Annotated in this window: 49 protein-coding genes and 1 riboswitch (2 of these 50 only partly in view); of the genes, 25 read left to right on the forward strand and 24 right to left on the reverse strand. The window is 72.4% G+C overall.

Going from position 1 to position 57,179, the window contains the following annotated elements:
• From aceE to cobT, 7 genes are all read right to left on the reverse strand, one after another.
• On the reverse strand, positions 1 to 1,600 hold the 5' portion of the coding sequence (aceE, locus tag ACFYOU_RS09980; protein WP_391304591.1) for a pyruvate dehydrogenase (acetyl-transferring), homodimeric type. It extends 1,106 nt beyond the left edge of the window; only the first 1,600 of its 2,706 coding nucleotides appear in the window; it begins with the start codon at positions 1,598 to 1,600; its stop codon lies off the left edge, out of view.
• A 304-nt stretch (positions 1,601 to 1,904) separates the two neighbouring features.
• On the reverse strand, positions 1,905 to 2,549 hold the full coding sequence (locus ACFYOU_RS09985; protein WP_385485769.1) for a GntR family transcriptional regulator: 645 nt from the start codon (positions 2,547 to 2,549) through the stop codon (positions 1,905 to 1,907).
• A gap of 217 nt (positions 2,550 to 2,766) precedes the next feature.
• Complete coding sequence (sucB, locus tag ACFYOU_RS09990) at positions 2,767 to 4,569, reverse strand: 2-oxoglutarate dehydrogenase, E2 component, dihydrolipoamide succinyltransferase (protein ID WP_391304592.1); 1,803 nt, start codon at positions 4,567 to 4,569, stop codon at positions 2,767 to 2,769.
• Positions 4,570 to 4,631: 62 nt separating this feature from the next.
• Entirely contained in the window at positions 4,632 to 6,020 is a 1,389-nt protein-coding gene (gene lpdA, locus ACFYOU_RS09995) for a dihydrolipoyl dehydrogenase (RefSeq protein WP_385485767.1), read from the reverse strand.
• A 256-nt stretch (positions 6,021 to 6,276) separates the two neighbouring features.
• Positions 6,277 to 7,821 (reverse strand): leucyl aminopeptidase, encoded by a 1,545-nt coding sequence (locus ACFYOU_RS10000; protein ID WP_389767067.1) that lies wholly within the window; start codon positions 7,819 to 7,821, stop codon positions 6,277 to 6,279.
• A 217-nt stretch (positions 7,822 to 8,038) separates the two neighbouring features.
• A complete protein-coding gene (locus ACFYOU_RS10005; protein ID WP_391304594.1) occupies positions 8,039 to 8,926 on the reverse strand; it encodes an adenosylcobinamide-GDP ribazoletransferase in 888 nt (295 codons plus the stop codon).
• Between the two features lie 18 nt (positions 8,927 to 8,944).
• Positions 8,945 to 10,138: a nicotinate-nucleotide--dimethylbenzimidazole phosphoribosyltransferase gene (gene cobT / locus ACFYOU_RS10010; RefSeq protein ID WP_391304595.1), complete on the reverse strand. Its 1,194-nt coding sequence runs from the start codon at positions 10,136 to 10,138 to the stop codon at positions 8,945 to 8,947.
• Between the two features lie 190 nt (positions 10,139 to 10,328).
• On the opposite strand from cobT, the gene ACFYOU_RS10015 reads away from it, so the two are divergent.
• Positions 10,329 to 11,315, forward strand: a complete 987-nt coding sequence (locus tag ACFYOU_RS10015; RefSeq protein ID WP_391304597.1) for a methyltransferase domain-containing protein — start codon at positions 10,329 to 10,331, stop codon at positions 11,313 to 11,315.
• A 1-nt stretch (position 11,316) separates the two neighbouring features.
• Here ACFYOU_RS10015 and ACFYOU_RS10020 read toward each other — a convergent pair whose 3' ends face one another.
• Entirely contained in the window at positions 11,317 to 12,534 is a 1,218-nt protein-coding gene (locus ACFYOU_RS10020) for a bifunctional adenosylcobinamide kinase/adenosylcobinamide-phosphate guanylyltransferase (RefSeq protein WP_391304599.1), read from the reverse strand.
• A 90-nt stretch (positions 12,535 to 12,624) separates the two neighbouring features.
• Here ACFYOU_RS10020 and ACFYOU_RS10025 point away from each other — a divergent pair, with 90 nt between their 5' ends.
• Positions 12,625 to 12,906, forward strand: a complete 282-nt coding sequence (locus ACFYOU_RS10025; protein WP_389767057.1) for a hypothetical protein — start codon at positions 12,625 to 12,627, stop codon at positions 12,904 to 12,906.
• 39 nt (positions 12,907 to 12,945) lie between these two features.
• On the opposite strand, the gene ACFYOU_RS10030 is transcribed toward ACFYOU_RS10025, so the two are convergent.
• The 3 genes from ACFYOU_RS10030 to ACFYOU_RS10040 all read right to left on the reverse strand — a co-directional run bounded on the left by ACFYOU_RS10030 (position 12,946) and on the right by ACFYOU_RS10040 (position 15,579).
• Complete coding sequence (locus ACFYOU_RS10030) at positions 12,946 to 14,031, reverse strand: trypsin-like peptidase domain-containing protein (protein WP_391304601.1); 1,086 nt, start codon at positions 14,029 to 14,031, stop codon at positions 12,946 to 12,948.
• A 142-nt stretch (positions 14,032 to 14,173) separates the two neighbouring features.
• The gene (locus ACFYOU_RS10035; RefSeq protein ID WP_387000475.1) at positions 14,174 to 14,881 is read right to left on the reverse strand and encodes a class I SAM-dependent methyltransferase; all 708 of its coding nucleotides are present in this window, start codon (positions 14,879 to 14,881) and stop codon (positions 14,174 to 14,176) included.
• 71 nt (positions 14,882 to 14,952) lie between these two features.
• Entirely contained in the window at positions 14,953 to 15,579 is a 627-nt protein-coding gene (locus ACFYOU_RS10040) for a DUF3043 domain-containing protein (protein ID WP_391304603.1), read from the reverse strand.
• A 278-nt stretch (positions 15,580 to 15,857) separates the two neighbouring features.
• Here ACFYOU_RS10040 and ACFYOU_RS10045 point away from each other — a divergent pair, with 278 nt between their 5' ends.
• The 5 genes from ACFYOU_RS10045 to ACFYOU_RS10065 all read left to right on the forward strand — a co-directional run bounded on the left by ACFYOU_RS10045 (position 15,858) and on the right by ACFYOU_RS10065 (position 22,428).
• Entirely contained in the window at positions 15,858 to 16,649 is a 792-nt protein-coding gene (locus ACFYOU_RS10045; protein WP_389767051.1) for a PspA/IM30 family protein, read from the forward strand.
• A 32-nt stretch (positions 16,650 to 16,681) separates the two neighbouring features.
• Positions 16,682 to 16,960 (forward strand): hypothetical protein, encoded by a 279-nt coding sequence (locus ACFYOU_RS10050; protein WP_389767049.1) that lies wholly within the window; start codon positions 16,682 to 16,684, stop codon positions 16,958 to 16,960.
• Positions 16,961 to 17,100: 140 nt separating this feature from the next.
• Positions 17,101 to 18,459 carry a sensor histidine kinase gene (locus tag ACFYOU_RS10055; protein ID WP_389767047.1) on the forward strand — a complete coding sequence of 453 codons (1,359 nt, stop codon included), beginning with the start codon at positions 17,101 to 17,103 and terminating at the stop codon, positions 18,457 to 18,459.
• Complete coding sequence (locus ACFYOU_RS10060; protein WP_389767045.1) at positions 18,456 to 19,133, forward strand: response regulator; 678 nt, start codon at positions 18,456 to 18,458, stop codon at positions 19,131 to 19,133. Before ACFYOU_RS10055 ends, ACFYOU_RS10060 begins: the two co-directional genes overlap by 4 nt.
• Before the next feature lie 178 nt (positions 19,134 to 19,311).
• Complete coding sequence (locus tag ACFYOU_RS10065) at positions 19,312 to 22,428, forward strand: efflux RND transporter permease subunit (RefSeq protein WP_391304606.1); 3,117 nt, start codon at positions 19,312 to 19,314, stop codon at positions 22,426 to 22,428.
• Positions 22,429 to 22,886: 458 nt separating this feature from the next.
• Here the strand turns inward: ACFYOU_RS10065 and nadA are convergent, their stop codons facing one another.
• A complete protein-coding gene (nadA, locus tag ACFYOU_RS10070; RefSeq protein ID WP_391304967.1) occupies positions 22,887 to 24,065 on the reverse strand; it encodes a quinolinate synthase NadA in 1,179 nt (392 codons plus the stop codon).
• 372 nt (positions 24,066 to 24,437) lie between these two features.
• On the opposite strand from nadA, the gene ACFYOU_RS10075 reads away from it, so the two are divergent.
• Positions 24,438 to 24,800: a HesB/IscA family protein gene (locus ACFYOU_RS10075; RefSeq protein ID WP_385485743.1), complete on the forward strand. Its 363-nt coding sequence runs from the start codon at positions 24,438 to 24,440 to the stop codon at positions 24,798 to 24,800.
• 105 nt (positions 24,801 to 24,905) lie between these two features.
• On the opposite strand, the gene ACFYOU_RS10080 is transcribed toward ACFYOU_RS10075, so the two are convergent.
• Positions 24,906 to 26,471 (reverse strand): hypothetical protein, encoded by a 1,566-nt coding sequence (locus ACFYOU_RS10080; RefSeq protein ID WP_391304607.1) that lies wholly within the window; start codon positions 26,469 to 26,471, stop codon positions 24,906 to 24,908.
• 142 nt (positions 26,472 to 26,613) lie between these two features.
• Positions 26,614 to 26,829 carry a hypothetical protein gene (locus tag ACFYOU_RS10085; RefSeq protein ID WP_391304609.1) on the reverse strand — a complete coding sequence of 72 codons (216 nt, stop codon included), beginning with the start codon at positions 26,827 to 26,829 and terminating at the stop codon, positions 26,614 to 26,616.
• Positions 26,830 to 27,009: 180 nt separating this feature from the next.
• On the opposite strand from ACFYOU_RS10085, the gene ACFYOU_RS10090 reads away from it, so the two are divergent.
• Positions 27,010 to 27,990: a carbohydrate kinase family protein gene (locus tag ACFYOU_RS10090; RefSeq protein WP_389767034.1), complete on the forward strand. Its 981-nt coding sequence runs from the start codon at positions 27,010 to 27,012 to the stop codon at positions 27,988 to 27,990.
• 501 nt (positions 27,991 to 28,491) lie between these two features.
• Here ACFYOU_RS10090 and ACFYOU_RS10095 read toward each other — a convergent pair.
• Positions 28,492 to 29,919, reverse strand: coding sequence for an aminotransferase class V-fold PLP-dependent enzyme (locus ACFYOU_RS10095; protein ID WP_391304610.1), 1,428 nt, complete (start codon positions 29,917 to 29,919; stop codon positions 28,492 to 28,494).
• A 367-nt stretch (positions 29,920 to 30,286) separates the two neighbouring features.
• Here ACFYOU_RS10095 and coxB point away from each other — a divergent pair, with 367 nt between their 5' ends.
• The 4 genes from coxB to ACFYOU_RS10115 all read left to right on the forward strand — a co-directional run bounded on the left by coxB (position 30,287) and on the right by ACFYOU_RS10115 (position 34,803).
• Positions 30,287 to 31,246 carry a cytochrome c oxidase subunit II gene (gene coxB / locus ACFYOU_RS10100; RefSeq protein WP_389767030.1) on the forward strand — a complete coding sequence of 320 codons (960 nt, stop codon included), beginning with the start codon at positions 30,287 to 30,289 and terminating at the stop codon, positions 31,244 to 31,246.
• Positions 31,243 to 32,997 carry a cytochrome c oxidase subunit I gene (ctaD, locus tag ACFYOU_RS10105; protein ID WP_387000220.1) on the forward strand — a complete coding sequence of 585 codons (1,755 nt, stop codon included), beginning with the start codon at positions 31,243 to 31,245 and terminating at the stop codon, positions 32,995 to 32,997. The genes coxB and ctaD overlap by 4 nt, the downstream gene beginning before the upstream one ends.
• Positions 32,994 to 33,392 (forward strand): cytochrome c oxidase subunit 4, encoded by a 399-nt coding sequence (locus ACFYOU_RS10110; RefSeq protein WP_389767027.1) that lies wholly within the window; start codon positions 32,994 to 32,996, stop codon positions 33,390 to 33,392. The genes ctaD and ACFYOU_RS10110 overlap by 4 nt, the downstream gene beginning before the upstream one ends.
• Before the next feature lie 145 nt (positions 33,393 to 33,537).
• The gene (locus ACFYOU_RS10115) at positions 33,538 to 34,803 is read left to right on the forward strand and encodes an Ig-like domain-containing protein (RefSeq protein ID WP_389767025.1); all 1,266 of its coding nucleotides are present in this window, start codon (positions 33,538 to 33,540) and stop codon (positions 34,801 to 34,803) included.
• A gap of 114 nt (positions 34,804 to 34,917) precedes the next feature.
• Here ACFYOU_RS10115 and ACFYOU_RS10120 read toward each other — a convergent pair whose 3' ends face one another.
• Positions 34,918 to 35,319, reverse strand: coding sequence for a hypothetical protein (locus ACFYOU_RS10120; RefSeq protein ID WP_385485726.1), 402 nt, complete (start codon positions 35,317 to 35,319; stop codon positions 34,918 to 34,920).
• A gap of 212 nt (positions 35,320 to 35,531) precedes the next feature.
• Here ACFYOU_RS10120 and ACFYOU_RS10125 point away from each other — a divergent pair, with 212 nt between their 5' ends.
• From ACFYOU_RS10125 to ACFYOU_RS10150, 6 genes are all read left to right on the forward strand, one after another.
• Positions 35,532 to 36,152 (forward strand): heme-copper oxidase subunit III, encoded by a 621-nt coding sequence (locus tag ACFYOU_RS10125; RefSeq protein ID WP_385485724.1) that lies wholly within the window; start codon positions 35,532 to 35,534, stop codon positions 36,150 to 36,152.
• Between the two features lie 77 nt (positions 36,153 to 36,229).
• On the forward strand, positions 36,230 to 37,036 hold the full coding sequence (locus ACFYOU_RS10130; RefSeq protein ID WP_389767023.1) for a c-type cytochrome: 807 nt from the start codon (positions 36,230 to 36,232) through the stop codon (positions 37,034 to 37,036).
• Positions 37,033 to 38,091: a Rieske 2Fe-2S domain-containing protein gene (locus ACFYOU_RS10135; protein WP_389767021.1), complete on the forward strand. Its 1,059-nt coding sequence runs from the start codon at positions 37,033 to 37,035 to the stop codon at positions 38,089 to 38,091. The genes ACFYOU_RS10130 and ACFYOU_RS10135 overlap by 4 nt, the downstream gene beginning before the upstream one ends.
• Entirely contained in the window at positions 38,088 to 39,731 is a 1,644-nt protein-coding gene (locus ACFYOU_RS10140; protein WP_389767019.1) for a cytochrome bc complex cytochrome b subunit, read from the forward strand. Before ACFYOU_RS10135 ends, ACFYOU_RS10140 begins: the two co-directional genes overlap by 4 nt.
• A gap of 216 nt (positions 39,732 to 39,947) precedes the next feature.
• On the forward strand, positions 39,948 to 41,012 hold the full coding sequence (trpD, locus tag ACFYOU_RS10145) for an anthranilate phosphoribosyltransferase (protein WP_391304613.1): 1,065 nt from the start codon (positions 39,948 to 39,950) through the stop codon (positions 41,010 to 41,012).
• A gap of 123 nt (positions 41,013 to 41,135) precedes the next feature.
• Positions 41,136 to 41,252: riboswitch (SAM riboswitch) on the forward strand.
• Positions 41,253 to 41,498: 246 nt separating this feature from the next.
• A complete protein-coding gene (locus tag ACFYOU_RS10150; RefSeq protein WP_391304614.1) occupies positions 41,499 to 42,914 on the forward strand; it encodes an aminotransferase class V-fold PLP-dependent enzyme in 1,416 nt (471 codons plus the stop codon).
• Here ACFYOU_RS10150 and ACFYOU_RS10155 read toward each other — a convergent pair.
• The 7 genes from ACFYOU_RS10155 to ACFYOU_RS10185 all read right to left on the reverse strand — a co-directional run bounded on the left by ACFYOU_RS10155 (position 42,863) and on the right by ACFYOU_RS10185 (position 49,523).
• Positions 42,863 to 44,077, reverse strand: a complete 1,215-nt coding sequence (locus ACFYOU_RS10155; protein WP_389767013.1) for a glycerate kinase — start codon at positions 44,075 to 44,077, stop codon at positions 42,863 to 42,865. The genes ACFYOU_RS10150 and ACFYOU_RS10155 overlap by 52 nt on opposite strands.
• Before the next feature lie 109 nt (positions 44,078 to 44,186).
• On the reverse strand, positions 44,187 to 45,599 hold the full coding sequence (locus ACFYOU_RS10160; RefSeq protein ID WP_389767011.1) for an SLC13 family permease: 1,413 nt from the start codon (positions 45,597 to 45,599) through the stop codon (positions 44,187 to 44,189).
• A gap of 175 nt (positions 45,600 to 45,774) precedes the next feature.
• Positions 45,775 to 46,437 (reverse strand): response regulator transcription factor, encoded by a 663-nt coding sequence (locus ACFYOU_RS10165; protein WP_385485709.1) that lies wholly within the window; start codon positions 46,435 to 46,437, stop codon positions 45,775 to 45,777.
• Positions 46,434 to 47,978: an ATP-binding protein gene (locus tag ACFYOU_RS10170; protein WP_391304616.1), complete on the reverse strand. Its 1,545-nt coding sequence runs from the start codon at positions 47,976 to 47,978 to the stop codon at positions 46,434 to 46,436. Before ACFYOU_RS10170 ends, ACFYOU_RS10165 begins: the two co-directional genes overlap by 4 nt.
• Complete coding sequence (locus ACFYOU_RS10175; RefSeq protein WP_391304617.1) at positions 47,917 to 48,318, reverse strand: hypothetical protein; 402 nt, start codon at positions 48,316 to 48,318, stop codon at positions 47,917 to 47,919. Before ACFYOU_RS10175 ends, ACFYOU_RS10170 begins: the two co-directional genes overlap by 62 nt.
• 138 nt (positions 48,319 to 48,456) lie before the next feature.
• Positions 48,457 to 48,738 carry an Lrp/AsnC family transcriptional regulator gene (locus ACFYOU_RS10180; protein ID WP_385485703.1) on the reverse strand — a complete coding sequence of 94 codons (282 nt, stop codon included), beginning with the start codon at positions 48,736 to 48,738 and terminating at the stop codon, positions 48,457 to 48,459.
• Positions 48,735 to 49,523 (reverse strand): rhomboid family intramembrane serine protease, encoded by a 789-nt coding sequence (locus ACFYOU_RS10185; protein ID WP_391304619.1) that lies wholly within the window; start codon positions 49,521 to 49,523, stop codon positions 48,735 to 48,737. The genes ACFYOU_RS10180 and ACFYOU_RS10185 overlap by 4 nt, the downstream gene beginning before the upstream one ends.
• Positions 49,524 to 49,707: 184 nt before the next feature.
• Here ACFYOU_RS10185 and ACFYOU_RS10190 point away from each other — a divergent pair, with 184 nt between their 5' ends.
• The 5 genes from ACFYOU_RS10190 (at position 49,708) to ACFYOU_RS10210 (ending at position 55,488) form a co-directional block, all read left to right on the forward strand.
• Positions 49,708 to 49,947, forward strand: coding sequence for a hypothetical protein (locus ACFYOU_RS10190; RefSeq protein WP_385485699.1), 240 nt, complete (start codon positions 49,708 to 49,710; stop codon positions 49,945 to 49,947).
• Positions 49,948 to 49,982: 35 nt separating this feature from the next.
• The gene (locus ACFYOU_RS10195; RefSeq protein WP_389767002.1) at positions 49,983 to 51,332 is read left to right on the forward strand and encodes an NYN domain-containing protein; all 1,350 of its coding nucleotides are present in this window, start codon (positions 49,983 to 49,985) and stop codon (positions 51,330 to 51,332) included.
• A 343-nt stretch (positions 51,333 to 51,675) separates the two neighbouring features.
• Positions 51,676 to 52,803 carry an NlpC/P60 family protein gene (locus ACFYOU_RS10200; protein WP_391304621.1) on the forward strand — a complete coding sequence of 376 codons (1,128 nt, stop codon included), beginning with the start codon at positions 51,676 to 51,678 and terminating at the stop codon, positions 52,801 to 52,803.
• Positions 52,804 to 53,129: 326 nt separating this feature from the next.
• The gene (locus ACFYOU_RS10205; RefSeq protein WP_389766998.1) at positions 53,130 to 54,161 is read left to right on the forward strand and encodes an NlpC/P60 family protein; all 1,032 of its coding nucleotides are present in this window, start codon (positions 53,130 to 53,132) and stop codon (positions 54,159 to 54,161) included.
• A gap of 70 nt (positions 54,162 to 54,231) precedes the next feature.
• Positions 54,232 to 55,488 (forward strand): hypothetical protein, encoded by a 1,257-nt coding sequence (locus tag ACFYOU_RS10210; RefSeq protein ID WP_391304623.1) that lies wholly within the window; start codon positions 54,232 to 54,234, stop codon positions 55,486 to 55,488.
• A gap of 25 nt (positions 55,489 to 55,513) precedes the next feature.
• Here ACFYOU_RS10210 and ACFYOU_RS10215 read toward each other — a convergent pair whose 3' ends face one another.
• Entirely contained in the window at positions 55,514 to 56,548 is a 1,035-nt protein-coding gene (locus ACFYOU_RS10215; RefSeq protein WP_391304625.1) for a helix-turn-helix domain-containing protein, read from the reverse strand.
• A gap of 116 nt (positions 56,549 to 56,664) precedes the next feature.
• Between ACFYOU_RS10215 and ACFYOU_RS10220 the strand changes: the two genes are divergently transcribed.
• A protein-coding gene (locus ACFYOU_RS10220) for an alpha/beta hydrolase (protein WP_389766992.1) crosses the window boundary here: on the forward strand, positions 56,665 to 57,179 show its 5' portion. It continues 382 nt past the right edge of the window; the window shows 515 of its 897 coding nt (coding positions 1-515); the start codon lies at positions 56,665 to 56,667; the stop codon falls past the right edge of the window.

Raw genomic sequence — 57,179 nt, forward strand, 5'->3', positions numbered from 1 at the left:
TCGGCACCCAGCGGCGGCCGGTCTCCTTGTCCCGGATGAGGTCCTTGACCAGCCGGACGAACGCCATGGTGGTGGCGACCGACTGGGTGCCGGAGCCCTTGTCGAAGGAGGCGAACGTCTTCTCGGCGGGCGCGGGCAGCGGGGGCAGCGGGTGCACCCGGCGGGCCGGGGCGGGACCGCCGAGCGCCGCGCGGCGCTCCTGGAGGTAGCGGACCTCGGGGGAATCGGCGCCCGGGTGGCCGTAGGGCACCACGCCGTCGACGAAGTCGCTGTCCGCGATGGGCAGGCCCAGCAGGTCCCGCATGTTCTTGAACTCGTCCGTGGACAGCTTCTTCATCTGGTGGTTCGCGTTCTTGGACGCGAATCCCTCACCGAGCGTGAAGCCCTTCACGGTCTGCGCGAGGATCACCGTCGGCCCGTCCGTGTGGGACAGGGCGGCCCGGTACGCGGCGTAGACCTTGCGGGGCTCGTGGCCGCCGCGCGAGAGGTGGAAACACTCCAGGATCTTGTCGTCGCTGACCAGCTTGGACAGCTCCGCCAGCGCCGGGTCCTTGCCGAAGAAGTCCTGCCGGATGTAGGCCGCGTCCCGCGTCTGGTACGTCTGCACCTGGGCGTCCGGTACCTCGCGCAGCCGTCGTACGAGGGCGCCCGTGGTGTCGAGCTGGAACAGCTCGTCCCAGGCGGTGCCCCACAGCGACTTGACGACGTTCCAGCCCGCCCCGCGGAACTGGGCCTCCAGCTCCTGCACGATCTTGAAGTTCGCGCGGACGGGTCCGTCGAGGCGCTGGAGGTTGCAGTTGATGACGAAGGTGAGGTTGTCCAGTCCCTCACGGGCGGCCAGCGCGAGGGCGGCCGTCGACTCGGGCTCGTCCATCTCGCCGTCACCGAGGAACGCCCACACGTGCGAGGCGGAGAGGTCCTTGATGCCGCGGTTGGTCAGGTACCGGTTGAACCGGGCCTGGTAGATCGCGGAGAGCGGGCCGAGGCCCATGGAGACGGTCGGGAACTCCCAGAGCCAGGGCAGCCGCCGCGGGTGCGGATAGGAGGGCAGGCCCTTGCCGCCGGCCTCCTGGCGGAAGTGGTCGAGGTGGTCCTCGGAGAGGCGTCCGTCCAGGAACGCACGGGCGTAGATGCCGGGGGAGGCGTGGCCCTGGATGTAGAGCTGGTCACCGGAGCCGGGCGCGTCCGCGGACTCCTTGCCCCGGAAGAAGTGGTTGAAGCCCGTCTCGTAGAGCCAGGCGGCCGACGCGAAGGTCGCGATGTGGCCGCCGACGCCGAGTTTGCTGCCGCGGGTCACCATGGCCGCCGCGTTCCAGCGGTTCCAAGCGGTGATCCGGTTCTCCAGCTCCTGGTCGCCGTCGTGCTCGGGCTCCGCGGAGGTGGGGATGGTGTTGAGGTAGTCGGTTTCCAGGACCTTCGGCAGCGCGAGACCGGCTCCCTCGGCCCGCTCCAGCGTGCGCCGCATCAGGTAGGCGGCGCGGTGCGGACCGGCTGCCTTGGTCACGGCGTCCAGGGAGGACTGCCACTCGGCGGTCTCCTCGGGGTCGCGGTCATGGAGCTGGTCCAGCTCGCTCGGCTGGATCACGGTGGGGTCGGTCATTTCGCCGCCTTCCGGAGTCGAAGGGGTTCCCTCATCGGTAGGGGTTCGGGTTGCCCTAGGTCTTGGCAGGACAGGGCGGGAGGGCTCTCGGTTGGAAGCCCAACGGGGACTGTAACCCGCTGATCGATGATCGATCAAAGGGCGGATCGGTAAAACCTCTCCAGCGGGGGAAAGTCGGCACCCAGTGCCTCCGCCTCGGGCATGCGGTGCCTTGTTTTCGCAGGTGAATGCGGGGGCTTCGCACGGATGAGCGGGCCTTGGCGCAGACTGGGCCGGTACGGCCGGTGCTGGGTGAAACCGGTGCTCACGACCGGTGCAGCCCCGCATCGGGGCGCGGCGCGCAGCCGAGGACGTGGGCCTTGACCAGTTCGGCGATCGCCGGGTCACGCCGCTTGAAGGCGGCCACCAGCGCCTCGTGCTCCTCCGCGTAGGACTGCTGCACGGTCCCCAGCCACCGGATGGACAGCGAGGTGAACACCTCGATGCCCAGCCCCTCCCAGGTGTGCAGCAGCACCGCGTTGCGGGCCGCCCGCACCAGCTCCCGGTGGAACGCCACGGTGTGCCGCACCTGCCCGGTCCCGTCGGCGTGCCGGTCCGCCTCGTACAGCGCCGCGACGTGCGGTTCCAGCGCCGAGCAGTCCTCGGCGAGCCGCTCCGCCGCCAACTCCGCGGCGATCGCCTCCAGGCCCGCCCGGACCGGATAGCTCTCCTCCAGGTCGGCGGCGGTCAGATTGCGCACCCGGACGCCCTTGTTGGGCGCCGATTCGATGAGCCGCAGCGATTCCAGCTCCCGCAGCGCCTCCCGTACCGGGGTCTGGCTGACCGCCAGCTCGGTGGCGATCCGCCGCTCGACGATCCGCTCACCCGGCTTCCAGCGCCCGCTGACGATCCCCTCCACGATGTGCTCGCGGATCTGTTCGCGCAGCGAGTGGACGACGGGCGCGGTCATGCGGGGCTCCTTGCTGCCGGGCGTCGTGGGGACCCCCAAAGGCATTGACCCATAGACAATACGGCCGCGCCCCCGTCCTGACGCGTCTCGGACGGGGGCGTTCCCGCAGGTGTGGTGAGCCTTACAGCCCCGGGCGCGGGTGCGGACCCGCCCCGAAAAGCCGGCGCCGCCCGTACGGGGGACGGAAAGAACCCCTGTACGGACGGCGCCGCATCGGTCACAGACCGAGTTCGACCTCGAACTCGCCGGCTTCCAGGATCGCCTTGACGGCGGTCAGGTAGCGGGCGGCGTCGGCGCCGTCGACCAGGCGGTGGTCGTAGGACAGCGACAGGTACGTCATGTCCCGGACGCCGATCACGGTGCCCTCGGCGGTCTCGATGACCGCCGGACGCTTGACCGTGGCGCCGATGCCCAGGATGGCGGCCTGGGTGGGCGGCACGATCACGGTGTCGAACAGCGCACCGCGCGAACCGGTGTTGCTGATCGTGAAGGTCGCGCCCGCGAGGTCGTCGGGACGGATCTTGTTGGTGCGCACGGCACCCGCCAGCTCCGCGGTCTTCTTGGAGATCCCGGCGATGTTGAGGTCGCCGGCGCCCTTGATGACCGGGGTCATCAGCCCCTTCTCGGAGTCCACGGCGATGCCGATGTTCTCCGTGTCGAAGTAGGTGATGGTCCCCTCGTCCTCGTTGATCCGGGCGTTGATGATCGGGTGCGCCTTGAGCGCCTGGGCCGCTGCCTTCACGTAGAAGGGCATCGGGGACAGCTTGACGCCCTCACGGGCGGCGAAGGCGTCCTTGGCCTGGGCGCGCAGCCGCATCAGGCGGGTCACGTCGACCTCGACGACCGAGGTCAGCTGCGCCTGGGTCTGGAGCGCCTTGATCATGTTGTCGCCGATGAGCTTGCGCATCCGGGTCATCTTGACCGTCTGCCCGCGCAGCGGGGACACCTCAAGGGCCGGGGCCTTCTTGGCGGCGGCCGGAGCGGCCGGAGCAGCAGCGGGGGCGGCGGCGACGGGCGCCGCGGCCTGCGCGGCGGCCTTCGCGGCCTCGGCGGCGGCGAGGACGTCCTGCTTGCGGATGCGTCCGCCGACGCCGGTGCCCTTGACGGCCGACAGGTCGACGCCGTTCTCGGAGGCGAGCTTGCGCACCAGCGGCGTGACGTAGGCGCCGTCGTCCACGGGCTGCGCGGCGGCGGGCGCCGGAGCGGCCGGAGCCTGCGGCGCCGGAGCCGCGGGGGCGACCGGAGCCGGGGCGGGGGCAGCCGCGACCGGAGCCGGGGCGGCCGCGACCGGGGCGGGAGCCGGAGCGGCCGGGGCCACCGGGGCGGGCGCGGGGGCGGCGGGCGCCGGGGCGGGAGCCGCCGGAGCGGGCGCGGCGGCCGGAGCGGCACCGGCGGCACCGATCACGGCCAGCTTGGCGCCGACCTCAGCGGTCTCGTCCTCGCCGACCGTGATCTCCAGCAGCACGCCGGAGACGGGCGACGGGATCTCGGTGTCGACCTTGTCGGTGGACACCTCCAGCAGCGGCTCGTCGGCGTCGACGCTGTCCCCGACGGCCTTCAGCCAGCGGGTGACGGTGCCTTCGGTGACGGACTCGCCGAGCGCCGGGAGCACCACGTCGGTGCCCTCGGCCGCGCCCGCCGGAGCCGCGGGCGCGGCCGGAGCCGCGGGAGCCTCGGCGACGGGTGCCGCGACGGGGGCGGCGGGCTGCTCGGGCGCCTGGGCCGGCGCCGGTGCGGGGGCCTCGGCGGCGGCCGGGGCGGGCGCGGCAGCGGGGGCACCGCTGCCGTCGTCGATGACGGCGAGCTCGGCGCCGACCTCGACCGTCTCGTCCTCGGCGACCTTGATGGAGGCCAGAATGCCGGCGGCGGGGGAGGGGATCTCGGTGTCGACCTTGTCGGTGGACACCTCCAGCAGCGGCTCGTCGAGTTCGACGCGCTCGCCCTCGGCCTTCAGCCAGCGGGTGACAGTGCCCTCGGTGACGCTCTCACCGAGCGCCGGAAGGGATACGGAAACCGCCATGGTTTCGGTTGCTCCTTACGAAAGTGCGGAAGTCTGTGGTCGTCGCGCCCGGTGACCGGAAATCAGTCGTGGGAGTGGAGGGGCTTGCCCGCCAGCGCGAGGTGGGCCTCGCCGAGCGCTTCGTTCTGGGTCGGGTGGGCGTGGATGAGCTGGGCGACCTCGGCCGGCAGCGCCTCCCAGTTGTAGATCAGCTGGGCTTCGCCGACCTGCTCGCCCATCCGGTCGCCGACCATGTGGACGCCGACCACGGCACCGTCCTTGACCTGGACGAGCTTGATCTCGCCCGCGGTCTTCAGGATCTTGCTCTTGCCGTTGCCCGCCAGGTTGTACTTCAGGGCGACGACCTTGTCCGCGCCGTAGATCTCCTTGGCCTTGGCCTCGGTGATGCCCACGGAGGCGACCTCGGGGTGGCAGTAGGTGACCTTGGGCACGCCGTCGTAGTCGATCGGCACGGTCTTCAGACCGGCCAGCCGCTCCGCCACCAGGATGCCCTCGGCGAAGCCGACGTGCGCGAGCTGGAGGGTCGGGACCAGGTCGCCCACCGCCGACACGGTCGGCACGTTGGTCTGCATGTACTCGTCGACCAGGACGTAGCCGCGGTCCGTCGCGACGCCCTGCTCCTCGTACCCGAGGCCCTGCGAGACGGGGCCGCGGCCGATCGCGACGAGCAGCACCTCGGCCTCGAAGACCTTGCCGTCGGCGAGGGTCACCCGGACGCCGTCCTGGGTGTACTCCGCCTTCTCGAAGAAGGTGCCGAGGTTGAACTTGATGCCCCGCTTGCGGAACGCGCGCTCCAGCAGCTTGGAGCTGTTCTCGTCCTCGACGGGCACGAGGTGCTTGAGGCCCTCGACGACCGTCACGTCGGTGCCGAAGGACTTCCACGCCGAGGCGAACTCGACGCCGATGACCCCGCCGCCGAGGATGATCGCGGACTCGGGCACCCGGTCCAGGGTCAGCGCGTGGTCCGAGGAGATGATCCGGTTGCCGTCGATCTCCAGGCCCGGCAGCGACTTCGGCACGGAGCCGGTCGCCAGCAGGACGTGGCGGCCCTGGACGTTCTGGCCGTTGACCTCCACCGAGGTCGGGGAGGACAGCCGTCCCGCGCCCTCGATGTACGTCACCTTGCGGGAGGCCACCAGGCCCTGGAGACCCTTGTAGAGGCCCGCGATGACGTCGTCCTTGTACTTGTGGACGGCCTTGATGTCGATGCCCTCGAAGGTGGCCCGGACACCGAACTGCTCGGCCTCCCGGGCCTGGTCCGCGATCTCACCGGCGTGGAGCAGGGCCTTCGTGGGGATGCAGCCGTTGTGCAGGCAGGTGCCGCCCAGCTTGTTCTTCTCGATCAGGGCGACGTCGAGACCCAGCTGAGCGCCACGCAGGGCCGCGGCGTAACCGCCGCTACCGCCGCCGAGGATCACTAGGTCGAAAACGGTGCTGGCGTCGTTCGCCACGTCACGTCCTCCATGCTTTGCGCCGCGTGCCGGACCCTGTTTCCGGGAGGGTGTCCGGCCGGTCGGCTGGTGTGGCCGCTCTTTCTACGGCCCTGTGGTGGGGGCCCTGTCCTGCCGACGCCCATCTTCGCACTAGTCGGGGGGTGTCGGGACGCCGGGCCACTGGGTGGTATGTCTCACACATCACCGTGGCCCCGGGCGAGGGGCCCGGGGCCACGGTGCTCAAGGGCCGCGCAGCGGGGTGGTGCGGGGTGCGTCAGCCCAGGTCACCGGCGGCGGTGCGCTCCGCGAGCCGGACCAGGGTGCGCACGCCCGAGCCGGTGCCGCCCTTGGGGGTGTAGCCGAAGGGGGCGCCCTCGTTGAAGGCCGGGCCCGCGATGTCGAGGTGGGCCCAGGTGATGCCCTCGCCGACGAACTCGCGCAGGAACAGCGCGGCGACCAGGCCGCCGCCCATCCGCTCGCCCATGTTCGCGATGTCGGCGGTGGGCGAGTCCATGCCCTTGCGCAGGTGCTCCGGCATCGGCATCGGCCAGGCGGCCTCGCCGGCCTCCTCGGCCGTCTCGTGGATCGAGGCGCGGAACGCGTCGTCGTTGGCGTTGATCCCGAAGGTGCGGTTGCCCAGCGCCACCATCATCGCGCCGGTCAGCGTGGCCACGTCCACGATCGCGTCGGGCTCCTCCTCGGACGCCTTGGCGAGCGCGTCGGCGAGGACCAGACGGCCCTCGGCGTCGGTGTTGAGCACCTCGACGGTCTTGCCGGAGTACATCCGCAGCACGTCGCCGGGGCGGGTCGCGGAGCCGGACGGCATGTTCTCGGCGAGCGCCAGCCACCCGGTCACGTTGACCGCGAGACCGAGCCGCGCCACCGCGACGACCGAGGCGAACACGGCGGCGGCGCCGGCCATGTCGCACTTCATGGTCTCGTTGTGGCCCGCGGGCTTCAGCGAGATGCCGCCCGAGTCGTACGTGATGCCCTTGCCGATGTACGCCAGGTGCTTCTCGGCGTCCGGGTGGGTGTAGCTCAGCTTCACCAGGCGGGGCCCGGCGGCGGAACCGGCGCCGACGCCGAGGATGCCGCCGTAGCCGCCCTTGGCGAGCGCCTTCTCGTCCAGCACCTGGACCTTGATCCCGTGCTCCTTGGCGGCGGCCGTGGCGACCGCCGCGAACGCCTCCGGGTCGAGGTCGTTGGGCGGCGTGTTCACCAGGTCGCGGGCGCGGTTCAGCTCCTCGGTGACGGCGAGGGCGCGGGCGACGGCGGCCTTGTGCGCCTTGTCGCGGGGCTTGGCCCCGAGGACGGCGATCTCGGCGAGCGGGGCCTTGCCCTTGCTCGCGTTCTTGTTGCCGCGCCCGGTCTCCTTGTACGCGTCGAAGGCGTAGGCGCCCAGCAGCGCACCCTCGGCGATGGCCCCGACGGCCTCCGCGTCGGCGACCGGCAGCGCGAAGACGGCCTTCTTGGCCCCGGTCAGGGCGCGGGCGGCGGTTCCGGCGGCGGTCCGCAGGACCTCGTCGGTGTAGTCGGCGGCGGTGGTGGTGTCGTCGCCGTCGGCCGGTGCGCCGAGTCCGACCGCCAGCACCAGCGGAGCCTTGAGCCCGGTGGGGGACGGCAGCTTGCTCACCTCGCCCTCGCCGCCCGAGGCGCCGAGCGTCTCCAGGAGGGCGGCGAGCTTGCCGTCGAACGCCTGGTCGACGGCCTCGGCGCCCGGGGCGAGCACGGGGCCCTTGGCGCCCTTGGCGACGCCGACGACGATCGCGTCGGCACGCAGGCCGGACGCCGCGGCGGTGCTGAGAGTGAGAGCAGTCACGGTGGTGGGATCTCGCTTCCTGGGAGTTCCATGGCCTGAGCCGCAAGGAGTGGGTGGCCCGACCGGCTCCGTACCCGACGCTTGTGGATCGGGCCGGCGCAGTGCCAATGAGGAGCCTACGCTCCGTGACACCGGTGCCGTCCACCGGTGGGGACGCCGTGGCGCCCGGACCCGCCGCCAGGCAGGTGCCCGGCAGGCACCCGGGGTGCGCCGGGTGTCACCCGCCCAGCGTCAGCACGACCAGGGCGACGGTGGCGGCGGTTTCGGCCACTGCTCCGAACACGTCGCCGGTGACCCCGCCGAAGCGCCGCACGCAGCGCCGCAGCAGCAGTTCGGCGACCCCGCACCCCACCAGGACCGCAGCGGCGCCGCGCACCGCCCCGGACGGCCCCCACAGGGCACCGGCCAGCACGGCCGCGACCGCGGTGACGAGCACCAGCACGGGCAGCGCCGCCCGGCGCGGGGACACGGTCCCGGCGACGGCGGCGCCCAGTCCCCCGGGGCGCGCGGCCGGTACGCCGCGCCGTGCGGTGAGGGTCAGCGCGAGTCGGGCGGTGACCCCCGCGACGACGGCCCCGACCGCCCCGGCGGCCCAGGAACCGGCGTACAGCTGGGCGAGGGCCGCGATCTGCGCGAGCACCACCAGCACCAGGGTGACGACCCCGAACGGCCCGATGTCCGACTGCTTCATGACCCGCAGCGCGTCCGCCGCGGGCTTGCCGCTGCCGAGTCCGTCGGCCACGTCCGCCAGCCCGTCCAGGTGCAGGCCGCGGGTGAGCACGGCGCCCACGGCGACGCTCGCGACGGCGGCGAGGGCCGGCCCCGCACCGCCGAGCAACAACAGTCCCGACAGGGCCGCCGCGCACCCTCCGACGACGAGCCCGGTGACCGGCGCCCACACCATTCCGGAGCGGGCCGCCTCCCGGTCCCAGCGGGTCACCCGTACCGGCAGCACGGTGAGCGTGCCGAAGGCGAACCTGGCCCCCGCCCACCCCCGCCCCTCGGACCCGCCCGGGACGGGGGCGTCCGGTCCGGCTGCGCCGTCAGGTCCGTCCGCGCCGTCCGCGCCGTCTGGAGGGGGTCGTTCCTCGTCCGCCGCTGCCATGTCGGGCACGCTATCCGGTCAGCCCGCCGCGTCCTGTCCGGACGACTCGCCCCGGTCGGACGACTCGCCCCCGTCGGCCGATCCGTCCGGCTCCTGCTCCTGGGTGGCCGTCTTCTGCTCCCCCGCGGGCCCCTGCTTCTGCTCGGGCTCGGACTGCGGCTCGGGCTCCGGCGTCAGCTCCAGCTCCGCCGAGAGGGCCGCCGCGGCCTGCACCAGCGGCAACGCCAACAGCGCCCCGGTGCCCTGACCGATCCGGACGCCCTGGGTCAGCAGCGGCTCGATCGCCATCCGGTCCAGCGCCTTGGCCTGCGCCGGCTCCCCGGAGTCGTGCCCGGCGATCCACCAGTCCGGCGCCCGGAACGCCACCCGCTGCGCGACCAGGGCGCAGGCCGCGGACACCACGCCGTCCAGGATGACCGGCGTCTTGCGCACCGCGCACTGCAACAGGAAGCCCGTGATGGCCGCGAAGTCCGCTCCGCCCGTCGTGGCGAGCAGCGTCAACTGGTCGCCGAGGACCGGCCGGGCCCGCCGCAGGGAGTCCCGTACGGCGGCGCACTTGCGCATCCACGCCAGATCGTCGATCGGCACCTCGCCCCGCCCGGTCACCACCGAGGCGTCCACCCCGCACAGCGCCGCGATCAACGTCGCCGCCGCCGTGGTCCCGCCCACGCTCACGTCCCCGAGCACCACCAGGTCGGTCCCCGAGTCGACCTCCTCGTCGGCGAGGGCCGTCCCGGCCCGGAAGGCGGCCTCGGCCTCCTGAGCCGTCAGCGCGTCCTCCACGTCGATCCGCCCCGACCCGCGCCGCACCCGGAACCGCACCACGTCCTCGGGCAGCGCGCCCGGTTCGCAGTCCAGCCCCATGTCCACCACGCGCACCGGCACCCCCGAGCGACGGGCGAGGACCGCCACCGGGCTGGTCCCGTCGAGGACCGCGCGCACCAACTCGTGCGCGGTGCCCGCCCGCCGGGAGGAGACGTCGAGCTCGGCGACCCCGTGATCGGCCGCGAACAACACCACCTTCGGCCGCTCCACCGGGCGGACCGGTACGGACGCCTGAGCCGCCGACAACCAGGTGCCCAACTCGTCCAGCCGGCCCAGCGCCCCGGGCGGCAGAACCTGCCGCTCCCGGCGCTCCTCGGCGGCGTTGCGCAACCCGCCGTCGGGGCGCTCGATCAGGTCGGTGAAGTCGTCGAGATTCAGGGAGCTCATTCGCGGAACAGTACCGTCAGCGGTCCTCCGGCCGGTTCGCTCACCCCGCCCCGACGGCCGGTTCCCGCACCCCTGCGGACCGTCCCCGGTCGACCGGCGCGGCACCGTCGCCCGCCTCCGTGGCGCCACGTGACGCACCGGCCCCGCCCTGTCGTTGAACCGGCCCCCTTGATCCCATACGTTCCGCTTTGTGCCTCCCCAGCAAGCGAGCGCCGCCGAACCCGCCGCGATCGGCCCGCGCCCCCTACCGCCCGCCGCCCCCGGCACCGCCACCCGGCCCGCGTGCCCCTGGTGCGGCTCCACGTCCCTGCGCACCAAGGTCCGCGCCACCCTCGTACCGGGCTCGCCCCTGGAGGAGTGCCGCGACTGCGCCCACGTCTTCCGCGGTCCGACCCCGACCCCGACCCCGGACGCGACCCCCGCGGCCGGTCACTGCGCCCGCCCCGCCGCGCGCAGTGACCGGGCGCACCGCGCCGCGGCCCGCGCCCTGCTCCCCTTCGGCGAACCGGAGAGCTGGTTGGACGTCGGCACCGGCACGGCCCGCTTCCCCGCCGCCGCCCGCAGCGTCCACCCGTACACCGCGTTCGACGGCGTCGACGGCGGTCACGGCGCAGGCGCCGGTGCTGACGGCGCACGCGCCCTCGCCGACGGCCTGCTCGACGAGGTCCACCGCGGCACCCTCGTCGAGCTCGCCCCGCACCTCGCGGGCCGGTACGACGTCCTGAGCATGTTCCGCCACCTCGAACGCGTGCCCGATCCACGGGCCGAACTCCGGGCCGGCCACCGGGCCCTGCGCCCCGGCGGCCACCTCCTGGTCGAGGGCTCCGATCCGCTGAGCCGCTCCGCCGCCCTCCTCGGCCGCTGGTGGGCCCCCTACCACCGGCCCGGCACCCGGCACCTGATCCCGGAGGCCAACCTCCGCCGGGAGCTGCGCGCCCTCGGCTACACCGTGGTCCTCGTCGACCGTCGCGCCGCGCACCAGAGCGCCGGCCCCGGAGCCGCCGTCACCCTGCTGCTGAGCCGCCGCCGGCCCACCGCCGGCGCCCCGTCCGGTGCCGCGCGCACCCTGCTCGCCCTCGGCCGGGCCCTCGACCGGGTGCTCGCCCCGGTCGCCGCCCGCACCCGGTTCACCAACTCCTACCGGGTGATCGCCCGCCGGGACGCCGCCCCCGGGTAGGTCAGCCGCGCAGCACCAGCGCCTGCCCCGCCACCACCAGCACCACCTGTTCGCACTCCGTCGCGAACGCCGCGTTCAGCCTCCCCAACTCGTCCCGGTACCGCCGGCCGGACGCGGTCGCGGGGACGATCCCGGAACCGACCTCGTTGGACACGGCCACCACCGGGCGGCGCGTCGCCCGCACCGCACCGGTCAACTCCCGCACCCGCCGCCGCAGCTCCCGCTCCCCGCCGTCCGCCCACGGGGCGTCGTCCCACGCGTCCACCGCGTCCATGGCGTCCGTCAACCACAGCGACAGACAGTCGATCAGCAGCGGCGGTCCCGGTTCCGCCAGCAGCGGCACCAGGTCACAGGTCTCCACCGTCCGCCACGACCCGGGCCGCCGCTCCCGGTGCGCGCCCACCCGGGCCGCCCACTCCTCGTCGGCCGGCGCCCCGTGGTAGTTGCCGCCCGTGGCCACGTACACCACACCGGGGAAGCCCTCCAACCGCCGCTCGGCCTCCACCGACTTGCCCGACCTGGCCCCGCCCAGCACCAGCGTCCGGCGCGGCACGTCCGGGACCTCCTCGTAGGCGCCCACGGTCAGCGTCGTCCCGTCCGGCACCGCCCGCGCCCCCGCCGCCGCCAGCCTGCGCGTCAACTCGTGCCCCTGCGGCACGTCGTGGTCGAGGTGCACCGCCACCACGTCCGTGGTCGGGCCCACCGCCCCCGAGGCCCGCAGCCGGGCCAGCGCGTCCGGGCGGCCCACCACGTCGGCGAGCACCAGGTCGTAGCGGCCGTCCGGCCCGGCCGGGTCGGCGAGCCCGGCGGGCGCGGCGCCCGGCGGCAGGTACAGCAACCGCTGTCCGTCCGGACCGGTCACCGCGTACCCGGTGCCGGGGGAGTCCATCGGGACCGCCCGCACCCGGTGCCCGGTCAGCAGCGCCAGCTCGCGCCCGTCCGGCACCCGACCGGGCTGCGGCAGCCCCGCCGGCACCTCGACCGCCGGACCGTCGTGCGGATGCGACAGCAGCACCTGCCGCACGCCCGTCAGCGACCGTCCGGCCCGCGCCGCGGCGAGCGCGGCGCCCGGCGTCAGGTCGAGCAGCAGCGTTCCGTCGACGAGCGCCGCCGAGGGCCCGCGCGCCGCCTCCCCGACGGCGAGGGCGCAGACCGCGCAGGGGCAGCCGGGGCGGGGCAGGCCGTCGGGCCCGCCGGTACCGAGCAGAGTGAGTTCCACGTGAGGATCCTCCCGCGACCCCGGGCCGGACGCCCGCCCGGCTAGGCTTCCGGCTGCACGCACAACCGTGATCTACCTCGGGAGGCTGGCATGACGACGTGGACGTGGCGGTTCGAGAAGGCCGACGGTACGGAGGTCTCCCCGGCGGTGGAACCCGAGGAGTTCACCACTCAGGGGGACGCCGAGACCTGGATCGGGGAGTACTGGAAGGACCTCCTCGCCGGCGGCGCCGACCAGGTGTTCCTGTCCGAGGACGGAACGCGGGTCTACGGGCCGATGAGCCTGCACGCCGAGAGCGCCGGGACCGGCGAGGCCACCGGGACCGGAACCATCGGCGACCCGGAGACCGTCGAGGCACCCGCGGAGTCCTGAACGCCGTCCGCCCCGGCCGCGCACCGGGCCGGGGCGGCATCAGATCTCGCCGAGCGTGACCTCCACGGTGGATTGGGCCCCGTCCCGCAGGTACGTCACCTTCACCCGGTCGCCCGGCGCGTCCTCCGCCAGGACCTCCGACAGGGACGTGATCGTCGTGACCGACCGGTCGTCCACCCGGGTGATGACGTCGCCGGGACGGATGCCCGCGTCGTCCGCGCCGCCGCCGTTCGTCACCGACACCACCGCGACCCCGGCGGGCCGCTGCTGCTCGTCCACGACCGTGCGCCCGGTGATGCCGAGCGCGGCCCGGCCCGAGTCGGTGACCTTGCCGTCCTTGATGATCTGGTCCGCCACGGTGGTCACCATCGAGGCGGGGATCGCGAAGCCGATGCCCGGCGCCGCGCTGTTCCCGAAGTTCGGATCGGTCGCGGCCAGGGTGGGGATGCCGATCACCTTGCTGTCCAGGTCCACCAGGGCGCCCCCGCTGTTGCCCGGGTTGATGGAGGCCGACGTCTGGATCATGTTCGCGATGGTCGCGCCCGTCCCGCCGTTGTCCTCGCTCTCGCTGACGGTCCGTCCGGTCGCCGACACGATGCCCTCGGTCACGCTGGAGGACAGCCCCAGCGGGGAGCCCATCGCCAGGACGATCTGGCCCACCCGCACCTTGCCGCTGTCCCCGAAGGCCGCCGGGCGCAGCCCCTTGGGCACGCTGTCGAGCCGCACCACCGCGAGGTCCTGCTCCGGATAGCTGAACACCAGCTCCGCGGTCAGCGGCTGCTCGCTGCCCGCGGTCGTCACCCGGAAGGACCGCTCGTTGCCGATGACGTGCGCATTGGTGACGATGTGCCCCCGGTCGTCGTACACCACGCCGGAGCCGAGGTCATCGCGCCCGCGGATCTGCACGACGGACGGCAGGACGTCGGCGATGGTCTCCTCGTAGTCGCCCTGGAGGGCTTCCGCGGATCGTTGGGCCGGCGCGGCGCGTTCGGTGACGGGGGTGGCCGCCGCGGTCCTCGCGGACCCCGGCCCGCCGGAGCACCCGGCGAGCAGCGCCCCGGCGCACAGGCAGCCCAGCACGATCGCCGCCCGGGCCCCGGGCCCCGTCCTACGGGATGAGTTCATGTCCGAAAGTCTGGGGCCGCGCGCGGCGTCGAACCCTGAATTACCCACCCAAACGGGTCACCCCGGCGAAACCGCGGGTCGCCCATCGGGTGAACGCGACGGGGGCGGCATGCGCAGTCGGCGCGGTGGGCGGGGCGTCCGGTCAGCCCCGCGCCCCGCAGAGGTGCAACAACGAGGCGACGCCCCGGTAGGGGTCGGTCCGCCCGGCCCGGTCCTCGGCGTCCAGCAGGAGCCCCAGATCGCCCTTCCCCGGCAGGGCGGTCGCCTCGGGCACGGTGTCGGTGAAGACCCGCACCCCGTACCAGGCGCGCAGCGGCGCCCCGATGCCGGCGAGGGTCGCGGTCACCGCGGCCAGCCGGTCCGCCCGGACCTCCACCCCGCCCCGGTCCTCGCACACGACGGAGTCGAACGCGTCGAGCGCACCGGCCCAGTCCCCGGACAGTCCCGGCCGCATCGCCATCGCGTCGGCATTGCGCACCAGCAGCGACATCAGCCCGCCGCCGGCCAGCATCCGGGCCAGCCCGGCGACCACCGGATCGGTCTCCGCCACGTACATCAGCAGCCCGTGGCACAACACCACGTCGAAGCTGCCCGGCAGGAAGTGGACCCCGGTGTCCCGGCCGTCGCCCTCGAAGAAGCGCACCCGGTCGCGCACGCCCTCCGGCTCGGCGGCCAGCGCCGCACGCGCGACCGCCAACCGCCCGAGGTCCCGTTCGAGTCCGGTGACCTCGTGCCCGGCCCGGGCCAGCCGCAACGCCTGGGTACCGCGCCCCGCGCCCACGTCGAGGACCCGCAGTCGTTTGCCGACCCGGAAGCGGGCGGTTATCTGCTCGTCCAACTGGCGGGCCACGAGTTCCCGCCGCACCACGTCCCGCAGCCCGTAGGGGTCCGTCGGTCCGTCCCCCGCAGGTGCGGCCGGTGTCAGGGCCGCTCCCCGCGCTTGACCTGCGGCTTCGGCAGCCGGAGGCGGCGCATCTGGAGCGTCCGCATCAGACCGTAGGCGACGGCGCCGCGCTTGGGCTCGTCCGGGAAGCGGGTGCGCAGCTCCTTCTTCAGCCGGATGAACAGCAGCGAGGAGTCGAGCAGGATCAGTGCGATCACGAACAGCCACAGCAGCAGCGCGATGTTCTGGAGCTGCGGTACCCGCACCATGCTCAGGACCAGGATGACCACGGCCATGGGCAGGAAGAATTCCGCGATGTGGAAGCGGGAGTCCACGTAATTCCGGACGAAGCGCCGCACGGGGCCCTTGTCGCGCACGGGCAGGTACCGCTCGTCCCCGCTCGCCAACGCCTGTCGCTGCCGCTCCAGCGCGGCACGCCGCTCGTCGCGGTTGCGCTTGGCGGCGTCCTTGCGCGTCATGGGCGTATTCGCCACGCTGCGGCGCTGCGACTGGGCCTCGCTGCGCTTGGGCGTGGCACGCCCCTTCGGCGCCTGCGGGTCGCGGGCCTGCTTGGTGGTGGTCACCGGCGCCTGCTCGGCGGCGGTCTTGTCTGTCTTGGCACGGCTACGGAACACAAAACCCAAGGGTACGGGGTGGGGGCGCATGGACCCCAGCCAGGCGGGGAACGATCCGGCAACACCGGTCGTCCCTAGAGGGACAGAGGAGACATCCAGACCGCTACCCGGAGTTCCACCACGGGCCGTCACCGGCCCGGACCCCCGGGTAACACCTACTCCTTACGCTGGATCGAAGTCGATCACACTCGTCCTTGGGGATGAGCGCATCCGACGCCGAACAGTGCGGTAATAGAGGCGGGCCCCTTACTGTGGGACCTGTTGGAGAGTTAGAGCCGGAGTCCGTCAGAAGGGGGCGCGCGAAGCCCATGAGCGGTGTCATGAAGCGTATGGGGATGATCTTCCGCGCGAAGGCGAACAAGGCCCTTGACCGGGCCGAGGACCCGCGCGAGACCCTCGACTACTCGTACCAGAAGCAGCTGGAGCTGCTCCAGAAGGTCCGCCGCGGGGTCGCCGACGTGGCGACCTCCCGCAAGCGCCTGGAGCTCCAGCTCAACCAGCTCCAGAACCAGTCCAGCAAGCTGGAGGACCAGGGCCGCAAGGCGCTGGCGCTCGGCCGGGAGGACCTCGCCCGTGAGGCGCTGTCCCGCAGGGCCGCGCTCCAGCAGCAGGTCAGCGATCTGGAGACGCAGCACCAGACCCTCCAGGGCGAGGAGGAGAAGCTGACCCTCGCGGCCCAGCGGCTCCAGGCCAAGGTCGATGCCTTCCGCACCAAGAAGGAGACCATCAAGGCCACCTACACCGCCGCCCAGGCCCAGACCCGGATCGGCGAGGCGTTCACCGGCATCTCCGAGGAGATGGGCGACGTCGGCCTCGCGATCCAGCGCGCCGAGGACAAGACCGCGCAGCTCCAGGCACGTGCCGGCGCGATCGACGAACTGCTCGCCTCGGGCGCCCTCGACGACCCCACGGGCACGGCGAAGGACGACATCGCCGCGGAGCTGGACCGCATCTCCGGCGGCACCGACGTGGAGTTGGAACTCCAGCGCATGAAGGCCGAGCTGGCCGGGGGCTCCACCTCGCAGCAGGCCATCGAAGGCGGCCAGCAGGCCCCCGGGAACCAGCAGCAGCGGGACACCCCGCGCTTCGACAAGCAGTAGGCCCGGGCCGCACACACGCCTAGGAGGGCGTCATGATCGTACGGATCATGGGGGAGGGCCAGGTACGGCTCGCGGACAGCCACGTCACCGAGCTGAACACCTTGGACGACGAACTGCTCGCAGAGCTGGAGAGCGGGGACACCCCCGGATTCCGGCGGACCCTCTCCGCCCTCCTCGATCGGGTGCGGGAGCTGGGGAGCCCCCTGCCCGACGACTCCCTGGAACCGTCGGAGCTGATCCTCCCGTCCCCGGACGCCAGCCTCGACCAGATCAGGGCCCTGCTGACGGACGAGGGCCTGATCCCCAACTGATCCCCGCCGATCTCCCCTCCGGTGCCCGGTGACGCCCTCCGGCGCCCGGTGACACCGACCGAAGGGCCGTGCCGTACCCGACCAGGGCGGTGCGGCCACCGCCGCCCGTGCCGCACCCCGACCCGGCTAACGTTCCTGAGGTGACCCCCTTGGACCGGGCCAGGAACAGCTGGGGCTGGCTGCGTGCCCACCCCACCGTGGCCGACGGCGCCCTCGCCCTGGGCGTCCTCACCGTCATGCTCTGCGTCGCGATGATGAACCCCTACGGGCCGGCCGCGCAGCACGGCCCCATGGTGTGGAGCACCCGCACCCCGGGCGCCCTCAGCCTGGTCCTGATGCCGCTGGCCGCCGCGACCCTGGCGTTCCGCCGCCGCGCCCCCCTGCCCGTCCTGTGGGCCACGGGCCTCCTTTCCTTCGTGGAACTGCTGTTCAGCGAACCCCGGGCCCCGGTCGCGATGGCCGCCGTCTGCGCGCTCTACACCGTCGCCGCGCGCACCGACCGCCCCACGGCCTGGCGGGTCGGCCTGCTGACGATGACCGCCCTGACCGGCGCGGCGATGCTCGCCGGCCCGATGCCCTGGTACACCCAGGAGAACCTCGGCATATTCGCCTGGACCGGCATGGCCGCGGCCGCCGGCGACGCGGTCCGCAGCCGCCGGGCCTTCGTCGACGCCATCCGCGAACGCGCCGAACGCGCCGAACGCACCCGCGAGGAGGAGGCACGGCGCCGGGTCGCGGAGGAGCGCCTGCGCATCGCCCGCGACCTGCACGACGTGGTCGCCCACCACATCGCCCTGGTCAACGTCCAGGCGGGCGTCGCGGCGCACCTCATGGACCGGCGCCCCGACCAGGCCAAGGAGGCGCTGGCCCACGTCCGCGAGGCGAGTCGGTCGGCCCTCGGCGAACTGCGCGCCACGGTCGGGCTGCTCCGGCAGAGCGGCGACCCGGAGGCCCCCGTCGAACCCACCTCCGGCCTCGACCGGCTCGAAGAGCTCGCCGATACCTTCCGGCACGCCGGGCTGCGCGTCGAGGTGGCCCGCGGCGACCAGGGCAGCCGCCCGCCCGCCGCGGTCGACCTGGCCGCGTACCGGATCATCCAGGAGGCGCTGACCAATGTCCGCAAGCACGCCGGGGGCCGCGCCCGCGCCGAGGTGAGCGTCGTACGGGTGGGCCCCCACATCGAGGTCACCGTGCTGGACGACGGCTCCCGGGCCGCCCGCGCCGAGGCCGCCGCCGACCCCGCCACCCCGCCCGACCCGGCCCTGCCGTCCCAGGCCGGCCCGGACCGGTCGGAGCAGCGGACGCGTCCCGACCCGTCGGGCCATCAGGACCAGCCGGGCGGCGGCCACGGACTGCTGGGCATGCGGGAACGCGCCACCGCGCTCGGCGGCGTCCTCACGGCAGGTCCCCGGTACGGGGGAGGGTTCCGGGTCCATGCGATCCTGCCGGTCAAGACCCGCACCGGGCACGGTGCGGGGGAGACGGAGGAACCGCCGTGACCATCCGGGTGCTGCTCGCCGACGACCAAGCCCTCCTGCGCAGCGCCTTCCGGGTCCTCGTCGAGTCCGAGCCCGACATGGAAGTGGTCGGCGAGGCGTCCGACGGCGCCGAAGCCGTCCGGATCGCCGCCGAGACGGTGCCCGACGTGGTCCTGATGGACATCCGGATGCCCGGCACCGACGGGCTCAGCGCCACCCGGCTGATCTGCCGGGACCCCGCGCTGTCCACGGTGCGGGTGGTGATGCTGACGACGTTCGAGGTCGACGAGTACGTCGTGCAGTCGCTGCGCGCCGGCGCCTCCGGGTTCCTCGGCAAGGGCTCCGAGCCGGAGGAACTGCTCGACGCGATCCGGCTCGCCGCAGTGGGCGAGGCCCTGCTGTCCCCCGCCGCGACCAAGGGCCTGATCGCCCGGTTCCTCGCCCAGGGCGACGACTCCGACCCCGCCGGCCGCGCCGACTCCGAGCGGCTCGACGCGCTCACCGGCCGGGAACGGGAAGTCCTCGTCCAGGTCGCCGGCGGCCTCTCCAACGACGACATCGCCGAACGCCTCCAGGTCTCGCCGCTCACCGTGAAGACCCACGTCAACCGGGCGATGGCCAAGCTCGGCGCCCGTGACCGCGCCCAACTCGTCGTCATCGCCTACGAGTCGGGCCTCGTGCGGCCGCGCGGCTAGACCGGCTGCGCACTACCCCTCAAGGTGTAGATCGCCTACTACACCCGCAGTATGCGCGGCATAAAGGAAAGCGACCTGGGAGCGAGGGATCGGCCTTCCGCGATGGCACAGGGTAGGGGAGGGGGCTGCGAAGACGCGCCTCCCTCCGCGCCCAGCCACAGAAGAGAGACCGTCACCCATGTCCTGGCTGTCGAAGTTCAGCCTCGCTCAACGGGCCCTGATCGGGCTGATGTCGATCATCGCGATCGTCTTCGGCGCCATAGCGATTCCGCAGCTCAAGCAGCAGCTCCTGCCCTCCATCGAACTGCCGATGGTGTCGGTGCTCGCCCCGTACCAGGGTGCCTCGCCCGACGTGGTCGAGAAGCAGGTCGTCGAGCCGCTGGAAGACAGCATCGAAGCGGTCGACGGCATCACCGGCGTCACGGCCACCGCCAGCGAGGGCAACGCCGTCCTCATGGCGCAGTTCGACTACGGTGACGGCTCGAAGCAGATCATCGCCGACGTCCAGCAGGCCGTGAACCGGGTCCGCTCCCAGCTGCCGGCCGAGGTCGACCCCCAGGTCATCGCCGGGTCCACCGACGACATGCCGACCGTCGTCCTCGCCGCCTCCTCCGACAAGGACCAGCAGGCGCTCAAGGACCAGCTCGACCGCACCGTCGTGCCCAAGCTCAAGGAGATCGACGGCGTCGGTCAGGTCACCATCGACGGTGTCCGCGACCTCCAGGTCACCGTCACCCCCGACGACAAGAAGATGGCGCGGGCCGGGGTGAGCGCCCCGGTCCTCGGCCAGGCCATCCAGGCCGGCGGCGCCACCGTCCCCGCGGGCTCCTTCGAGGAGGACGGCAACAACCGCACGGTCCAGGTCGGCGGCGGCTTCACCTCCGTCCAGCAGATCCAGGACCTGATGGTCACCGGCGAGGGCGTCAAGAAGCCCGTGCGGCTCGCCGACGTCGCCACCGTGAAGCAGGAGCCGGCGAAGGCCGACTCCATCACCCGCACCAACGGCGAACGCAGCCTCGCCATCGTGGTCACCATGGACCAGGACGGCAGCTCGGTCGCGATCTCCGAGGCCGTCGAGGACGCCCTGGCGGACCTGCGCGCCGACCTGGGCGCCGGTGCCTCGCTCGCCGTCGTCACCGACCAGGGACCCGCGGTCTCCAAGGCGATCGACGGCCTCACCACCGAAGGCGCCCTCGGGCTGCTCTTCGCCGTCATCGTCATCCTGGTCTTCCTCGCCTCGATCCGCTCGACGCTGGTCACCGCGGTCTCCATCCCGCTGTCCATCGTCCTCGCGCTGATCGTGCTGTGGAGCCGGGACCTCTCGCTCAACATGCTGACCCTGGGCGCCCTGACCATCGCCATCGGCCGGGTGGTCGACGACTCGATCGTCGTCCTGGAGAACATCAAGCGGCACCTCGGCTACGGCGAGGAGCGCAAGGAGGCCATCCTCACCGCCGTCAAGGAGGTCGCGGGCGCGGTCACCTCCTCGACGCTCACCACCGTCGCCGTGTTCCTGCCCATCGGCCTCGTCGGCGGCATGGTCGGCGCGCTGTTCGGCTCCTTCAGCCTCACCGTGACGGCCGCGCTGCTCGCCTCGCTGCTGGTGTCGCTGACCGTCGTCCCGGTCCTCTCGTACTGGTTCCTGCGGCCCCCGAAGTCCGTGCGCGGGGTCGACGCGGAGGAGGCCCGCCGCCAGGCCGAGGAGAAGGAGGCCCGCAGCCGCCTCCAGCGCACGTACGTGCCCGTGCTGCGGTTCGCCACCCGACGCCGTCTGGTCAGCCTCGGCATAGCCGTCGTCGTCCTGCTCGCCACCTTCGGCATGGCGCCGCTGCTCAAGACGAACTTCTTCGACCCGGGCGAGCAGGAAGTCCTCACCATCCGCCAGGAGTTGAAGCCCGGCACCGGGCTGGCCGCCTCCGACGCGGCGGCCCGCAAGGTCGAGAAGATGCTCGACGGGGTCGAGGGCATCGAGAACTACCAGGTCACCGTCGGTTCCTCCGGCTTCATGGCGGCCTTCGGCGGCAGCACCGACACCAACCAGGCGACCTACCAGGTCACCCTGGAGGACGACGCGTCCTACGAGGACACCCAGGACCGCATCGAGGCCGGGCTCGGCAAGCTCTCCGGCATCGGCGAGACCACCCTCTCCGTCGGCGACGGCTTCGGCGCCCAGGACCTCAGCGTGGTCGTCAAGGCCGCCGACCCCGCGGTGCTGCGCAAGGCGTCCGACGAGGTCCGCGACGAGATCGCGAAGCTCGACGACGTCACCGACGTCCAGAGCAACCTCTCGCAGTCCGTCCCGCGGATCTCCGTCAAGGCCAACGACAAGGCCGCCCGGGCGGGGCTCACCGACGCCACCCTCGGCGCGGCCGTCGCCCAGGCGGTGCGCGGCACCACCACCGGCAAGGCGGTGCTGGGCGACGCCGAGCGCGACATCGTGATCCGCTCGGCGCAGTCCGCCACCACCCTGGACGAACTGAAGGACCTGCCCATCGGTCAGGCCCGGCTCGGTGACCTCGCCGTGGTCGAACTCGTCGACGGTCCCGTCTCCATGACCCGCATCGACGGCCAGCGCTCGGCCACCGTCACGGCCCGGCCGACCGGCGAGAACACCGGCGCGGTCAGCTCGGAACTCCAGACGAAGATCAACGCGCTGAAGCTGCCCGAGGGGGCCACCGCGTCCATCGGCGGGGTGTCCGAGGACCAGGAGGACGCGTTCGCCTCCCTCGGCCTCGCCATGCTCGCGGCCATCGCCATCGTGTTCATGCTGCTGGTGGCGGCCTTCAAGTCGCTCGTCCAGCCGCTGATCCTGCTGGTGTCCATCCCGTTCGCGGCGACCGGCGCGCTCGGCCTGCTCATCGTGACCGGTACGCCGCTGGGCGTGCCCGCGATGATCGGCATGCTGATGCTCATCGGCATCGTGGTCACCAACGCGATCGTCCTCATCGACCTCATCAACCAGTACCGCGCCCAGGGGTACGGGGTCGTGGAGGCGGTCGTCGAGGGCGGCCGGCACCGGTTGCGTCCGATCCTCATGACCGCGCTGGCCACGATCTTCGCGCTGCTGCCGATGGCCCTCGGGGTCACCGGTGAGGGCGGGTTCATCGCGAAGCCGCTCGCGGTGGTGGTGATCGGTGGGCTGATCAGCTCGACGCTGTTGACGCTGTTGCTCGTGCCGACGCTGTACGCGATGGTCGAGCTCCGCAAGGAGCGGAGGCGCGCGAAGCGCGAGGCGAAGCGGGCTGGGGCGTCCTTGCCCCAGCAGTCCGACTCTCCGGAGCCGGCCCGCACGTGATCCCTCCGGGTGGGCCCCCCGATCCTGTACGGGTCGGGGGGCCCACCCGTTTCCGCAAGCTGCGCGATGCTCACCCGCGCCCCTTTGGGTACGTCCACCTGCGCGTGCGCTGTCCTGCGGGGTGCGCTGGTCGTCTTGCGCAGTTCCCCGCGCCCCTTTGAGGTACGTCCACCTGCGCGTGCGCTGTCGTGCGGGGTGCGCTGTGCTCACCCGCGCAGTTCCCCGCGCCCCTATCGGGGCGCCCTGCGGGCCGGAGCGCCCTGTGGGGTGGGGTGCGGGTCGGGGCGGGCCGCACCTGACGCCGTACCCCGAGCCGGGCGCACCTGATCAGGGGCGCGGGGAACTGCGCGAAACACCAGCGCACCCGCACGGGAGCAGCGCACGCCCGCAGGGACGCACCCGAAGGGGGCGCGAGGAACGGCGCGGGCAACCACAGCGCACCCCACCGCAAAAGACCCCTACGGGAGAGCAAGCATGCGTTCCAGCGCGAGCTTGGCGAACCGCTCGGTCTCCGGATCGACACTGATCCGATTGACCACCTTGCCGTCGGCCAACGACTCCAGCGTCCACACCAGGTGCGGCAGGTCGATCCGGTTCATGGTCGAGCAGAAGCACACCGTCTTGTCGAGGAAGACGATCTCCTTGCCCTCCGGGGCGAAACGGTTCGCCAACCGCCGCACCAGATTCAGCTCCGTGCCGATCGCCCAACTGGACCCCGCGGGCGCGGCCTCCAGCGCCTTGATGATGTACTCGGTCGACCCCACGTAGTCCGCCGCCGCGACGACCTCGTTGCGGCACTCGGGGTGGACGAGCACGTTGACCCCGGGGATGCGGGCCCGCACGTCCTCCACGGACTCCAGCGAGAAGCGCCCGTGCACCGAGCAGTGCCCCCGCCACAGGATCATCTTCGCGGCCCGCAACTGCTCCGGGGTCACCCCGCCGCCCGGCTTGTGCGGGTTGTAGACGATGCAGTCCTCCAGGGACATGCCCATGTCCCGCACCGCGGTGTTGCGCCCGAGGTGCTGGTCGGGCAGGAACAGCACCTGCTCGCCCTGGGCGAACGCCCAGTCGAGCGCCTTCCGGGCGTTGGACGAGGTGCAGATCGTCCCTCCGTGCCGTCCGGTGAACGCCTTGATGTCCGCGGACGAGTTCATGTACGAGACGGGCACGACCCGCTCGGCTATGCCGGCCTCGGTCAGCACGTCCCAGCACTCGGCGACCTGCTCGGCGGTGGCCATGTCGGCCATGGAGCACCCGGCGGCGAGGTCCGGCAGGACGACCTTCTGGGCGTCCCCGGTCAGGATGTCGGCCGACTCGGCCATGAAGTGCACACCGCAGAAGACGATGTACTCGGCCTCGGGGCGCGCCGCGGCATCGCGCGCCAGCTTGAACGAGTCGCCCGTGACGTCCGCGAACTGGATGACCTCGTCGCGCTGGTAGTGGTGCCCCAGGACGAAGACCTTGTTGCCGAGCTTCTCCTTGGCCGCCCGGGCCCGTTCCACCAGGTCGGGGTCGGAGGGCGAGGGCAGGTCACCGGGACACTCCACGCCGCGCTCGCTGCGCGGGTCGGCCTCCCGGCCGAGCAGCAGCAGGGCCAACGGAGTCGGTTGGACGTCCAGGGGCTGGGCGGTGGTCACGATCACGCACCCTTTCTCTGCGGGGTCTGACCCCGGCGGCTCACAGGCGGCCTCCGGACCGGGGGGTGGCCCGGCCCAGAGGCCCCTTTTCGTCGTTCTGACGTTATCTATCATAACTGCTTCACGTCAGTTTGACGATGGCCATCGTGTCGATGTGACGCATTCCCCCCGGGGTCACCGACGCGCCCCGGACCAGGCGTGTTCCCGGGCGCGGGGCTCCCCGGAAGGAACGTGCTCGCGCCCGCGCCCCGTGTGCGAGCATGGGAAGCGCAAGGCAAGACGCCGAACACGCACGCGGGCCCGGAATGAATCCGCCGCACCGCCGGTTGTTACGTCGGCAAGCAGTCTCCGTACAACCCGGGAGAGATGTAGATGTCCGTATCGGACGAGACCACGACCGCCACCGACACCGACGGCATCATCCTGTCCGACGCCGCCGCGTCCAAGGTCAAGGCTCTGCTCGACCAGGAAGGCCGCGAGGACCTGGCCCTGCGGGTCGCCGTACAGCCCGGCGGCTGCTCCGGCCTGCGCTACCAGCTCTTCTTCGACGAGCGCTCCCTCGACGGGGACGTCGTGAAGGACTTCGACGGCGTCAAGGTCGTCACCGACCGCATGAGCGCCCCCTACCTGGGCGGCGCCTCCATCGACTTCGTCGACACCATCGAGAAGCAGGGCTTCACGATCGACAACCCGAACGCCACGGGCTCCTGCGCCTGCGGCGACTCCTTCAGCTGACGCGGCCCGACCGGTCGGCCGTCCCCGCGACGGACCGCAGCGTCCCCGCACCGCATCAGGCGGTACCCCGTGACGGGGTACCGCCTGACGTGCGTTCCGCGCCGGCTACCGCGCGCCGCCGCGATCCGTGCCCGGCCACCCCCGCGGAGCGCGGTCCGGCACCGGCGCGCCCTTCGTGTCCACGACCTCGCGGTCCCCGAGCGGCCCGTCGAGGCGCACGGTCCGCTCCTCGTGCACCGCGACCGCCGCGCAGGCCCGTCCCGGCTCGGTGGTCTGCGTGACCCGTACGGTCACCCGGCCCTGCTGCTCGCGCGCGCTCGCCGCATAGGTGGGGCAGAGCCCGCCGACGAAGTGCAGCACCAGTTCGTCGACGGTGCCGCCCTCGACCTTCCTGACCGAGTACCACGCGACGTCGACGTCCGAGGTCTCGGTGCCCTCGCCCGCCTCGGGCCGCGGCGACGGCGAACCGCCCGGCGCGGTCAGGTGCGCGGGGGAGACCGCCGGCTGGGTCACCGTGTACGGGGTGCCGGAGCCGTCCGGGGTCACCTCGAACAACCAGGACGGGACCAGGACCGAACGGCCCCCGGAGAGCTGGGCGGCCAGCCCGAACTCCGCCCCCGTGATCCACAGCGGATCCTTCTCCGGCGCGGCCTTCGCCGACCCCTCGCCGCAGGGCGCGGCGATCCGGTCCTCGTGCGGGACGGCGGTCGCACAGCCGCCGATGCCCACCGGCTGCCCGTCGCCCGCCCCGTTCAACAGCCCGAGCGCCTTCGCCGCGCTGATCGTCGGATAGGTGTCCCCCTCGACCAGCTCGGCCAACCGGCCGCTGCCCCCGGTGACCTCGCCACCGGGGCCGATGTGCAGCCCGGTCGACCAGCCGAAGGTGGGCGAACCGGCCACCACCGGCGCCGCGTTCACCACCCGGGCCGACCCCAGGACCTGCCGCGCGTCGACCTTCGCGGCGTCCTGTCCGAGGGCCTTGAGCACCGGAGCGGCGGCGGCCTTCGCAGCGGCCTCGCCGATCGGCGCGGTGCCCCGGGACCCGCCGGGGACCCGGGCCGGCCGGCGCTCCTCGTCGGGGGTGCAGCGGGTCCCCGAGGTGCAGGAGTCCGAACCCCCCGCGTACCGCGTGAACGTCCAGGTCCCCACGTCGTCCCGGGCGACCTGGAGCGACGGGCTGCCGTCGGCCGCGCCGACCCGCCAGGTGCTGCCGTTCAGCACCGGTTCGCCCGGGACGCCCAACGCCCCGGCCAGTCCGCTGACCGCGGACCGCTCCACCGGCGAGCCCGGTCGGTACACGGCCGCGCGGGCGGGACCCTTCGGCAGCTTCCCCCGTGCCTCGTAGCGCGGGCCGCCGGGGTCGGGCTCACCGGGTGCGATCCCCGGGCCGTCGCCACCGGCCCCCTGCTGACCGTCGAGGGCCAGCGGCGGGGGAGTGTCACCGCCCTTGCCCGGGGGCGCGGCCCGCCCCGCCGGTCCGTTGCCGGAGGCGGCCATGGCCAGATACGTTCCACCGCCCCCGACCAGCACCACCGCCGCGACGGCGGCGACCGTCACGCGGGAGCGGCGCAGCCCTCCCCACCGGGCTCCGCCGCGGGGCCGCGGCGCACCCGCGGCGTCGGCACCCTCGACGCCACCGGGACCGTCCGGGTCGACCGGGTTGCTGCTCACCGCATCGCTCCTTCGCCTGCGCCGCGGTCGCCTGGTGCTCCCGCGGCGGGTCGTAGAACTGGTCCGCCGGTGCGGCGGACAGCGATGGGACGCGGTGGGCGGGCGCACGGTTCCGCCGCCCGCCGGAGCTCACCCGAACGGCTCACCCCCCGTACGTCGACCGCTCGAACATCGGGTCCAGCAGACGGGCGGAGGAGGCGGGCACGACGACCCCGTGCAGCGGAGCGGGCCGGGGCGCGGCGGTGCGCCGGAGGTCCGGGGTCCAGTGCGGGGCCATCCGGGCGCAGTCCCCCCGCAGGGCGGCCAGGCCGCCGTCGAGGTCGTACGGAGCGGGGTCCCGGAGGCGGAGGTTCGTCATAGGGCAACGGTAGGCGTCAGGGCGCGCGCGGAAAAAGCCCTACTATCGGGTAGTTTCGAACTTTCGCCAGGTTCGGACCGTTGCGGTGAACGGGTAGCGTGAAGTGTTCACTCACCGGGTCCCGGTCGACCGCCGCGGACCCGTCCAGCCGCCCCGAATTTCCCACAGGAGCGCCTCGCCGTGCGTATCGCAGTCACCGGCTCCATCGCCACCGACCATCTGATGACCTTCCCCGGACGGTTCGCCGAGCAACTCGTCGCTGATCAACTGCACACGGTCTCCCTTTCCTTCCTCGTCGACACCCTCGACGTGCGCCGCGGCGGGGTCGGCGCCAACATCGCCTTCGGCATGGGACAGCTGGGGGCGAACCCGATCCTGGTCGGGGCCGCCGGCGCCGACTTCGACGAGTACCGCGCCTGGCTCGACCGGCACGGCGTGGACACCGAGTCCGTCCGCATCTCCGAGGTCCTGCACACGGCCCGGTTCGTCGTCACCACCGACGCCGACCACAACCAGATCGGCTCCTTCTACACGGGTGCCATGAGCGAGGCCCGGCTCATCGAGCTGAAGGCGGTCGCGGACCGGGTCGGCGGACTCGACCTCGTCCTGATCGGCGCCGACGACCCCGAGGGCATGCTCCGCCACACCGAGGAGTGCCGCAGCCGGAACATCCCCTTCGCCGCGGACTTCTCCCAGCAGATCGCCCGGATGAACGGCGACGAGATCCGGATACTGCTGGACGGCGCGGCGTACCTCTTCTCCAACGAGTACGAGAAGGGCCTCATCGAGGCCAAGACCGGCTGGAGCGACCAGGAGATCCTCGGCCGGGTCGGCCACCGGGTCACCACCCTCGGTGCGCGGGGCGTGCGCATCGAGCGGGTCGGACACGACCCCATCGAGGTCGGGGTCCCCGCGGAGGACGCGAAGGTCGACCCCACCGGGGTCGGTGACGCGTTCCGTGCCGGGTTCCTGTCCGGTCTCGCCTGGGGCGTCGGCCTGGAGCGGGCCGCCCAGGTCGGTTGCATGGTCGCGACCCTCGTCATCGAAACGCTCGGCACGCAGGAGTACCAGCTCCGCCGGGTCCACTTCATGGAGCGCTTCACCAAGGCGTACGGAGACGAGGCCGCGCGAGAGGTCCAGTCGCACCTGACTTGCCCCTGACGCGTCTCGCGGCCCGCGGTGCTCCAGCTGGTGGCGGGCCCCTGAGGCACGACCACCTGAGCGTGCGCTGCGCAGCGCGGTGCGCAGCGGTCACCCGCGCAGTTCCCCGCGCCCCCTCCGGGTGCGTCCATCCGACGGTGCGCCGTCCCGCTCGGGTGCGCTGTGCTCACCCGCGCAGTTCCCCGCGCCCCTACCGGGGCCCGCCTGCCACCTCGGCGGGGCCGGCGGCGGCTGCGGCGGGGCGTGCTGTCACGGCGGGGCGGACGGCGACGGCGAGGAGCGCCCGTGATCCAGGGGCGCGGGGAACTGCGCAACAGCGGGACGCACCCCCACGGGACAGCGCACCACCAGATGAACGCACCCGATCAGGGGCGCGGGGAACTGCGCGAAACCACAGCGCACCCGCACGGGACAGCGCACCGCCGGGTGGACGTACGGAAGGGGCGCGGGGAACTGCGCGGGCAACCACGACGCACCCGCACCCGACGACGGAACGGGACCTCACACCACCCGGACCACCCGGTAGGCCACCCCCCGCACCCCCGGCGACGCGCCGGCAAACCGCTGACCCCGCATCTCGCACCACGCAGGAACGTCCCACCGGGCAGCCTCATCGTCGGCGAGCACGACCACCGTCCCGCCCACCGGCACCCGCCCGATCACCTTCGCCAGCTCGATCACGGGCAACGGGCACCGCTTGCCCAGCGCGTCCACCACCAGCTCGCCCCCCTCGGCGCGGACCGGGTCCACCGGCTCCGACGGGCCCGGCGCAGCCGACCCGCCGGACTGCTCCCCGTGGGTGCCGCCACCCAACTTCCCGCGCACGGAGTCCACCACCGTCGGCAGCACCCCGAGGAACCGTTCGACCTCCTCGGCCGGGGTCCCGATCGGCAGCGACACCCGCACGTTCCCCTCACTGAGCACCCCCATCGCCCGCAGCACGTGGCTGGGCGTCAGCGTGCTGCTGGTGCACGAGGACCCGGACGACACGGAGAACCCGGCCCGGTCCAACTCGGACAGCACGCTCTCGCCGTCCACGTACAGACAGGAGAAGGTGACGAGGTGCGGCAGCCGCCGCTCCGGGTCGCCCACGACCGTCGTGTCCGGGACCAGCGCCGTCACCCGCTCCCGCACCCGTGCGGTCAGCGCCCGCAGCCGCGCCCCCTCCGCATCGGCCTCCGCCCGCACCGCCCGCAGCGAGGCGACCGCCGCGACGACCGCCGGAACGTTCTCGAAGCCGGGCGCCCGACCCGACTCCCGCTCGTCCACCGGCCCCCGCGGGGCGAACCGCACCCCCTTGCGCACCACGAGCAGCCCCACTCCGGCCGGCCCGCCCCACTTGTGGGCGCTGCCCGTCAACAGGGACCAACCGCCGGGCACCGGTCCCCACGCGAGCGACTGCGCCGCGTCCACCAGGAGCGGCACCCCGGCCGCCCGGCACCGCTCGGCCACCTCGGCGACCGGCTGCTCCGTGCCCACCTCGTGATTGGCCGACTGGAGGCACGCCAGGGCGGAGTCCGGCCGCAGCAGGTCCGCGAAGGCATCGGCCTCCACCGCTCCGGTCCGGGTCACCGGGGCCCGGGTGACGCTCCCGCCGGCCGCCTCGTGCACCTCGGCCGCGTGCAGCACGGAGGAGTGTTCGACCGCCGACACCAGCAGGTGGTCGCCCGCCCGGCGCCGGCCGGCCAGGGCGCCGGCCACCCCGTCGTGCACGGCCCGGGTGCCGGAAGGGGTGAAGACCAGCTCGTCGGGGCGGCACCCCAGGGCCTCCGCCGCCGCCTCCCGCGCCGCGTCCAGCAGCATGCGGGCCCGGCGGCCCTCGCGGTAGAGCCGGGCGGGGTCGGCCCACCCCTCGTCCAGGGACGCCTGGAGCGCCTGCCGGGCCACGGGGTGCAGCGGTGCGGAGGAAGCCGCGTCAAAGTAGGACACGCCCGTACCGTAACCCCGGCCCGCCTCCGGCCGTCCGGTCGGCCGCCCCGCCGGACGGGGGGCGCACACAGGCCGGGGGCCGGCGCCGGAGGGGCCGTCAGGAGCAGTGCCCCCGGGGCCGATCGGCCGCCCCCGCGGCCCGGCGGAACCTCCCGCTCCGTGTTGCGGTCGGGCCTCCGACCAGCGGTGCACCACCCCTTCGGGGAGTCGGACGGCGCGTTGGGCACCCTCCCCGCGCGACCCCAAATAGCGTCCAGTAGGGTTTGGTCCGCATAAACATCCAAACCCCTGCCCGACGCAGGGCGGCGACCGACCAGCGAGAAGGCCGCAGCCAACCGCGCGGGCGAGACTCTCGGGAAGGCGCTACGTGAGTCCCAACGGCTCCGACCGCTCGCCGCGGCGCCCGATGCGGCGGAAGCTGCTGCAGGCACTGACTGCGGGCCTGGTCCTGGCGACCGCCACCGGTTGCACATACAAGGACTTCCCCCGCCTGGGTATGCCCACCCCGACCACCGAGGAGGCGCCCCGCATCCTCTCCTTGTGGCAGGGTTCGTGGGCCGCCGCGCTCACCGTCGGCGTGCTGGTGTGGGGCTTGATCCTGTGGAGTGTCTTCTTCCACCGGCGCAGCCGCACCAAGGTCGAAGTTCCCCCCCAGACCCGGTACAACATGCCGCTAGAGGCGCTGTACACCGTGGTTCCGATCCTCATCGTCTCGGTGTTCTTCTACTTCACCGCGCGCGACGAGTCGAAGCTCCTGGCACTGGACGACAAGCCCGCCCACGTCGTGAACGTGGTCGGCTTCCAGTGGAGCTGGGCCTTCAACTACGTCGAGAAGGTGCCCGGCTCCACGGGCGACGCGAAGACGGACAAGAACCTGGCGGGGATTCCGAACCGCTTCAAGGAAGACTTCCCGGACAACGCGGGCGGCGTGTACGACGTCGGCGTTCCCGGTACCCGTAACCCCCAGACCGGCAACCCCGGTCCCACGCTCGTCCTCCCCAAGGGCGAGAAGGTCCGCTTCGTCCTCACCTCGCGCGACGTCATCCACTCCTTCTGGGTGGTGCCGTTCCTGATGAAGCTGGACGTCATCCCGGGCCACACCAACGCCTTCGAGGTGACCCCGAGCAAGGAGGGGACCTTCCTGGGCAAGTGCGCCGAGCTGTGCGGTACGGACCACTCCCGCATGCTCTTCAACGTCAAGGTCGTCTCCCCCGAGCGCTACCAGCAGTACTTGAAGGAGCTGGCGGACAAGGGGCAGACCGGTTACGTCCCGGCCGGCATTGAGCAGACGAGCCACGAGAAGAACCGGGAGACGAACCAGCTGTGAGCATCCTCAACGATCCTCCTCAGGGCGCAGAGGCGGCTGACGACTCGTACGAGAACGAGCTGCCGGTCCGTCGCAAGCAGCCCGGCAACGTCGTGGTCAAGTGGCTCACCACCACCGACCACAAGACGATCGGTACGTTGTACCTGATCACCTCGTTCGTCTTCTTCTGCGTCGGCGGCGTCATGGCGCTGTTCATGCGGGCCGAGCTGGCTCGCCCGGGCACGCAGATCATGTCGAACGAGCAGTTCAACCAGGCGTTCACGATGCACGGCACGATCATGCTGCTGATGTTCGCGACGCCGCTGTTCGCGGGCTTCGCGAACTGGATCATGCCGCTCCAGATCGGTGCCCCCGACGTCGCGTTCCCGCGGCTGAACATGTTCGCCTACTGGCTCTACCTGTTCGGCTCGCTCATCGCGGTCGCGGGCTTCCTGACCCCGAACGGCGCCGCCGACTTCGGTTGGTTCGCCTACTCGCCGCTGTCCGACGCGGTCCGCTCGCCGGGCGTCGGCGCGGACATGTGGATCATGGGTCTGGCGTTCTCCGGCTTCGGTACGATCCTCGGCTCGGTCAACTTCATCACCACCATCATCTGCATGCGCGCACCCGGCATGACGATGTTCCGCATGCCGATCTTCACCTGGAACGTGCTGCTGACCGGTGTGCTGGTCCTGCTCGCCTTCCCGGTGCTGGCCGCCGCGCTCTTCGCGCTGGAGGCCGACCGGAAGTTCGGCTCGATGATCTTCGATCCGGCCAACGGCGGAGCGTTGCTCTGGCAACACCTCTTCTGGTTCTTCGGCCACCCCGAGGTGTACATCATCGCCCTGCCGTTCTTCGGCATCATTTCCGAGATCCTGCCGGTGTTCAGCCGCAAGCCGATGTTCGGTTACTCCGGTCTGATCGGCGCGACGATCGCCATCGCGGGCCTTTCGGTCACGGTGTGGGCGCACCACATGTACGTCACCGGTGGCGTGCTCCTCCCGTTCTTCTCCTTCATGACGTTCCTCATCGCCGTTCCGACGGGTGTGAAGTTCTTCAACTGGATCGGAACGATGTGGAAGGGCTCGTTGTCCTTCGAGACACCGATGCTCTGGGCGATCGGCTTCCTGATCACCTTCACCTTCGGTGGTCTGACCGGTGTCATCCTGGCCTCGCCGCCGCTCGACTTCCACGTCTCCGACTCGTACTTCGTGGTGGCGCACTTCCACTACGTCATCTTCGGCACCGTGGTCTTCGCGATGTTCGCCGGCTTCCACTTCTGGTGGCCGAAGTTCACCGGCAAGATGCTGGACGAGCGCCTCGGCAAGATCACCTTCTGGACGCTGTTCATCGGCTTCCACGGCACGTTCCTGGTCCAGCACTGGCTGGGTGCCGAGGGAATGCCGCGCCGGTACGCCGACTACCTGGCGGCCGACGGCTTCACCGCCCTGAACACCATCTCCACGATCAGCTCCTTCGTGCTCGGTCTGTCGGTCCTGCCGTTCTTCTACAACGTCTGGAAGACCGCCAAGTACGGCAAGAAGGTCGAGGTGGACGACCCGTGGGGCTACGGCCGCTCCCTGGAGTGGGCCACGTCCTGCCCGCCGCCCCGGCACAACTTCGTCACCCTGCCGCGCATTCGCTCCGAATCGCCGGCGTTCGACCTGCACTACCCGGAGATCGCCGCGCTCGACCAGCTGGAGAACGCGGGCGGGCACCTCGGCCCCGGTTCCGGTGAGGCGCTGGCTGGCAGCAAGGAGGCCGGCAAGTGAAGATCCAGGGCAAGATGTTCATCTGGTTGAGCGTCTTCGTACTCGTCATGGCGATCGTCTACGGCGTGTGGTCGAAGGAGCCGGCCGGCACCACGGCGCTCTTCCTCGCCTTCGGCCTGTGCATCATGGTCGGCTACTACCTGGCCTTCACGGCCAAGCGGGTCGACGTGGGCGCGCAGGACAACAAGGACGCGGACGTCGCGGACGACGCCGGTGAGGTGGGCTTCTTCAGCCCGCACAGCTGGCAGCCGCTCGCCCTCGCCGTCGGTGGCGCGTTCGCCTTCTGCGGCGTCATCTTCGGCTGGTGGCTGCTGTACTTCTCGCTGCCGATCATCCTGGTCGGTCTGTGGGGCTGGGTCTTCGAGTACTACCACGGAGAGAACCAGAACCAGTAGCACCCGCTGAGCACCCGTACGGGCCCGGACCTCCCCTCGGAGGTCCGGGCCCTTGCGTTGCCCCCGGTGCGCCCCGCGTACCCCCGCACCCCCCGTACGGCCCACTCGCCGTGCCCGGCGCGCCGGACGTTCTTAGGCTCGGGCCATGAGCCACTCACCGCGAACGCGCACGGTCTTGAGCTGCACGATGCTGGTGGTCGCCCTCGTCGCGGGTGCCACCGCCTGTGGTGGTACCACCGACCATCCGCTGTCAGCCGCGCCGTACGACGCGGCGAGCCAGGTGGTCCTGGGCACCGCCTCGGGCAACGCCAAGCTCGACCCCGACCGCCCCCTGGAGATCACGGCCAAGCAGGGCGCGGGGGGCCGCATCACCGACGTCACGGCCACCGACGCCGCGGGACGCTACGTGGCGGGCAAACTCTCCGCCGACGGCACTCGTTGGCACACCACCGTCCCGCTGGCCGCAGGCGCCCATTACACGGCCCGGGTCAGCACCGAGAAGGCGGACGGCTCGCCGGGCCGGAAGGTCGTCACCTTCGACACGGGCGTCCCCGCCAAGAAACGCGAACTGAAGGTGACGTTCGGCCCCGACGAGGGCAAGTACGGCGTCGGCCAGCCCATCATCGCCGAGCTGAGCGAGCCGATCGAGGACAAGAAGGCCCGGGCCGCCGTCGAACGGGGCCTCCGGGTCGAGTCGCAGCCCGCGGTCGAGGGCGCCTGGCACTGGCTCAACGACGAGGTCCTGCACTACCGGCCCAAGGAGTACTGGCCCGTCAACGCCACGATCACGGCACGCAGCACCCTGGACGGCATCAAGGTCGGCGAGCGCCTCTGGGGCGGCGAGAGCGCCCCGTTGAAGCTCACCACGGGCGACAGGATCGTCGCGGTCACCGACGCCTCCTCGCACTACATGACGGTCTACCGCAACGGCGAGGAGATCAACTCCATCCCCGTCACCACCGGCAAGCCCGGCTTCTCGACCCGCAACGGCATCAAGGTGGTGCTCGGCAAGGAGTACTTCGTCCGGATGCGGGGCACCAGCATCGGCATCGCCGCGGGCACCTCGGAGTCGTACGACCTGCCCGTGTACTACGCCACCCGGGTCACCTGGAGCGGCGAGTACGTGCACGCGGCGCCCTGGTCGCTGGGCTCGCACGGCGCCGCCAACGTCAGCCACGGCTGCACGGGGATGAGCACCGGCAACGCCGCCTGGTTCTACGAGACCGTCCGACCGGGCGACCTCGTCAAGGTCGTCAACAGCTACGGCGAGGAGATGGACCCCTTCGGCAACGGGTACGGGGACTGGAACCTGGACTGGAAGGAGTGGCAGGAGGGCAGTGCCGTCCACGGCACCGGAGCCCCCCGCACCCCGCCGGCGGCCCAACAGGCCCGACTGCGCCCGGGAACCTGACCGGCCCGGCCGGCCCCTGGTGCCGCCCGGGCCCGCACGACACGCCCGGGCGGTGCGCACACCACCGGGCGTCCGGCACCCGAAAGATCGGGGGTCAACCCCCACCCGTACGCGTCAGGCCTGCACGGCCAACCGGCTGCGCAGCAGTTCCGCCAGCGCCCGCGCGAACTCCACGGGCTCCACCGGATGGGTCACCGCGGCCTCGGCCCGGCTCCAGGTGGCCAGCCAGGCGTCCTGGGGGCGCCCGATCAGCAACAGCACCGGCGGGCAGCGGAAGACCTCGTCCTTGATCTGGCGGCACACGCCCATGCCGCCCGCGGGAACCGCCTCGCCGTCCAGGACGCACGCGTCGATCCCGCCCCGGTCCAGTTCCTTGAGCAACGCGGGCAACGTGGCGCACTCGATGAACTCGACCGGCGGCACGTCCGTGGCCGGCCGGCGCCCCGTAGCCAGCCGCACCTGCTCCCGCGTGTTCGCGTCGTCGCTGTAGACCAGCACCGTGGCGGTCGGCTGCATTGTTCCTCCGAGTGCTTGGGGGCTCCGGAGCCTGCCTGGCCCGGGGCTGTGGGATGCCTGGGACGGGAACCGTTGGGGCGGATGCTACTCCCTCGGACACCTCGTCAACACCGGTTCGGACACCGTCGCGATGGGCCATCCGGGCAGCGCACGGCGTGCGGACACACCGAACGGCACCCCCCGGAGTGAGGGCGAGATAAGCGACCGACATAATGTCGGTCGTGGCGACAGCAACGACAGTAGAAACCGGGCCCGCGCACCCGTCGGTCAATCGACCGAACCTCACCAGCGTCGGAACCATCATTTGGTTGAGTTCCGAGCTGATGTTCTTCGCGGCCCTCTTCGCGATGTACTTCACCCTGCGATCGGTGACCGGCCCCGAGTTCTGGAAGGAACAGGCAGCAGCCCTGAACCTGCCGTTCTCGGCGACGAACACCACGATCCTGGTGCTCTCCTCCTTCACCTGCCAGCTCGGCGTGTTCGCCGCCGAGCGGGGTGACGTGAAGAAGCTCCGGATGTGGTTCATCGTGACCTTCATCATGGGTGCGATCTTCATCGGTGGTCAGGTCTTCGAGTACGTGGAGCTGGTGAAGGAGTACGGCCTCTCGCTGTCCTCCGACCCGTACGGCTCGGTGTTCTACCTGACGACCGGCTTCCACGGACTGCACGTGGCGGGCGGACTGATCGCCTTCCTCCTGGTCCTGGGGCGCACCTACGCGGCCAGAAGGTTCACTCACGAGCAGGCGACCGCCGCGATCGTCGTGTCCTACTACTGGCACTTCGTCGATGTCGTGTGGATCGGCCTCTTCGCCACGATCTACTTGATCAAGTAATCGGGCGGCGCCCCACCGGGGCCGCATCCCGACCACCCGAAGCATCGACGCAGAAGATCCTGACACCGGGGTAATCCGTGAAAAAGCTCTCCGCACGACGACGCCACCCGCTGGCGGCTGTCGTCGTCCTACTCCTCGCGCTGGCGGCCACCGGGGGGCTGTACGCCGTGTTCGCGCCGGCGGACAAGGCGCAGGCCGAGACCGCCCAGTCCCTCGCCATCGAAGAGGGCAAGAAGCTGTACGCCGTCGGCTGCGCGAGCTGCCACGGCACCGGCGGTCAGGGCAGTTCCGACGGCCCGCCGCTGGTGGGCGTCGGCGCAGCCGCCGTCGACTTCCAGGTCGGTACCGGCCGGATGCCCATGATGGCCCAGGGTGCCCAGGCCCCGAAGAAGAAGGCGGTCTACACGCAGGCCGAGATCGACCAGCTCGCGGCCTACATCGGCGCGATGGGTGCCGGTCCCAGCATCCCGACCAAGAAGCAGTACAGCCCCGAGGGCGCGGACATCGCCAACGGTGGCGAGCTGTTCCGCAACAACTGCGCGCAGTGCCACAACTTCACCGGCCAGGGCGGTGCCCTGACCAAGGGCAAGTACGCGCCTGGCCTGGACGGCGTCAGCCCGAAGCACCTCTACGAGGCGATGCAGACGGGTCCGCAGAACATGCCCTCCTTCCCCGACACGACGATGCCGGAGAAGGACAAGCGGGACATCATCGCGTACGTCAACGCGGTCAACGGTGACAAGACCGTCCACAACGGTGGTCTGAACCTCGGCGGCCTCGGGCCGGTCAGTGAGGGTCTGTTCGCCTGGATCTTCGGTCTCGGCGCGCTGATCGTCACTGCCATCTGGGTCGCCGCTCGGACCGCAAAGGCCAAGAAGTCATGAGTAGCCAAGACATTCCAGAAGAGAACCTGCCCGCAGCGCAGGACCACGCCCACGGCGCCGTAGCCCTGGCCGACACGGAGAATCCGTTCGCGGACCCGGGTCTGCCCCCGCACGAGCACCGCATCCAGGACATCGACGAGCGGGCCGCCAAGCGCTCCGAGCGCACCGTCGCCCTGATGTTCGTGCTGTCGATGCTCGGCACGGTCGCGTTCATCGTCGCCTACGTGATGATCCCGGTCGACAAGTCGATCTACATCTGGCCGATCGGGCACATCAACGCGCTGAACTTCACCCTCGGGTGGACCCTCGGCGTCTCGCTGTTCCTGATCGGCGCGGGCGCGGTCCACTGGGCCCGCACCCTGATGTCCGACGTGGAGCACGTGGACGAGCGTCACCCCATCGCCGCCTCGCCCGAGGTCAAGGCGAAGGTGATGGCGGACTTCCGACAGGGGGCGGAGGAGTCCGCGCTCGGTCGCCGCAAGCTGATCCGCAACACGATGTTCGGTGCCCTGGCACTGTTCCCGCTCTCGGGCGTCGTCCTGCTCGGCGGCCTCGGCCCCGCGCCCGGCACCAAGCTGCGGCACACCCTGTGGGCCAAGGGCAAGCTCCTCGTCAACATGAACACCAACGAGCCGCTGCGTCCCGAGGACGTCATCGTCGGTTCGCTGACGTTCGTCAAGCCCGAGGGCCTCGAAGAGCACGACCACGGCTTCCTCACCGAGATCACCAAGGCAGCCGTGATGATCGTCCGGCTCCAGCCCGGTGACATCAAGGACAAGCAGGAGCTGGCCTGGTCCCACGACGGGATCGTCGCCTACTCCAAGGTCTGCACCCACGTCGGCTGCCCGATCAGCCTGTACGAGCAGCAGACGCACCACGCGCTCTGCCCGTGCCACCAGTCCACCTTCGACCTCTCCGACGGTGCCCGGGTCATCTTCGGCCCGGCCGGTCACCCGCTTCCGCAGCTGCGGATCGGCGTGAACTCGGAGGGTTACCTTGAGGCGCTCGGCGACTTCGACGAGCCTGTCGGTCCGGCCTTCTGGGAGCGCGGATGAGTACCACGACGACCAACGACCGCGAGACCACCCGCCGGGACAAAGCGCCCGCGGGTGAGCGGGTCGCCGACTGGGCGGACGGCCGGCTGGGGATCTACTCCCTGGCCAAGGCCAACATGCGCAAGATCTTCCCGGACCACTGGTCCTTCATGCTGGGCGAGGTCTGCCTCTACGCCTTCGTCATCATCATCGTCACGGGTGTCTATCTGACGCTGTTCTTCCACCCGTCGATGAACGAGGTGGAGTACCACGGCCCGTACGTGCCGCTCCAGGGCCAGCTGGTCTCCGAGGCGTTCAACTCGACGATGAAGATCTCGTTCGAGGTCCGCGGTGGTCTGCTCATCCGGCAGATCCACCACTGGGCCGCGCTGATCTTCCTGGCCGGCATGTTCGCGCACATGATGCGCGTGTTCTTCACCGGTGCGTTCCGCAAGCCGCGTGAGGTCAACTGGGTCTTCGGATTCCTGCTGTTCGTCCTCGGCATGTTCACCGGGTTCACCGGTTACTCGCTCCCGGACGACCTGCTGTCCGGCACCGGTGTCCGCTTCATGCAGGGCGCGGTCCTGTCCGTGCCCATCGTCGGCACGTACCTCGCGTTCTTCCTGTTCGGCGGGGAGTTCCCCGGTCACGACTTCGTGGCGCGCTTCTACTCGGCCCACGTCCTGCTGCTACCGGGCATCATGCTGGGCCTGATCGTGGCCCACCTGATCCTCGTCGTGTACCACAAGCACACCCAGTTCCCCGGCCCCGGCCGCACCCAGAAGAACGTCGTCGGCATGCCGCTGATGCCGGTCTACATGGCCAAGGCGGGAGGCTTCTTCTTCCTGGTCTTCGGCGTCATCGCGGTCATCTCCGCGATGGTCACCCTGAACCCCATCTGGTCGATCGGCCCCTACCGGCCGGACATGGTGTCCACCGGCGCGCAGCCCGACTGGTACATGGGCTTCTCCGAGGGCCTGATCCGGGTGATGCCCGGCTGGGAGATCAACTTCGCCGGACACACCCTGGTACTGGGCGTGTTCATCCCGCTGGTCATCTTCCCGTTGGTGCTGGTCTCGATCGCGGTGTACCCGTTCATCGAGTCCTGGGTCACCGGTGACAAGCGCGAGCACCACCTGCTGGACCGTCCGCGCAACGCCCCGACCCGGACGGGTATCGGCGTCGCCTGGATCACCTGGTACGTGGTCATGCTGATCGGTGGTGGCAACGACCTCGTCGCCACGCACTTCCACCTGTCGATCAACGCGATCACCTGGTTCGTGCGCATCGCGTTCTTCGTGGCGCCGGTCCTCGCCTTCATCATCACCAAGCGGATCTGCCTCGGCCTCCAGCGCCGGGACCGGGACAAGGTGCTGCACGGACGCGAGTCCGGCATCATCAAGCGCCTGCCGCACGGCGAGTTCATCGAGATCCACGAGCCGCTCAACCAGGAGGCGCTGCACACGCTCACCCAGCACGAGCAGTACAAGCCGGTGGAGATCGGCCCGCTGGTCGACGAGAACGGCGTCGAGCGCAAGGTGTCCCGCCTCCAGAAGGCGCGCGCCCGCCTCTCGAAGGGCTACTACGGCGAGCAGGGCCAGATCGCCAAGCCCACCGCCGAGGAGTACAAGGAGATCACGGAAGGCCACGGCCACCACTGATCCCCCGGCCGGGACCCCGCGCGGGGGTCCCGGCGGTCGCCACCCGAAGAGCCCCGTCCACTGCCCGGACGGGGCTCTTCGCGCTCCCCGGAGCTGGATAGGGTGGAGCGCGAAGGGCGCCGGCCGGGCCGGTCCCGTCCACGGGCGCGGCAGCGCGTCCGTCACCGTCCGCCGCACGGGCCCGACCCCGTACGGCCCGCAACCCAGGAGCGACCCATGAGCGCTGTGACCCCCGCTGGAGGCGACACCACGGCGGTCCGTTCCTGGCCGCAGGTCCTGAACGCGTTGCTGTCGGGCGAGGACCAGGGAGCCGACGCCACGGCCTGGGCGATGGACCGCATCATGCGCGGGGAGGCCACCGACGCGCAGATCGCGGGCTTCGCCGTCGCCCTGCGCGCCAAGGGCGAGACGGTCGAGGAGATCACCGGCCTGGTCCGCGCCATGTACGAACACGCCCGGACCATCGAGGTGCCCGGGCCGAGCGTCGACATCGTCGGCACCGGCGGGGACGGCGCGCGCACGGTCAACATCTCCACCATGTCCGCGATCGTCGTCGCCGGGACCGGTGCGAAGGTCGTCAAGCACGGCAACCGCGCCGCGTCCTCCGCGAGCGGTGCCTCCGACGTGCTGGAGAAGCTGGGCGTCAATCTGGAGCTGACGCCGCAGCGGGTGGCCGAGGTCGCCGAGGAGGCCGGCATCACCTTCTGCTTCGCGGTGAAGTTCCACCCCGCGCTGCGGCACGTGGGCGCCGCCCGCAAGGAACTCGGCATCCGCACCGTCTTCAACTTCCTCGGCCCGCTCACCAACCCGGCCCGGGTCGCGGCGCAGGCCACCGGGGTCGCGGACGCGCGGATGGCCCCGGTGGTCGCCGGGGTGCTCGCCGAGCGGGGCTCGTCCGCCCTGGTGTTCCGCGGGGACGACGGCCTGGACGAACTCACCACCACCGCCACCTCCCGGGTGTGGGTGGTGCGCGGCGGAGCCGTCGCCGAGCAGCCCTTCGACCCCCGGGACGTGGGCATCGACCTCGTCCCGGTGGAGGCGCTGCGCGGCGCCGACTCCTCCTACAACGCCGATGTCGCCCGCCGGCTGCTGGCCGGGGAGACCGGTCCGGTCCGGGACGCGGTCCTGCTGAACTCGGCGGCGGCGCTGGTGGCGCTGGCCCCGGGCGACGCCCCGTTGGCCGATCAGCTGCGCGCGGGGATGGCGCGGGCCGCCGAGTCGATCGACTCGGGCGCGGCCCACCGGGCCCTGGACCGCTGGGTCGCCGCCAGCAACGCCTGACCCGCTGCGCCCTGCGCGCTCCGGCCGCTCCGCCCGCCGCGGGGCGGCCGGTCGCGTTCCGTGGCGTCCGGGATGCGGAACGGGCTGGTGCGTTCCGCCGGTCGTCTGGCATGATTCTTCGCAGGTCATGAGTGACAGCGCATCGGCCCCGGCCTGCTGTCCGGCAACCCTCCGTCCGTGGCGGGGTGCCCCGGGTGAAGACCAGGTCGTAGGCAGCGAGGTCTACGGCAAGCGCGGACCCCTCGCGTCTCCAGGGGTCCTGGTCGTCGAGGGAGCGGTCTCGTGAGCAAGCGAATGCGATAGGGCGCAGCGCCCCACCTCCGCGCACGCCCTGTCCGGTGTGTTCCTTCCCTTCACCCACGCCGTGTGTCCGGCCGGTCCCCGTCGTCGCCTCCGGGCGTCGCACCGGTGCCGAGCCGTGCCCCGCCGCGCCTTCCGCGGTGCTCATGCGTGGTCCACCGCATCTGCCTCATACGGGAGTTCGTCATGTCCGCACGCGCCACCACGACCACTCACGCCGACGCCGACCCCGCCTGTGTTCCGGGCGCCGCCGGGTCCCTCACCGAGAGCCCGCTGCCCGTCCTCGGTCGTGACGTGACCGTGCCCCTGGTCACCGGCGGGGAGGTCGACTACGCCGCGCTCGACTACGCCGCGAGTGCCCCCGCGCTCCAGCGGGTCTGGGACGACGTGGCCGCCTACGCGCCCTACTACGGCAGCGTCCACCGCGGTGCCGGCTACCTCTCCCAGCTCTCCACCGACCTCTTCGAGAACGCCCGCCGCACCGTCGCCGAGTTCCTCGGCTGCCGGGACGGCGACGAGGTGGTCTTCACCCGGTCCACCACCGACTCCCTCAACCTGCTGGCCGCCGCGCTGCCCGCCGACTGCGAGGTCTTCGTCTTCGAGACCGAGCACCACGCCTCCCTGCTGCCCTGGCGCGACGCCCGGGTCACCTACCTCGACGCGCCCCGCACCCCCGGCGAGGCCGTCGACACGCTGGAGCGGGCCCTCGCCGACCGCGACCCGTACGGCCCCGCCCTGGTGTGCGTGACCGGTGCGTCCAACGTCACGGGCGAGCTGTGGCCGGTGCGCGAACTCGCCGCCGCCGCCCACGCCCACGGCGCCCGGATCGTCCTCGACGCGGCCCAGCTCGCCCCGCACCACCCGGTGGACGTCGCCGACCTCGACGTCGACTGGGTTGCCTTCTCCGGGCACAAGCTGTACGCGCCCTTCGGCGCCGGCGTGCTCGCCGGGCGCGCCGACTGGCTGCGGGTGGCCGAGCCGTACCTGGCCGGTGGCGGTGCCTCGCGGAAGGTGTCGCGGCGCGCCGACGGGGGAGTGGACGTCGAGTGGCACGACAGCGCGGCCCGGCACGAGGCCGGCTCGCCCAACGTGATCGGCGCCTACGCCATCGCCTCCGCCTGCAAGGCGCTCACCGAAGCGGGCTTCGACCGACTGGTCGCCCGTGAGGAGCGGTTGATCGACCTGGTGCGCGCCGGGCTCGCCGAGGTGCCCGCGGTACGGGTGCTGTCCCTGTTCGGGGACGACGCGCCCAGGGTCGGGGTGATCTCGTTCGTGGTGGACGGGTGGAACAGTTCCCACTTCGCCGCCGCGCTGTCCGCCGAGTACGGCATCGGGGTGCGCGACGGGCTGTTCTGCGCCCACCCGCTGGTGCGCACCCTGCTCGGCACCGACCCGCAGGACCCGGGGGAGTGCGGCGCCCCGGAGGCCGCGCCCGGCGAGCGTTCGCTGAACGCCGTCCGGGTCAGCTTCGGGGCGGGCACCCCCGACGAGCACGTGGAGCGCTTCGTACGGGCCGTACGGGAGTTGGTCACCGACGGGGCGCGCTGGCGCTACCGCACCGAGGACGGGCGCTGCGTGCCGGACCCCACCACGGCCGCCTGACGCGGGTGCTCGGTCATCCGGGTGCCGAGCTGGATCATCCGTAGCGCGCGCTCGGTCGCGTCGGTCAGGAACTCGCCGCCGCGGCCCAGCGCTTCGGTCAGGGAGACCGGCGCGGGCAGGATCGACCCGTAGGCGTCCACCCCGATGGAGCGCACCTGGTGGGCGCCCTCGCCGAGGGTGCCGGCCAGCGCGAGCACCGGGCGGCCGTGCAGCTTGGCCCGCCGGGCGACCTCGGCGGGCACCTTGCCGCGCGGGGTCTGGTGGTCCAGGGCGCCCTCGGCGGTGACCACCAGATCGGCCCGGGCCAGTCGTTCGTCCAGCCCGAGGCGGTCCAGCAGCACGTCGAAGCGGGGCAGCAACCGGGCGCCGAGCGCGGCGAGTCCGGCGCCCAGGCCGCCGGAGGCCCCGGTGCCGACGCCGTGGCACAGGTCGGTGCGCACCTTGAGGTCACGGGTGAGGACGGCGGCCCAGTGTTCCAGGGCGGCGGCCAGGTGTTCGACCTGCTCGGGGGTGGCACCCTTCTGCGGCCCGAAGACCCGGGCCACCCCGCGCTCCCCGCACAGCACGTTGTAGGGGTTGCAGGCGACGCGCATCTCCACCTCGGCGAGGCGCGGGTCGAGTCCGCTGGTGTCGATGCGGTCCAGCCGGGTCAGGGCGCTGCCGCCGTACGGGAGTTCCCGGCCGTCCGCGTCGAGCAGCCGGGCGCCGAGGGCCTGGAGGGCGCCCGCGCCGCCGTCCGAGGTGCCCGAGTCGCCGCAGCCGACGAGGATGCGGCGGGCCCCGGTGTCGAGGGCGGCCCGGATCAACTCGCCGACGCCGTAGGTGGTGGTCGCGCCCGGGTCCCGCAGGTCGCGGGGGACGAGGGAGAGTCCGGCGACGGCGGCCATCTCCACCACGGCGGTGCCCTCGCTGTCGCCGAGCAGCGCGAAGTGGGTGCCGATCCGGTCCCCAGTGGGCCCGGTGGCGCGCAGCGGGACCAGTCGGCCGCCGGAGGCCGCGGCGAGCGCCTGGGCGGTGCCCTCGCCGCCGTCGACCAGCGGTATCAGGTCGATCTCGGCGTCGGGGACGACCCTGCGCACGCCCTCCGCGATGGCCTCGGCGGCGGACTCGGCGGACAGGGACTCCTTGAAGCCACTGGGGGCGATGGCGAATCGGGTCAGCATGGTGGACTCCTGTGACGGATGAGGGTGGGCGGGCGCACGGCCCGCGGGGTGGTGGCGCGGTCGGACCGAGGGGTCGCGACCGGGCCGGTCACATCGGGTGGACGGTGCGTCAGGTCAGGGGGATGCCCAGCAGCGGCCAGACGAGCACGGCGAACAGCAGCACCAGCACGGCGGTCAGCGGGGCGAGGACGGCGGACATCCGGAGCAGATGGCCCGGGGTGTAGGTCGGGATGCCGGGTATCTCGGCGTAGAGGGTGACCGGCTTGGCCGACGCGGGGAGCGTGTGGCAGAAGCCCGCCGCCGCGGTGGAGGCGAGGGCGGCGGCCACCGGGTTCACTCCGGCGCCGGCCGCCGCCGCGACGACCAGCGGCACCAGGACCGAGGAGCGGGCCGAACGGGACTGGAGGAGCAGGTGCGCGGCGGTGGACACCGCCACGACGACCCCGAGGAACAGCCACGGCGGCAGGTCCAGCGGTATTCCGCCGACCAGCCACTGCGCCGCCCCCGAGTCGGACAGGGCGAGGCCCATCGCCATCGTCGCCGCCATGAACAGCAACATGGACCAGGGCACCGTCTTCAGGGCGTCCTTGAGCCGTACCGTGCCGAGCGCGGGGGAGGCGGCGACGACCGCACCGATCAGGGCGACCACCGCGGGCGGCACCCGGTGCAGCGGCTCGCTGCACCAGAGGGCGATCACCGTGGCCAGCAGCAGGGCGCAGCGGGTCTCGGCGGCCTCCCAGGGGCCGGTGACCGGGTGGTCGCTGTGCTCCTGGATCTGTTCGACGGTGATGTGCACGGGGCCCTTGCGGTCCTCCCGCTTGGTGGTGGTGAACAGCACCACCTCCGCCGCCAGATGGGAGGACACCACGGCCAGCGGCAGCCCGATCAGCAGCCACTCGGTGAAGCCGATCCGCTCGCCCACCGCGTCCCACAGCACGGACACGGTGATCAGATGGGCGCCCGCACCGATCAGGGTGGCCACCGCCGACAGCAGGATCACCGTCGGGAACAGCAGCGCCAGCATCACGACCAGTCGGGTGCGGTCCGCGAGGACCTTCGCCAGGGCGAGGAACACCGGCATCGCCAGGGCGGCCCGCCCGGAGGTCGCGGGCACCGCGAACGCGGTCACCACCAGGGCGGCCGTCGTCAGGTGCACCAACTGGCGGACCGTGCGCGCGCCGCTCACCAGGAAGGCCGCGGCCCGTCCGGCGAGCCCGGTCCTGGCGACGGCGGCGGCGAGCACGAACGCGCAGATCAGCAGCCACACGGTGTCGTCGCCGAGGGTGCCGAACAGGGCGTCGCTGCTGATCACACCGGTCGCGGTGAGGGCGAGCCCGGCGCCCAGGGCGATGTACGTGTCGTCGATCGGGGTGCCGATCCAGGCGCAGGTGGCCAGCGCGAAGATGGCGAGGGTGATCCGCGCGTCGCCGCTCAGCCCCGGGAAGTTGCCGGGGACCGCGAGCAGCGCACAGATGCTCAGGGCCACGCACAGGGTCGCCATTTGCCGGAGGTTCACAGTCACATGAGAGAGCTTTCACTCCGGCGGTGAGCGCTCCATGAGCCGTTGATGAAAGGAACTTCACGCGGCTCGCAGCCGTCGCGGAGCCGGCCCCGGACACGCCCGCGCGGGGCCACCGGGGCACGCGGGCGCGTGCTCGGTGACCCCGCGCGCTGCCGTTCCGGCGCGGGCCGGTGGCTCACTCGGGCAGTCGGTACCCCATGCCCCGTACGGTCTCCACCCGGTCCGCGCCCAGCTTCTTGCGCAGGGCGCGCACGTACACGTCGACGATGTTCGAACCCGGGTCGAAGTCGTAGCCCCAGACGTGGGACAGGATCTGCTCGCGCGACAGCACCTGGCCGGGGTGGCGCAGGAACAGTTCGAGGAGGACGAACTCACGGGCGGTCAGGTCGACCGTGCGGTCACCGGAACGGGCCCGGCGGGTGCGCAGGTCGAGCGTCAGTTCCCCGTTGCGCAGCACGGTCACCTCGGGCGCCCGGGCCGCGGTGCGCAGCCGCAGCCGCACCCGGGCGAGCAGTTCCTCGAAGCGGAACGGCTTGGTCATCCAGTCGTCGGCGCCGCCTTCGAGCCCGGCGACGGTGTCCCGTACCGAGTCCCGTGCGGTGAGCACGATCACCGGGACCGAGACGCGGGCCTCGCGCAGCTGCCGCAGGACGGTGAAGCCGTCCTTGCCGGGCAGTCCGATGTCGAGGACGATCAGGTCGAAACCGCCGGTGACGGCGTAGTCGTAGGCGGACTCGCCGTCGGTGACGGCGGTGGTGGTGAAGCCGTTGGCGCGCAGGCCCTTCTCCACGAAGGAGGCGATGCGCTCCTCGTCTTCCACGATGAGTATTCGGTTCACGGTGCCGCTTCCTCGGTGGGCTCGTCCAGTGTGGGCAGGAGGATCGTGTCGCCGTCGGGGACGCCCGGGTCCCCGAAGACCAGGGCGAAGGTGGCGCCGCCGCCTTCGGTGGGCCGCAACTCGACCCGTCCGCCGTGCCCTTCGGCGATGGCCTTGACGATGGAGAGGCCGAGTCCGGCGCCGGTGCCCCGGGCGCCGCGCCGGGCGGTGCCCCGCCGGAACCGCTCGAAGATCACTTGCGCGTCCTGCGGCTGGACCCCGGGACCGGTGTCCGCGACGTACAGCTCCACCCGGTCGCCCTCGATGCGGGACCCGAGGGTGACCCGCTGCCCGGCGACGGTGTGCTGCACGGCGTTCTGGGCGAGTTGGACCATGGCCTGGGTGATCCGCTGGGCGTCGAGGCGGACCTCGGCGTCGGCGACCGAACCGAGGGTCCACTCCCGCTCCCCGAGGGCGCGGGCCTTCACGAACACGTCGGCGGTCAGTTCGCCGAGCTGGACCGGTCCGGCCGCGACGAAGTCGGGCCGCTCGGCCTTGGCGAGCAGGAGCAGGTCCTCCACGATCCTGCTCATCCGCTCCAACTCCTCCAGGACGATGCGGACGGTCTCCTCACGTTCGACGGGGTCGTCGCCCATCAGCTCCAGATGGCCCCGGACGATGGTGATCGGGGTCCGCAGTTCATGGCCGGCGTCGTCGACGAACTCGCGCTGGGCGGCGAACGCCCGTTCCAAGCGGTCGAGCATGGCGTTGAACGTCTCGGCGAGCGCGGCGACGTCGTCGCGGCCCTGCACCGGGATGCGCCGGGTCAGGTCCTGCTCGGTGAGCTGGGCGGCGGTCGTGCGGACCAGCCGCACCGGTCGCAGGATGCGCCCGGCGACCGCCCAGCCGATGCCCGTGGTCATCAGCAGCGCCACCCCGGAGATGGCGATGAGCATGGTGAACACGTCATTGGCCTTGGCCTGCTCGCCCGCGGGGTGGAACGCGACGACGAACGCCGCCGGGGGGTGTCCGGGGCGGGACTCGATGCTCACCTTCGCCCAGCGGACCTCACCCCCGGAGCGGTGCAGGGTGCCCATGGAGTCCTTCGACTCGAAGATCCTGGTGTACGCCTCCTGGTCCTCGGCCAGGGGGGCCTTGACGCGGACCTCCCGCGCCTGGACCCGCTTGGCCGGAACCTTCCCGGCCCGTCCGAGCAGCCCCAGCAGCTCTTCGTCGGGGTCGGCGTACTGCCGCTCCAGGAACAGCCGCAGCAGCGCGTCCGGATCGGCGAAGCGCTTGCCCGTACGGGGGTCGACGCCCTGTTGGGCCAGGTTCGCGAACTCCTCGGTCTCCTGGACGAGCAGTCCGTGGATGCGGTGGTCGGCGTCCCGCAGCAGGACCGAACGGGTCGCGAAGGCGACGGCGCCGAGCGCCACCGCCATCACCAGCAGCAGCCAGAGCATGATGCGCAGTCGGGCGGACACCCAGCGGCGCACCGGGTCAGCCGTCGTCACCGTTGTCGTCGCCGCCCGGGCCGTCGTCGTCCTGTCCGGGGCCGTCATCGTCGTCACCGCTCGGGGAGGAACTGGTCGACGCGCTCGCCGAGGGGCTCGTCGAGGCGCTGGTGCTCGGACCGGCGCTCGGGCCGGTGCTCGGCTTGGTGCCGGTGGGGGCCTCGCCCACGGGGGGCGGTGACACGGTCTCGTCGCTGGGCTCGGGACGAGGGGAACCCGGAGTCTGCGGGACGCCCGGCGACCCGCTGGGGGAACTGCTCTCCAGCTCCACCTTGGTCGGCACCTTCCGGTCGTCCGGGGTGTCGGTGAGGGCATAGCTCGTCACCGCGATGCCCAGCGGGATCGCGACGACCGCGGCGAGGGCCGCTATGCGGTGAGTGAAAACCATGAGGAGATCGTGACGAACCGAACCGAACCGCTGGATGAGCCGGAGATGAGGACTTCTTCATCTTCGGGGCGCGCGGGACCCCACAGGAGTAAAGGGGTGCCGGGCGGGGGAGGCGGTGCGACGCGGGCGGGGCCGGTGTCAGGAGTCCAGTCCGATGGCGAACGCGGCTTCGAGGTCGTGCTGCGAGTAGGTGCGGAACGCCACGTGGGTGTCGGTGCCCTCGACCCCGGGGATCTTGCTGATCCGGCCGGGGATGATCTCGGCCAGTTCCTCGTGCGCCCGGACCCGGACCATCGCGATCAGGTCGTACGTCCCGGTCACCGAGAAGACCTCGCTGACGCTGTCCAGGGCGGCGATGGCCTCGGCGATCTCGGGGATGCGGTCCACGCTGGTCTTGATGAGCACGATCGCGGTGATCACGGCTTGCTGTCTCCCTCGGTGGCCGCGGCTGGTGGCTTCACTGTAGCCCGCGCCCGACCGGGGCTCCCCTGGTCGTCGCGCGGGCGCGGAGCGGGCCGGCCGCGGGCCGCCCAGCCGGCCAGCAGACCGAGCGCGAAGCCGATCAGGTGCGCCAGGTACGCCACCCCGGGCCCCGCGCTCCGCCCGCTCGCCGCCAGCCACTGGAGGCTCACCCAGAACGGCAGCACCACCCAGGCCGGGAAGCGCAGCGGCAGGAAGAACAGGAACGGGAACAGACTGGTGACCCGCGCCCCGGGGAAGAGACAGAGGAAGGCCCCGAGGACCGCCGAGATCGCCCCCGACGCTCCGACCAGGGTCTGCGCCGAGTCGGCGTGCGCCACCGCGTACCCGCACAGCGCGAGGGCGCCGCACCCCACGTACAGCGCGAGGTACCGCAGCGGACCCAGGCGCTTTTCGGCCATCACCCCGAAGACCTGGAGGAACAGCATGTTGCCGAGCAGGTGCAGCCAGCCGCCGTGCACGAACAGTGCCGTGACGGGCGTCAGCAGGGCCCGGGGCTCCCCGGCGAGCAGATCGGCGGGGACCACCCCCCAGCGGGCGTACAGGGCCCGCTGGGCGGCGACCAGGGCGTCCCCGGTGCCGTGGCCCGTGGTGAGTCCGGCCGCCGGAGAACAGACGAAGGCCACCGCACAGGCCGCGATCAGTGCGTACGTCACCGGCGCCGCCGCCACCCGCGGCAGCCGCCGGCCGGGCGCGGCCCGCCCGTCACCCCGGGAGCCGATCATGAGCAGATCATGACGGAACGGGACCGAAACCGTACGGTTGCCCCGCCGTGGCCGGGGGCCGAGCGGGGGCGGCGCTCCAGGTCGTAGGGTTACGGCGACACACGCCCCGGCGACGGGCGCACCACGGAGCTGGACGGGGCGCGCCGCCGCGGGCGCCGGCACCCGACGGAAAGTGACGCTCACGATGACGGTTCCCCTGCCGACCGACACCACGCGGTGGCGCTGCACGCTCTGCGGCAACCTCACCCGCTTCGACGTGACCCGCTCGTCCAAGGTGGTCGAGTACGTCCACCTCGACCTGGCCGGTGAGTCGAAGGTGGAGGAGCGCGAGGTCGTCAGTGAGACCATCGAGTCGGTGCGCTGCCGATGGTGCAACGCACTGGACAACGTGGAACTCGTGGACAGGCCGGGCGCCGACTCCTGACGGAGCCGGCCCCGCACAGCTAGTGGGGTGGACGGATGACGGAGAGCGGAGGCGGGGTGCCGGACGACGGCACCGCCGAGGTGCTCGACCACCCGCTGCCCGAGGGGGTGCGCCGCCGGGTCGTCCAGATCGTCTCGGACGGCTTCGGCGGGCTCACCCCGTCCGAGCTGCCGAGTGCGCTGCGCCAGTACGCCCGTTTCACCCCCAGCCGCCGCGCCAAGTTCGCGGGCAACGCGATGGCGGCGGCCGTGGAGGGCGACGCCCTGTTCCGCCAGCGCATCGCGGAGTCCCTGCGGCAGGCCCAGCCCGAGTTGGCCGGGGCCCTCGACTCGGGGGCCCCGCCCCCCGCCGCCGACCCGCTGGACGTGGCCGCCGCCGCGTACGTGCTGCGCCCCACCGGATGGGTCAAGCTGGTCGCCGCCGCCGGTGAGGAGGCCCAGCGCGCCGACGCCGAGCGGGCCGACGAGGAGGCCCGCGCCGAACTCGACCGGCTGCGCACGGAGCTCGCCGAGGCGCGGCAGCACACGCGCGCCGAGACCGAGCGGTTGCGCAGCGAACTGGACACCGCCCGCCGGGAGGCCGACTCCGTCCAGCGCAAGCTGCGCGGCGCCCTGAGCGACGTCAAACGGGGCCAGGCCGAGCTGCGCAAGGTGCACGGCGAGCTGGAGGCCGTCCGCGCCGAGGGGCAGGTCCAGCTCTCCGCCGCGGAGAGCGAGACCCGGCGCCTCAAGTCCCGGCTGGGCGAGGCCGAGGCCGCCCTGGAGGCCAGCCGCCGGGCCGCCCGGGAGGGCCGCAGCGTCGAGGACATGCGGCTGCGGCTGCTCCTCGACACCCTCCTCGACTCCGCCCGGGGGCTGCGCCGCGAACTCGCCCTGCCGCCGGTGTCGGTGCGCCCCGCCGAGACCGTCGACGCCGTCGAGCCGGGCCGGATGACCCCCAAGGACATCGCGGCGCGCGCCCTGTCCGAACACGATCCCGCGATCCTCGACCAGCTGTTGGACCTCCCGCAGGCCCATCTCGTGGTCGACGGCTACAACGTCACCAAGACCGGCTATCCGCAGATGCCCTTGGAGAAGCAGCGGTTGCGGCTGCTCGGCCAGCTCTCGGTGCTCGCCGCCCAGACCGGCGCCGAGATCACCTGCGTGTTCGACGGCGCCGAACTCGTCGCACCGGTGCTGCTCGCCCCGCCGCGCGGGGTGCGGGTGCTGTTCTCCAAACCCGGGGTGACCGCCGACGAGCTCATCCGCCAGCTCGTGCGCGCCGAACCGCCCGGCCGACCGGTGATCGTGGCCTCCACGGACCGGGAGGTGGCCGACGGGGTCGCCAAGGCGGGCGCACGTCCGGTGGCCTCCGTGATGCTCCTGAAGCGGTTGTCACGGGGCTGAAACCCCCGAGGTCCGGCATGTCACCCGTTCCCGCCGCCCCAGCCGTCCCCTCTGTCCCGTCTGTTGGCTCTGTGCTCTTTGTGTCATCCACGGCAGTTGATCGCATTGGGGCGACTTGTGTGCGACATAGCGTCAATCCGACATCACTACTGGTGAGTTGTTGGTAAAGATTGCCGGTCACGATCGAGATTTTTCCGGTGAGGATTTGAACTGATCACAAGAGGGTCACTAAGGTCGGGCGTCGAACCTCCGCTCGGGTGATCGCTCAATGGGAGCGACGGTGGAGGAGCACCGCCCGCCGGCGTTCTCGGTAGGCGGCTGAGGGAAGAAGGAGCTCGCCTCCGTGGCGTCCCACCGTCGACCGAAGCAGCCGAGCCGCGCCCGTGTGACCGTGCTCACCGTGACCGCCGCCGCGGCCGTCGCGCTCACCGCCCAGTCCGCCCAGGCCGCGCCGAGCGAGAAGCCCACCAAGGACGAGGTCAAGTCCAAGGTCGACAAGCTCTACGAAGAGGCGGCCCAGGCCACCGAGAAGTACAACGGGGCCAAGGAGAAGCAGGAGAAGCTGGAGGGGGAGATCGGCACCCTCCAGGACAAGGTCGCCCGCGGCCAGGACGAGGTCAACGAACTCCGTTCCGACCTCGGCTCGCTCGCCAGCGCCCAGTACCGCAGCGGCGGCATAGACCCCTCGCTGCAACTCCTCCTCTCCGCCGACCCGGACAGCTACCTCGACAAGGCGTCCACGCTGGACCAGCTCAGCGGTCAGCAGGTCGAAGCGCTGCGCACCATCCAGGAGAAGCAGCGCTCCCTGTCCCAGCAGCGGCAGGAAGCCGGCGACAAGCTGGGGGACCTCGCCGACACCCGCACTGAACTCGGGGACAAGAAGAGCGAGGTGCAGGCCAAGCTCAACGAGGCCCAGAAGCTCCTCAACTCCCTGACCGCCGCCGAGAAGGCCGCCCTGGAGGCGGAGGAGCAGCGCGCCAGCCGCAACAGCGAGCGCACCGCCCTCAAGGCCCAGCAGGACCAGGCGAAGAAGGACTCCGGGAAGTCCTCCGGCAGCGGCAAGTCCGGCAGCACCGCGACCAACACCGACACCGGCACCCCCGGCTCCGGCAAGCCGACCTCGGGCCGCACCGCCTCCGCGTACGCCGCGGCGCAGAGCAAGCTCGGCAAGCCGTACATCTACGGGACGAACGGCCCCAACTCCTTCGACTGCTCCGGTCTCACCTCCTGGGCCTACGCCCAGGCGAACCAGACCATCCCGCGCACCTCGCAGGCCCAGACGCAGATCGGCACCCGGATCAACTCGCAGAGCGACCTCCAGGTCGGCGACCTGGTGTTCTTCTACTCCGACCTGCACCACGTCGGCTTCTACGCCGGCAACGGCCAGGTGCTGCACGCCCCGCGCAGCGGCACCGTCGTGCGCTACGAGCCGATGAGCAACATGCCGTACATGTTCGGCGTGCGGGTCTGACCGCACCCGCCACCACACCCCTCTCCGCCGCCCGCGGGCCGTCCAGGCCCGCGGGCGGCGGCGTGTTGACCCCGCCGGGGCGCCGCAGCGCGGCGCATTCCGCCGACGGGGCGCCCTGCCGCGGCGGGCTGACGTTCGCCGCACCCTCCGAACGGGCGAAATCCCGAATCGTCCGCTGACCCCCGCCCCCCGGATGACCTGCGTCTGCGGCACCTCGTCACCGTGCGTGCGCGAGCCGGTCGTTGGTCGTGACGGGGTCGCCCGGCTACTGTCGGCGCGCATTCCCCCGCCTCGGGGGACGTCAAGCGGAAGGAGTGCGGCCAGCCGTGGGGTCCCATCGCCGCCCAGCGCAGCCCGGCCTCGACCGGAGCGCCCGCGTCACCGTCCTGTCCGCCGCCGCGGCCACCGCGGCGGCGGCGCTCGTCGCGGGCTCCGCCCACGCCGCACCCCGTGACACCCCCGCCGAGACCCGGGCCGAGGTCGATCGGCTGTTCGCGCAGGCCGAGCAGGCCACGGAAGCCTTCAACGAGGCCGACGAACGCGCCGATCGACTGCGCACCACCGTGGCCGGGGCGCGGGACCGGGTGGCCCGCGGCCAGGAACGCATCAACACCATGCGCGGGGCGCTCGGTTCGCTCGCCGGGGCGCAGTACCGCTCCGGGGCCGTCGCCCCCTCGCTGGAGCTGATGCTCTCCTCCGACCCCGACTCCTACCTCGAACGGGTCGCCGCCCTCGACCGCATCGGCACCCGGCAGGTCGGCGAACTCCAGCAGCTCCAGCAGGCGCAGCGCACCCTCGCCCAGGAGCGCGCCGAGGCCACCCGGGCCCTCGCCGAACTGGAGCGCAGCCGGGCGGACGTGGCCCGCCGCAAGCAGGCCGTGGAGCGGAAGCTCGGCGCGGCCCGCCAACTCCTCAACTCCCTGACCCGGGCGCAGCGCGACGCCTACGACCGGGCCTCGCGCTCCGGGCGCGACACGCTCGCCCCGCCCGGCGCCGGACCGGCGGCCCCCTCCCAGCGCGCCGCGTCCGCCGTCGCCGCCGTGCGTTCCGCCGTCGGCCGCCCCTACGTGTGGGGCGCCAACGGGCCCACCGGGTTCGACTGTTCGGGCCTCATGCAGTGGTCGTACGCACAGGCCGGGGTCGGTCTGCCGCGCACCTCCCAGGCGCAGCGGTACGCCGGTCGCCAGGTGCCGCTGTCCCAGGCCCGCCCCGGTGACCTGGTCGCCTACCGCAGCGACGCCAGCCACATCGGGATGTACGTCGGCAACGGTCAGGTCGTGCACGCCCCCTACCCGGGTGCCCCGGTCCGCTACGACCCGGTCGGGATGATGCCGGTCTCCTCGGTGACCCGGGTCTGAGACCGCCCCGGGGCGCCCCGGGCCGCCGGTCGCGGTCGGGCTCGCCCGGGACGGCCCGTACGCTCGGAGCATGGCGGCGCACGGGCCCGGCGGGCGGAGCGCGCGACGGTGGCGGACGTCCGCCCTGCTCGCGCTGGTGATGGCTGCGGCGCTGCTCGCCGGCCCGATCGGCTGCGGTGCCCCCGCGGCGCCGGCCCCGCTCCGCGTCGACGAGGCGCAGCGGGTCCTCGACCAGCGGGCGCGGGCCGTGCTCGCCCGGGACACCGCCGGCTACCGGGCGACCGGCGACCCCGGCCCCGGTGGTGGGGCGCCCCCGGCCGATCCGGTGTTCGACCGGCTCGCCCGCGTACCCCTCGACTCCTGGAGCTACCGCGTGCGGGGCGTCGACCGGTCCGGCGACCGGGCCGCCGTCCGCGCCGACCTCGCCCACCGGATCGAGGGTTACGACCGGGCGCCGGTGGTCACCGCCCGCCTGCTCGACCTGCGGCTGCGCGGGGACCGCTGGTACGTGGCAGGTGACCGGCCCGCCGCGGGCGCGCCCCGTCACCTGTGGGAGCAGGGGCCGGTGGAGGTGGTGCGCGGGAAGCGGTCGCTGGTCCTCGGCGCGGGCCCGGACCGGGCGCGGCTCCGGGAGTTCGCGGCGCTCGCCGACCGGGCGGTGCCGGGAGTGAGCGCCCAGTGGGGGCAGGACTGGGCCCGGCGGGTGCTGGTCCTCGTACCCGGGTCGCTGGACGGGATGGGCGCGCTGCTCGGGCAGCCGGCCGCCGGGTACCGGGGGATCGCCGCGGTCACCACCGGTGAGGTCGGCGGACGCGGACCCGCCGACCGGATCGTCGTCAACCCGCGGGCGTACGGGGCGCTCGGCGCCTTCGGCCAGCGGGTCGTCCTCACCCATGAGACGGTCCACGTGGCGACCCGGGCCCACACCTCGGCGGCCACCCCGCTGTGGCTCTCCGAGGGGTACGCGGACTGGGCGGGGTACCGCGCGGCGCCCGGCTCCGGGACCCGCACCGACCGCCAGCGGGCCCCCGAACTGGAGCGGGCGGTGCGCGGCGGCCGGGTTCCGGAGCGGTTGCCCCAGGACGCCGACTTCGGGTTCGCCCGCGACCCGGCCCGGTTGGCGCGGGCCTACGAGGGCGGCTGGCTGGCCTGCCGGCTGATCGAGGAGCAGTGGGGCGCGGCCGAACTGAACGCCTTCTACCGGGCCGTCGGCGCCGGTGCGGACCGCGCGGGCGCGGTCGAGGACGCGCTCCGCGAGGTGCTCGGGGTGACGGAGGCGGAGTTCACGGAACGGTGGCGGGCCCGACTGACACGGACACTGGGCTGACCTCGACCTGACCGGCGCCCCGCGTTCAGCCGTCGTGCAGTCGCCAGGCGGTCAGGGCGAGGGCGGCCCGCATCAGACCGCGCGGTTCGGTGAGTTCGATGTCCAGGACCTTGGCGATCTGCTTCAGCCGTCGGGCGACGCTGCTGTGGTGCAGATGCAGCAGGTCGGCGGCCCGGCGCAGCGAACCGGTGGCGCAGTAGGCGTCCAGGGTCTCCAGGTCCTCGGAGTTGCCCGCGATGCGGGCGACGGCGGCCACGTCGGCGTTGTCGTGCGTGGTGTCCCGGGGCACCTGGGCGAGCAGCGCCAACGCCCCCAGGTCGTCGTGGTGGACGACCGGCCGGCGCGCGGTGGTGAAGCGCAGGGCGGTGCGGGCCCGCTGCCAGGACCGGTCGGGGCTCCCGCCGGAACCGATGCCCGCCCGCACCCCGTCCGGGAACCCGGTCCGGTCCACGGTGGTGGCCAGGACGGCGCCCACGTCGGCCAGCGGCGCCGACTTGACCGGGCGGGCCGGGCAGATCAGCGCGGCGATCCGGTCGAGCGGGAGCCGCGCCTGCACGGCGACGACGTGGACGGGGGAGTGGGCGGTGAAACCGAGCAGGCGTAACGCCCGGGCCCGGGCCGCCTCGTCGCTGTCGGAGCTGATCACCAGCTCGACCAGGGCGGGGTCGGCCATGGTGGTGCGCGCCGGACCGTACCGTTCGACGGCCGTCGCGGCGGCGATGGCGAGCCGGTCCAGGAGGATGCCGTCGAGCGCGTTCGGCGCGCCGGGGCGTTCCAGCCACGCCGTGCCGATCTCCTCCTCGTCGAGCGTGATCGGCGTCGTCGTGGACGCGGGGGACGACGCGACGGGCGCCGGCTCGCCGTCCGGGGCGACCCGGATCGCCCGCCCGGTGCCGTGCAGACGTATCCCGGCCACGCACTCCGCCAGGCCGGCCGAGGCCCGGGCGAGTGCGGAAACGTTCACCCGCCGATGGATCAGCGTGTCGTAGAACGCGACGATGCGCAGCGCGCCGTCGACGTACGGATTCAGTCCGGACAGCCGTACGGCCAGTGCCTCCATGGCAGGAGAGTAGGCCCCGGAACGGGGAAGGAGAAGCGCCGACCGGTGCACGATCCGGGTGGATTGCCCGACAGTTGGCGGGTGTGCCCCGGGCAGCCGGTGGTGAGGATGACGCCATGGATCCCGAACTCGAAGCATTCGTCCATCTGCTCCCCCCTGCCGACCTTACCGACCCGGTCGCCTTCCGCGAGGTCTATGCCGCCCTGGCCACCGAGAAGTCGGTGCCGGAGGCCGTCGGGCTGGAGATCGAGGACCGCACGGTGCACGCCGACCCCGACGTGGCGGTGCGGATCCACCGCCCGGACCAGGCGCAGGGCGCGGTCGTATGGTTACACGGCGGGGCCTGGGTCGTCGGTGACCTGGACGTCGGACAGCACTGGGGCGTCCTGATCGCGGAACGTTCCGGTGCGACCGTGATCTCCGTCGACTACCGCCTCTCCCCCGAGAACCGGTTCCCGGCCGCCCTGGACGACACCTACGCCGCGCTGGCCTGGACGTTCGAGAATGCGGCCGAACTGGGCATCGACCCGGAGCGGATCGCGGTCGGCGGCCACAGCGCCGGCGCCAACCTCGCCGCCGCGGTCGCCCTGCGCGCCCGGGACGAGAACGGCCCGCCCATCCGCTTCCAACT

Source organism: Streptomyces sp. NPDC005955, assembly GCF_042871255.1.
Classification (GTDB): Bacteria; Actinomycetota; Actinomycetes; order Streptomycetales; family Streptomycetaceae; genus Streptomyces.

Excerpts from the sequence above, each read along its gene's own strand:
- ACFYOU_RS10190 (WP_385485699.1), top strand. The coding sequence starts at position 49,708 with ATGACGGTTCCCCTGCCGACCGACACCACGCGGTGGCGCTGCACGCTC.
- ACFYOU_RS10050 (WP_389767049.1), top strand. The coding sequence starts at position 16,682 with ATGATCGTACGGATCATGGGGGAGGGCCAGGTACGGCTCGCGGACAGC.
- ACFYOU_RS10175 (WP_391304617.1), bottom strand. The coding sequence starts at position 48,318 with ATGGTTTTCACTCACCGCATAGCGGCCCTCGCCGCGGTCGTCGCGATC.
- ACFYOU_RS10155 (WP_389767013.1), bottom strand. The coding sequence starts at position 44,077 with ATGCTGACCCGATTCGCCATCGCCCCCAGTGGCTTCAAGGAGTCCCTG.
- ACFYOU_RS10135 (WP_389767021.1), top strand. The coding sequence starts at position 37,033 with ATGAGTAGCCAAGACATTCCAGAAGAGAACCTGCCCGCAGCGCAGGAC.
- sucB (WP_391304592.1), bottom strand. The coding sequence starts at position 4,569 with ATGGCGGTTTCCGTATCCCTTCCGGCGCTCGGTGAGAGCGTCACCGAG.
- cobT (WP_391304595.1), bottom strand. The coding sequence starts at position 10,138 with ATGAGCTCCCTGAATCTCGACGACTTCACCGACCTGATCGAGCGCCCC.
- ACFYOU_RS10195 (WP_389767002.1), top strand. The coding sequence starts at position 49,983 with ATGACGGAGAGCGGAGGCGGGGTGCCGGACGACGGCACCGCCGAGGTG.
- ACFYOU_RS10005 (WP_391304594.1), bottom strand. The coding sequence starts at position 8,926 with ATGGCAGCGGCGGACGAGGAACGACCCCCTCCAGACGGCGCGGACGGC.
- ACFYOU_RS10040 (WP_391304603.1), bottom strand. The coding sequence starts at position 15,579 with ATGCGCCCCCACCCCGTACCCTTGGGTTTTGTGTTCCGTAGCCGTGCC.
- ACFYOU_RS10025 (WP_389767057.1), top strand. The coding sequence starts at position 12,625 with ATGACGACGTGGACGTGGCGGTTCGAGAAGGCCGACGGTACGGAGGTC.
- ACFYOU_RS10075 (WP_385485743.1), top strand. The coding sequence starts at position 24,438 with ATGTCCGTATCGGACGAGACCACGACCGCCACCGACACCGACGGCATC.
- ACFYOU_RS10140 (WP_389767019.1), top strand. The coding sequence starts at position 38,088 with ATGAGTACCACGACGACCAACGACCGCGAGACCACCCGCCGGGACAAA.
- ACFYOU_RS10215 (WP_391304625.1), bottom strand. The coding sequence starts at position 56,548 with ATGGAGGCACTGGCCGTACGGCTGTCCGGACTGAATCCGTACGTCGAC.
- ACFYOU_RS10085 (WP_391304609.1), bottom strand. The coding sequence starts at position 26,829 with ATGACGAACCTCCGCCTCCGGGACCCCGCTCCGTACGACCTCGACGGC.
- ACFYOU_RS10125 (WP_385485724.1), top strand. The coding sequence starts at position 35,532 with ATGTCGGTCGTGGCGACAGCAACGACAGTAGAAACCGGGCCCGCGCAC.
- ACFYOU_RS10115 (WP_389767025.1), top strand. The coding sequence starts at position 33,538 with ATGAGCCACTCACCGCGAACGCGCACGGTCTTGAGCTGCACGATGCTG.
- ACFYOU_RS10210 (WP_391304623.1), top strand. The coding sequence starts at position 54,232 with ATGGCGGCGCACGGGCCCGGCGGGCGGAGCGCGCGACGGTGGCGGACG.
- ACFYOU_RS10185 (WP_391304619.1), bottom strand. The coding sequence starts at position 49,523 with ATGATCGGCTCCCGGGGTGACGGGCGGGCCGCGCCCGGCCGGCGGCTG.
- ACFYOU_RS10150 (WP_391304614.1), top strand. The coding sequence starts at position 41,499 with ATGTCCGCACGCGCCACCACGACCACTCACGCCGACGCCGACCCCGCC.
- ACFYOU_RS10065 (WP_391304606.1), top strand. The coding sequence starts at position 19,312 with ATGTCCTGGCTGTCGAAGTTCAGCCTCGCTCAACGGGCCCTGATCGGG.
- ACFYOU_RS10045 (WP_389767051.1), top strand. The coding sequence starts at position 15,858 with ATGAGCGGTGTCATGAAGCGTATGGGGATGATCTTCCGCGCGAAGGCG.
- ACFYOU_RS10170 (WP_391304616.1), bottom strand. The coding sequence starts at position 47,978 with ATGACGGCCCCGGACAGGACGACGACGGCCCGGGCGGCGACGACAACG.
- ACFYOU_RS10120 (WP_385485726.1), bottom strand. The coding sequence starts at position 35,319 with ATGCAGCCGACCGCCACGGTGCTGGTCTACAGCGACGACGCGAACACG.
- ACFYOU_RS09985 (WP_385485769.1), bottom strand. The coding sequence starts at position 2,549 with ATGACCGCGCCCGTCGTCCACTCGCTGCGCGAACAGATCCGCGAGCAC.
- trpD (WP_391304613.1), top strand. The coding sequence starts at position 39,948 with ATGAGCGCTGTGACCCCCGCTGGAGGCGACACCACGGCGGTCCGTTCC.
- ACFYOU_RS10030 (WP_391304601.1), bottom strand. The coding sequence starts at position 14,031 with ATGAACTCATCCCGTAGGACGGGGCCCGGGGCCCGGGCGGCGATCGTG.